Origin of the sequence: Methanosarcina soligelidi (genome assembly GCF_000744315.1) — an archaeon.
GTDB lineage: Archaea > Halobacteriota > Methanosarcinia > Methanosarcinales > Methanosarcinaceae > Methanosarcina > Methanosarcina mazei.
In genome coordinates this window covers 1,902,421-1,960,091 of record NZ_JQLR01000001.1, presented here as the reverse complement: position 1 = coordinate 1,960,091, position 57,671 = coordinate 1,902,421, and the positions used below count along the sequence as shown (strand labels likewise).

Genomic DNA, 57,671 nt, shown 5'->3' with positions numbered 1-57,671 from the left:
ACAAATAAGTCAGGAACAGCCTGAACCTGAAAACTCCGTACCTGCCAAACCTGATAAAGTTATTGATATAGGATGTCTGGATAAATATGAAAATGAAGAACTCAACTTTTGTATTGTTAATAAGGTTACCGAAAAGGTAAAAGATCCTCTGGAATTTTTGAACTGCGCGTTGAGAACTTTAAAACCCGGTGGAATACTCTTTTTAATAGATTCTAATAATGCAGACTCGCCAGAAACCAGTGATGAAAAAGAAGAAAAAACACTAAGCAAAGAATATCCAACTGAAGCAATCCTAAAACAACTTAATTTACAGGAGCCTGACCTATTTACAGTTCTTGAAGATGTTGAATATAATTTTGAACATGAAAAGAAAGAGGCTCAAGAGCATGTATTTATAGTTGAGAAAGGTCATTTTGAAAAAGAAATAACCAGGCTTCTTAAAACTTCAGATGGTATTATAAATTCTAAAGATATTGAACTGGATGTAATTGTTCCAGTTTATAATGCTTATGAAGATACATTAAAGTGCCTTTACAGTGTTCTGAAAAATGCTGGCAATTTCAGGACCGTTTTGATTAACGATAAAAGTACTGACCATCGGATAAAAGACCTTTTTACAAAATTAAAACCTTTCGAATCCGAAAAATTTGTTCTTCTTGAAAATCCTGAAAACAAAGGATTTGTAAAGACAGTAAATAGAGGGATGAAGTTTTCAGAAAAGGATGTTATCCTTTTAAACAGCGATACAATTGTTACCGAAGGGTGGACACGGAAGTTAAAGAGATGTGCGTATTCTGATGAAAAGATAGGGACAGTCACACCTTTTACTAATAACGGTACAATATGTTCTATCCCCAATTTCTGCGAAAACAATGAAATTCCCGCAGGATTCACAATAGAAGCATTTGCAAATTTTATCGAACAAATATCCCTTAAAAAATATCCGGAAATCCCAACTGCTGTTGGCTTTTGTATGTATATTAAAAGAGAAGCCCTAGACAAAGCAGGATACTTTAATGAGGAAGCTTTTGGGAAAGGGTACGGAGAAGAAAACGATTTTTGTATGCGAGTTATTCGTAAAGGATATAAAAATGTACTCTGCGATGACACATTTGTATTCCACAAAGGTGAAGCGTCTTTTTCGGCAAGTAAAGCAGAACTTATAAAGAAAAATCTGGATACCCTCTCAAAAATGTATCCTGACTATATACCTGCAGTTAGCAAATTTATTAACTCAAACCCTTTGAAAGAAATACACGAAAATATACAGTTAAGGATACAGACATGGGATATCCAAAAAAAAAAAATAATGTATATACTTCATTCATGGGGTGGCGGAACAGAAAATCATGTTAAAAATTTGATCAAAAAATTTAGCAAAGATTATAAGTTATATGTTTTACAGGTGATCAGTAACAAAATAATATTAACGGAGATAAATAACAATAATGTTTTAAAATATATTTTTTCAATGAATTCACAAATGAATAGATTTGAATTTCATAATGAAGAATATGAAAAAATCATTTCGAGTATTATAGATACGTTCCAGATAAACTTAATACACGTACATCAATTAATTGGTCACACTTTTGATGTATTCAATATTGCAAAAATTAGAAATATTCCTATTGTATTCTCAATTCATGATTTTTATTCTGTTTGTCCAAAAATTAATTTAATAGATTATAACAATAAATATTGTCATGGAAAGAACAATTCAACTGACTGTAGAATATGCTTTATGGATTTCGGGATAACGTCATTTTCCATTACTTCGTGGAGAAATAATTTTACGGATATTTTTGAACAAACAACTCTTATAATTGCTCCCTCAAAGTCTACACTTGAGATTCTGAGTACATATTATCCTAATATTGCAGGCAAATCGATAGTCATAGAACATGGACATGAGGAAGAATTATTAATAAGTAGAGACGTGGCCAAAAAACCGAGAGATATGCGTAATAAACCCTTTCACATTGCATTTATAGGGGGGCTAAGCCCTGGAAAAGGTAGGAAAATATTTTATGATCTGGCAGGCTCAAAAGAACTAAGAGATAAAACGAGATGGAGCATTTTTGGAATCTCAGATATACATTCCGACCCCGCATGCTACCAGGATTTAAATGTGACAATTTTTGGGAAATACAGGAACTTCCTGGAACTTAAAAAAATGATTTTAGAGAACGAAGTCGATCTGGTGATTTTTCCTGCAAAATGGGCAGAAACTTTTTCATATACCTTATCGGAAGCCTGGTCTATAGGGGTTCCAGTATTGGTTTCTGACCTGGGCGCCCTGAAAGATAGAGTGGAGAAAAATGGTGGCGGTTGGGTAGTAGATATATCAGAGACAAAAAATGTCGAAAACAAAATACTTGAAATTATATCAAAGCCTGAAGAATATATAGCAAAAACTAACGAAGTCCAGCAAATTAGTTTGAAAGACCTGGACTCAATGATATTTGAATATGATACAGTTTACAAAACCTACTTAAAATCTATAACCCCCATATACTTCTCTCAAAATGTCTTCACCAATAATGACCTCTTAAAAAATATATTCTCAGAAAATTTACATACACCCAGCGAAACCTCAAACATAGAAGCTGAATACAGTGCAAATTTACCCAGGAGACTAGTTCAATGCTATTATGATAACGGTTTTATCTATACAGTTAATAAAACCAAGGCTTATGTATGTGAAGCTTTTTCCCGTAAATAATAGTCAACATAGTATGTGCACTTTTAAACATTACAATATAAATATGCAGCAGTAGGAAACGCAGATGGGAATGGAAGAGTTCAAAAAAAAGCAACTATTAAAATAATGGAAAACATGGAAATAAATATGTCTTTACTTCCCTTTCCTATTTTCTGTGCTTTCCATAGTATACATCTTTGAATTGTAAAAACAAAGAATCGAGCCAAATTAAAAATTAGCCATGCTTTCCAGGACATTACTTAAGTGTCATTTTCATTTAGCAAATATTTCCTGCATCAACTATACATTAAGATACATTCTGTAAGTCGTCAGTTGAAATTCGAGTCTCAGATCATGGGAAATATTTCTGAAACTTTCTGATTTTTGAGAATTAAATTGCTTTGGAATAAACTATTACGAATTAGAAATTAATAACACGATTCTGAGTTTTTGGATTAGTTATTTAATTCCCTATTATTATTTTACTGTAAGGCAGATAGGATATCAAGTAAATACTAAAATAACTTAGTATAAGTACCGATATAAACAGAACAGGATAAAATATTAAATGATAAGGGTCGATACCAAGCCGTGGAAATATTAGTGTACCGATCAGTGTAATATATAAAACATGGATTAAATAAATCCCAAAAGAATATTTGCCAATCAGTGAAAAAACATTTAAATATTTTGAATATTTATATTTATTAGTATGAATATTTAAACTGATTATAGAAAGCATTGAAAAAATAAGTGGAAAGTATATTGAGTCAAGAAGGTTAGAAACTAAAAAATAAGATTGAGGGATGCTACGGTAACTTCCATATTTAATGATACCATTTATCTGTAAAGCAGAAATTGCTCCTGTAAAGACTACTATTGTTACAATAATCCATTTTTTATTTTGAAAAACTTTATCTGTTACGTATTCATAATTTCGGCATAAATAGATACCAAGTATAAAATAAAAAATATAAGAAAAAAATGCACGATCTACAAAGTAAATTGATATAAAATAAGTTAATGAGCTAAAGTGAGTGCTTGAATTAATATAATTTATTGCAATCATTTTAATTACTATCCATAATTGTTGTGCAATCAGTGCTAAAAATATAAAAATTGTTTCATAATTACCCACAAACTTTTCATATATCTTTATAATATAAGGATAAAATAGATAAAATTGAATTATTAAAGAAAAATACCATAAATGATAAGAACTACCCGCAGTAAGAAAGTAAAATATTACTGTCTTTATAGAAGGATATTCCAGATTACCATGTATTTCAGAAATTATTATATTAAGTAACAAATATAATATTGAAAAGATTATATATTGAGGAAGTATTGATTTAGCTCTCTTTTTGTAAAATGTTTTTTGTGAAAATAGACCTCTATAATTGAGGGAAAGAACAAAACCAGATATAAATATGAATAACGGGACAGCAAAGTGTGAAAATACGTCTATTATTAAGTTTACTATTAATAACAAATTTAGATTTAGTATTTGTGAGTTCGAAGAGGTGTGGATAGCTATTACTGCTAGCACAGCAAATCCTCTTAAATAGTCGACTTCCCCAATTCTCTTATTTTTTTGAGTAGATAAATCATTCATACTTGCATAAAGAGCACTTAAAGTTATATAATATTATTTTAGTGTCGATACGAAACATTGCCGGATTAGCTTCTGATAACATTCAGTCTTGCCCCATTAACTGGTTTATATTTTATCTATGAGGACTTACGCGCTTGGACTGCAAGACTATATCATTAAGCTAATACTATCCAAAGTTTTAATTTAAACCACGATGCAAGACTTATTATGCTTCAATTACATATTTATCGAGCTCATCCCAAAACCAATTTTATGCTCAAATCAGTAAATTTGTAGTATTGTTTTTTGTGATCTGAAACTCGATTGATTATTCAGAATACAGGATTCAGAGAAATAATTTTGAGTTTTGGGATTAGTTTATTAAAATCAACTCAGGACTTTTCTCCAATTGGGTACAAATTAGACGTATAAGTTGTATTCGTTTTTCTGTCCAATACAGTAGCTAGTTCCATCATTTGAAACAACTGCAATTTTGATTCTGTGAGTGCCATCTCCTAATAGTGAAGGATTAAAAGAGGCTCTAAATCCCGCTTTAAGGAAGTCTTTGTTATTTAAATTATTTATCAAATCTTCTCTTTTAATTCCATATCTCGAAGGGACAGTTATTTTGTCATTGACTACAATGAAAACAGCCCTCGCTAGCTTATTTTCATCGACATCTACAGCCCAACCTTCAATTACTATTTCATCAGTTTCAGTACTAGTTATAGCAATATTAACTGTCTTATCTTTGATCAAATTAACCTGTTGCCCATTAATGCTGTCCACAGAATATTGCGGTTCCTTATCTTTTTTTTTCAATGCCTCTAAATCATATTTCTCCTGGGAAAAAACACTGAGATTATATTTTCTTAATAAAGTGGCTTTTTCTCTAACTGCAGTAGCATCTGGGTAAAGTCGTTCTAAATTTTTATCGGGTTGCAGATCAAAAGTTTCCAAGTAGTATTTATTCTGTTCAAATTGTTCATTTAAAACTGATCCTGTCTCAATCCCTGTTACAAAATGATAAGAGACCCCTATAAAAAGTAAGCAAAGTACGCTCCCTAAAAGTAAATAATTAAGGATTTTTGTTTTCTCAATTATATCTTTTGCAGAAAAACGGTCAGGCACAATTTGAAAGTTTCGACAATATATGTTTACGAAATTTAGAGATATGAAATATAACCCGATTATACTCCAGTACGTGAGTAAAAGATATCTTTGCGATAAAGCAACAGATGATCCAAATCCGGCTCTTGCCACTGATACTTCGAGTGATGCAAAAAGAGAAAATAGTACTAAAGAAAACCATTTTGAGTTTTTCTCCAATTGAAGATTTTTTCTATTCACAATAAAAATAAAAACTAAAATAGTAATGATCAGCAAACCTACAATTGGAGATAAAACAGGGTCTCTAATTATAGTAGATCCAACGGAATTAAGAAAAGTTGAAACTCCATCTTCTAAATTATAAAGAGAATATAAGAGTGAGGGATGGTGTGAGGGTTTTGCATAACCGAAAAGATAAACTGAAAAAGAGACAGCAGTACACGTTATCCAGACAACTGTTTTTTTGATCTTCTCGTCAGAATTGCTTAGGACAACCTGAACCAGACAAACAATCCATGTAATCGTGCCCGCTGCGAATGAAAATAGCGAAACGAACGCAAAACCTATAGAAGCTAAAAATTTACTATCAAACTTTTTACTCGAATCTATAAGGTACACTGCTGAAATGAATGCGAGAATATGCAAAGACTGCTCGGTTCTAATGCCAAAAAGGAAATTACTCATCTGGAACAGGTTAAAGAAGAACCATGCAATGGGAACGAACTTCAATAATGATAGTTTCGTAACCCCATGGTCTTTTTTATACATGGAGAATAATATAAAGAAAGAAATACAGTAGAATCCATATGATAAATACATCAAACTTTTTACATTATAGCTAGTGATTAAAGACATGGAAAACATAAATATACGAGGAAAAAACGGTCTGCTCTCATTTTGCTGACTAAATAAGTCAAAAATACTTAAATCAGAGTTTTCATATTTCATCAAAAATGCCGGAAACTCATTCCATTGATCCAGAAATGGAACATTAACCCCAAATGAATGAATATAGAACAATCCAATTATTATTGGCAAAAGAATCAGTGTTAGTATTGAAGGAGAAGTAACTGCTGATAAAGCCTTTTTTATAGGAACGTCAGTATGGCTAATCATTTTGCGCATTAGAAATACCACCAAAAAAATATATTACAATTCATTTCACCACTTTACACAGAAAATACTGCAGCAGGATTAATTTCTTAAACTTAGACTCATTCTTAATCGTCCCTGTAACTTTCTCAATAAATAAAGATATAAATATTACTGCTGGCACCCCGTTTATTCCGTCTGTCCTCTCATACCCCTGTAAATATTCCGAGTTTCACCCCATTCTTCAAAATAATCATTATACTGTTGATCTTTTCATATAAGATAAAGTTTCTCCCATTTTATCTCCACAAAAATACTTACTGTCTATTGAAACGATTCCAAAGGAAGTTATCCCTCATAATAAAAATAATTTTTGAGAGCCCGTGTGTAAATAACCCATGGATCTTCAGACCAACCTTCAGACCAACTTCAAGTTATCTCCAGACAATTACTGAGGGTTCTTATTGTTCGGGTTATCTCACTATCGAGAGTATATAAAAAAGCGTATAGTCTTCGCGAATCTCTATGTGTATTTAGAGATCCCAGGCTCCCACATGCATTTATCCTGTTGAATCTTCCAGCAAATAATTATTCTACCCGTCCCCACTGCGTCAGCGTCTATCCAGAAACTTTGCAAGAAGATATCAAGTATCCGTCATTCTGTGAAACGTGTTACTCACTATAATATTATTCTCGATAAACCTTATTACAAAAATGGATCCTGTATACAGGCAATAGAGTAGAAAAGTCATAGATTGTAAATAGCATTAATCTTGAAATTGCTTCTTAAAAGATAATGAACTTATATTCCCATTGTCTTCAGAATTTATAATATAGAGGAGAAGATAAAAATGATAATTATGATATGCTGAGCAGGGCAGAAGATGATAAAAATCTGAATTTGTTTTGTTTACATATGGTATTCCAGCACAGGAACCTTAAGGTAATAAGAAAGAAAGATGACACCGGGTAATAAGATTAAAGAAAAGAGTTCGTAAATAAATTACGGAGAATTAAGAATATTATTATGGATAAGTCAGTTTTGTGGAAAATGTAAGAGTGGCAGTGAGAGAATATTTAAATAGTGCCCTGACATATTAAGCTAATTTGCAATTCGGGACCCGGTGAAAACGATATTTTAAGAGTCAACTTTATAAGTCCTGGCTTCTTACAGAAGGAATCTGTTGAAGCATCTTATAAACAAAGGAAAATTTTTAAGGAAAAGCAAGAACAAGGCAAGAACAAGGCAAGAACAAGATTTAACCTATAATACTTCATGTATTAAAATCCCCAAACCCCCTCCTCATGGGTAGAAAAAAATACAACCGAGTTGATTATTACGAATAATATAACGAGGATTTCGGAGACAAAAAAGATTCCAAAAAAAATCAACCTGGGGATAATATCCCTGCTTATAGTTTTCATGATAGCGTTTCTCATGCGCATGCTCTCCTATGCTTCACTTACCGCAGACGGAGGCATAACCTTCACGGGCTATGATGAATTTTATCATATGCGGCGCATTCTTTATACGACTTTTAATTTCCCCAGCTTCCTTAACTTTGACACCTACATTAATTATCCTTATGGTTTTGAAGTTGGGTGGCCTCCATTCTTTGACCTGTTAGGTGCTCTGCTTGCAATAATTCTCGGAGCAGGACAGCCCGATGTACACACCGTCGAATTTGCAGGAGCTATTTTACCCGTACTGCTCGGAGTCCTGACAATAATCCCGGTATATGTGATTGCAGCCTCAATCTTTAACAGAAAAACAGGACTTGTTGGAGCTTTAGTTTTTGCGGTTCTGCCCGCTCACGTATATATATCACGTTTTGGGACAGTTGACCATCATGTGGCTGAAGTGTTCCTTTCAACAGTAGCCTATGCGTTTTTCATACTTGCGTTAAAGCAGGCAGGGGAAAGTAAGCTTTCATCAGGTTCGCTTAAAAATATATCATCAGATAAAAAACCTGTAAAGCCTCTGGTTTATTCCGCGGTCTCAGGGCTCTTTTTTTCCCTCCTCATATTCACATGGGTAGGAGCTCCTGCCTTTGTCAGTTTTATTGTTCTTTACGCATTAATTCAGGCAACACTCGACCTTAAAACAGGAAGAAAATCGGATTACGTATTCATTTGCTCTGCCGTAGCCCTGCTTGCAACACTTCTGTTTACCATTCCTCTCTCGGCCGGGGCGGTCCGTGAAGGACTTGAGATGAGTGCAATGTACCTTTCCTGGTTCCAGGTAGTGTATCTGGTGATCATGCTTACCGGAATACTCCTTCTCTGGGGCTTTTCATCATACGCCTCAAAGAAAGAAATGGACTGGAAGTATTATCCTGGCATTTTAATCCTCGTTTTTGGCTCAGGGCTTCTTTTCCTGAGGATGTTTTCCGGTGAATACTACGCTTTTATTATTGAAGGCATGAGGTTCTTTTCAGGCAAAGGAGAATACATAAGCACGATTGTCGAAGCAGTCCCCCTGTTTTTGACAGGGCAGGGAAAATTTACTCTTTCAGGGGTGCTGGGAAGTTTCGGGCTTACTTTCCTCACTGCACTGGCAGGTCTTTTCCTTCTTATCCTTGAATTGAAAAGCGAAAAATCAAGACCTGAAAATATATTTTTCCTTGTATGGACACTTTTTTATGCTTATCTTGCCCTTTCCCAGAGACGCTTTACCTATCTTTTTGCATTAAACGTTTCAATTCTTACTGCCTATCTCTTCTGGGTTCTGATGGAATCTCTTGATTTCGAAAATGAAATAAAAAAGCTGATAAAACGCGGGAAGGGAGAGAGGAAAGTTTCTGAAACCGCTCTTCAAACAGAAAAAAAGTCATCATTAAAAAGGAAGTCGAAAAACAGGCAGGTAACGGAATCAAAGAGTAAGACTGATGAACCGGACTACTTTAAACTTGTTTCCGGAACTGCACTTATTGCACTTATTTTTGTTTCTTCGATCTGGATTGATGTGACTTATGCAAAAGATGGTGTCTCTATCGACCCTGGATGGCAGGACTCTCTTGAATGGCTTGAGGCTTCCACACCTGAGACTTCCTATTATCTTGAGCCTTCAGAAACCCCTGAGTATGGAGTGCTCAGCTGGTGGGACTACGGAAACTGGATAGTATATGTGGGAAAGCGCCCCGCAGTTTCAAATAACTTCCAGACAGGTGTAGAAGACTCTGCGAACTTCCTCCTGACAGATTCAGAAGAAGAAGCAAAAACAATAGTTGAGAAACTCAAAGTAAAATATGTAATGACAGACACACTGATGGCAGAAGGCAAGTTCAGTTCTATTACCTCGTTAGCAGGGAAAGAGATTGGAGAGTATTACGAAGTCGAAACCGTAAAAGGAGATACAGGCCTCAGGACCGTTGCGACTCCCAAACAGGCGCTTTTGCAGACTCAGGTATATAAGCTTCACAAACTCGACGGGACCTCTCTGGGACATTTCAGGCTGGTCCACGAAAGTGCCGTGAATTCCACGGATGATGGGAACAGTAAAGAAAATACTGTAAAGGTATTCGAATATGTTAAAGGGGCAACTCTTTCAGGCACTGCAAGCCCTAACGAGACCGTAATGGCGACACTTGAGCTCAGCTCAAACACAGGCAGAAAATTTACATATCAGAAAGGGGACGTTGCAGATGAAAATGGTTTGTTTGAGATAACTGTTCCCTACTCAACTGAAAGCACAGGAGACGGAGTTCATGCTACATCTGCCTACTCGCTGACATCAGGGGAAAAACCGATCACCAGTGGCATTCAGGTGACTGAAGACGATATTTTGAACGGGAACAGAATAGAGGTAAAAGCCCCTGAAGGAGCATAAAAAAACCTGAAAAAACCAAAAAAGTTAAAAAGATAAAAACGGATAAAAAATCTAAAAAGTCTAAAAAAAGACCTGAAAAAGTCTAAAAGCCTAAAAGTGTAGAAAGGTCTGAAAAAATCTAAAAAATATATAAAACCTAAAAAATGGAGGAAAGAAAAAAATCTTTCCTTATTTTTTCCTTAGAAAATCTGGTAACTTTTCTGCTGAAGGCTCTTTTTCCTTTGAAAGCCAATTTTTAAAGCTTATTCTGTTTTTTAAGGCTTATTCTGTTTTTTAAGGCTTATTCTGTTTTTTAAGGCTTATTCTGTTTTTTAAGGCTTATTCTGTTTTTTAAGGCTTATTCTGTTTTTTAAGGCTTATTCTCCGGCACTTTCCACCCCTACAGCGCTGAGAAACCTCTTAACGACTGCTTCGTTAACGAGCCTCAGAAGTGTCTGCCTATCTTTTGTGGCACTGAAAACTCCGAGAGGTATCTGGGCACCTGCTGCATTTGCATGCCCTCCTGCATCTTCTCCAAAAGCCTGGCGCATAATCTCTCCAAGGTTGACCCTTATATCGTTGCTGCGCCCGGAGATATAGATGCGGTCTTCCGAAACCCCGAAGACAACGGTTGTTGAGATTCCCTCAAGGCTCAGGAGATAATCCGCAGCCTGGGGAAGGGTGTCCCTATCGCGGATGTTACCGACATTTGAGAGAAGGTAACTCCCAAGTACCTGCCGGTTCCGAATAGCTTCCCCGAGTACCTCAAGGGTTTCAATAGCCATCGAAGGCTGCTCGAGCTGGTCCAGTATCCCGTGGTTCGAAAGCGGATAAAGGTAGGAAGCAGCAGAGAGGTCTGCCGGATCGGTTTTCCGCTTAAAGTCCTGAGTATCGGTCCTTATACCATAAAGCAGAGCCGTTGCGAGGGTTTTGGAGATATTGATATTCAACTGCTGCAGGTACTTTGTCATTATGGTGGCTGTCGCCCCGAAGTTGGGCCTGATGTCGATATATTCAGCCTTTATCTCGGTTTCTCCCGGAGGATGGTGGTCAATTACAATTCCCACGTAGGAGTTGGGGGGAACCATATTATTAACTCCCGGGATCGAGCAGTCTATCAGGGCAATTTCGTCAAAGTCCTTCAGATCGTGCTCCTCCATCTTGCCGAGATCAATCCCGAGAAGGTTTACGAAAGCCTTGTTCTCCTGATGCCCTATCCTTCCATGGTAGAGAATGCTTGCTTCAACACCGAGGCTTTTTGCAATTTCCTTTAAGGCAAGCCCGCTGGATATTGCGTCAGGGTCAGGGTTGTCATGGATTACGATGGCAAGTTTTTTATCCCTGATTCCCTTCAGCCACCTGGCAAGCCTGTTGCCCCTGTGGACTGATTCGGCTCTCTCGAGAGAGCGGGAAAGAGAGCTTGCAACGAGCTTTGAAGGCATAAAGACATAATCCGACCCCAGGTCTTCCATCTTTTCTTTATTGATGATATCCGAAGCCCTGGAAAAGATCTGGATATCAGGGTTTACCACTTTTTTGAAGTTTTCAATTCCTTTTCTGTTAGCCTCATTGTTAGAACTCAGGAAGAGTATTGCAACGACGTTTTTAAGATCAATATTATTAACGAGTTCAGGATCAGAGATATCTCCGAGAATGGCTTCAAACCCTTCTTCCCTGAGAGTCTCAATCTTGGCTTCGTCCTTATCAACAATAATTACAAGCTTATTGCTTTCCCTGAGCTCTTTTGCAAGAGCAAAACCAATGCTACCGCTACCCAAAATAAGATACCTGGGTTTAACTGTACTTTTAAGATTGCTATCCGCATCTTTTGAAGAATTAGACAAAAATCGTCCTCCTGCTTTCATGTAAGTTCAGACACGTGCAAAGGAAAGCAAACATTTGATCAGATTCCTGCCTGCTTACAATTTTTTCACTTTTCTCTTTACGGGATACAAATATAAGAATAACGAAAACATTACATTGTTAGACATAAGGCTATTTAAAATTATTTAAGTATCGAATCCGATTCATCAGTCAATTTTATAATTTACATATTCGCTTTCGTTTTTACAACTCGAGTCTCGAATACTGATGTTTTTTGAGATTTGCTGAGATTTGCTGAGATTTGCTAATAGATTTGCTAATAGATTTGCTAATAGATTTGCTGATATTAGTTATCTAACCTGAGTTATTAGTTGCTTTTACTATACATTTCTTACCCTTACTGAAGCCTTAAACCTTGCTTAAGCTGCATGTAACTGAGAAGTTTCCTGAAGAGAACCGATTGTATTGCTGAGCGGCTTTGATTATAAGGCGCTTACAGCATAAGAGTTGATCCTTGACAGTTGATCCTTGACAGTTGACCTTTTTTGCCGGTACATATGCTATATCAGAATACAGCATATGTATAGTAAATAACAGCAGATAAGTTTTCCTCTGTATAAATTATTTCAGTATAAAAACGCAGGTAAATAAAGATAGCAAAAGAACTCATAATGGGTGCTGAAGAAACAGGGAAAATACCCTGGAAAATACCGGGAGAAACTGGTGAGATATTCCAGCTTCCGGGAAAATGAGTCCGGCTAAGAGTCCGGCTAAGAGTCCGGCTAAGAGTCCGGCTAAGAGTCCGGCTAAGAGTCCGGCTAATAATCAGATTATACAAGTTATAAAAAAACCTGCAGGCGAAGGGCATGAAATATATCAGTTCTTTAAGAATGAAGGCGATAGACAGAAACTGTGCATATCTGGGGCTGCTCCCGCTTCAGCTGATGGAAAATGCAGGCGCAGCTGTTGCACGGAGTGTAAGGGAAAGGCTTGGTAATGGAAAAGTGCTGTTTGTGGCAGGAAGGGGAAATAACGGGGGCGATGCTTTTGTTGCTGCCAGACACCTTGCAGGCATCCCGGGATACGCGGTAAGGGTCATACTGCTGGGAAAGGGCAGTGATATAGGAAGTGAGGAAGCTTTTCATAATTTTTCCCTGTTAAGGTTCAGCAGGGTGAAAACACTCGAAATCAGGGACTCAAACCAGCTCACAGCCTCGGAATGGTTTTCCGAAGCAGACCTGCTTGTAGACGCTGTTTTCGGCACAGGGGTAAAAGGAAAGATAAAAGAGCCCGAGTCAACTGCAATTGAGCTTATAAATAAAGAAGGAAAAGACGGAAAAACAGTAATTGCCGTGGATATCCCGTCCGGGCTTGACCCTGAAAGGGGAGACTTTGACAAAGCCGTATATGCAGACCTTACCGTAACCTTTCACCGGATGAAAGCCGGACTTCTTACAGAGAAGGCAAAAGAATACACAGGTACGATAAAGGTTGAAGAAATCGGAGTCTGCGCAGACGCTGAACATTATGTGGGCCCGGGCGACCTGCAGATGCTCAGAAAGAGAAAATTCGATGCACACAAAGGAAATGCCGGAAGGATCCTTATAATAGGGGGAGGTCCCTACTCAGGGGCTCCCGCACTTGCAGCCCTTGCAGCCCTGAAGACAGGTGCAGACCTTGTAACAGCAGCAGTTCCGGAATCTGTAGCCAGAACAGTGGCGTCTTATTCCCCGGATCTCATTGTCCGAAAACTCTCTTCAAACGTGCTCTGCCCTGAAGACATGTCCATTCTGCCTGATCTCATAAATTCTCATGACATGGTCGTAATGGGGATGGGGCTTGGAAGAGCTACGGAAACACTCGAAACTGTCAGGAAAATTCTGCCCTTTTGCAGGAAAATGGTGCTTGATGCCGATGCCCTTTCAGCCCTGTCAGGTGTCCTCTTTGAGACCCTTGCCGGAAACTGTGAAATAATAGTAACTCCACACGGAGGAGAGTTTGCGCTGCTGAGAGGTGTGGAAACCCCTGAAGACCATGACGCCCGCGAAAAAGCTGTCAGGGAGTTTTCCGAGGAAAATGGGGTGGTAACGCTCCTGAAGGGGAAGACAGATATTATTTCTGACGGAAAGCAGACCCTTCTGAACAGGACAGGGAACCCGGGCATGACCGTAGGAGGTACGGGAGACGTACTGGCAGGCATAACGGGGGCTTTTTTTTCAAGAAACCCGGCATTTCTTTCCGCAGCCTGCGCAGCCTTTATCAACGGGTCAGCCGGAGACCTGGCATTCGAGAAATCAGGAAATGCACTGCTCGCGACCGATGTGCTTGAAAAGATTCCTGAAATAATCAGGGAAGCAGGAATAGGATGAAAAGAAGCAGGAACAGGACGAAAGAGTTATACCATAACAACCTGCCCAAAAAATAGAACTTTATACAGAAACAATACTCAGATAATGCTCAAATACTACTCAAACAATATTCAAAAATAACAGTACAATACTCGATTAATAATCAATATTCGATTAATGATCGATCATACACCAGGAGAGGGGGAAATAGAAATGGTACGTGATTTTGAGAGAAAAATAGACGTGGAAATCGAAAGGACAAAGATCAGGATCACTGTTTTTCATGGGGAAGACGAAGAAGTTGTGAAGCTTAACCTTGAAGAAGCCGAAGAACTTGCAGAAAAATTGGAGCAGGCGATTGAGGATTACTCGCAGAGAAAACAAATAAGGATTGACTGAACAGAAAAATTGAAATTGGAAATTGCTGTTAAAGAAGGCAGGAAATAATAAAAGAAATTAAGAATTGATATGAAATTGAATTGATATGAAATTGAAATTACATAGAGTTCCGGACAGTAATAAAAACGCGGTGGTGTCGTGGAGAAATCTTTTACTCATATTGAAGCCGGCAGGGCACGAATGGTCGATATAAGCGAAAAAAACGATGTTTCAAGACTGGCAAGGGCTGCCGGAGAAATCGTGCTTTCTGCAGAGACGCTGGAGAAAATACGGACAGGAACCGTTGAAAAAGGAAATGTTTTTGCAACTGCCAGGGTTGCAGCTGTCCTTGCAGTTAAAAAGACCCCCGAAATAATCCCAATGTGCCACCAGATCCCCATAACAGGGATAGATGTAGACTTTGAGATAGGGGAAGAAGCGGTTTCTGCTGTGGTCGAGGTCAGGACTGTCGGGAAGACGGGAGTTGAAATGGAGGCTCTGACAGGTGTCTCTTCTGCTCTGCTAACAGTCTGGGATATGGTAAAATCTGCGGAAAAAGACGAAACCGGCAACTATCCTCACACACTTATAAGAAATATCAGGGTGCTTGAGAAGCTAAAGGGTAAAGCTTGAAAAGATAAAAATGGCATTGAAAAGCTAGAGCCTGAAAAGCAGGGTCCATAAAAATAAGTTTTTTAAAGGATGGAATATATCAAGACGGCAACTGAGGTATATATCTTGAAGATCATAGGTGGACCAGCATCACAGTTACTTGCCAGCCGCACAGCCAGAGCTCTGGGGACAGAGCCTGTTCTCTGCGAGTTTAACCGCTTCCCTGACGGGGAACTTTATCTTAGGATAGCAGAGGAAATAGAAAACGAAAAAGTTACCCTCATCCAGAGCACGCCCACTGACTCTGATTTTGTCGCCCTGCTCCAGCTTATCGATGCCTGTGAAGGGGCAGCCGAAATAAATGTTGTGATCCCTTACATGGGCTATGCCAGGCAGGACAAGAAATTCAAGTCAGGAGAACCCGTAAGTGCCCGTGCAATTGCCCGCTGTATCAATGCTGACAGGGTTTTTACAATAAATATCCATGAAAAGAGCGTGCTTGAACACTTCCCTTGCCCCGCAGAAAATCTTGACGCAGCAGCCCTTATCGGCTCATATGTTGCAGGTTTCGGCCTTGAGCGCCCCATGCTGGTCGCTCCCGATGAAGGAGCACGGGGGCTTGTGAAGAATGTGGCTTCAGGACACGATTTTGACCATGACCACCTTCAGAAGACAAGGCTCAGCGGAGATACAGTTGTAATCAAAACAAAGAACCTTGATGTAACAGGCAGGCACGTTGTCCTTGTGGACGATATGATTGCAACCGGAGGGACAATGGCTGAGTCGATACGGATGCTTAAATCCCAGGGAGCAATTGATGTCCACCTTGCCTGTGTACACCCTGTCCTTACAAGAAATGCAGCTTTAAGGCTCTTCCATGCAGGTGTAAAAGACATAATAGGAACCGACACGCTTGAAAAAGCCGAAAGCAAACTGAGTGTTGCCCCTCTTATTGCAGAAGCCCTTTCCGGGCTCTAACTGTTTTGCTTCACTTCATCACCGTTAACTATTTTTTATATTCTGCATATTCTTATTATCATGACCCTTCCAGAATTTTGTCCACTTGATGAATCCCAGACATGCAAAGGGCGGGAATGCCACCTCTTCTGCCTGGAATGGAGAACAAGGGAACCTACCTGTCTTATAGGTTATAATACAACAAGTAAGGTCAGGTCTAACAAAGCTGATCGTAATAAAGATACATATGCCGCAGATACTTTCCGCAAATTGGGAAGCCAGCCCCAGCCAAGATGGAAGAACGTTTCTGAAAAAGGGGACTGGACACCTACCAGAATGGCAGAAAGACCCCCGGAGAGGCCGGCTGAGAGAAGAGAAGACAAATTTTCTCATGTTGCGGATAAAGATTCAAATAAATTATTCTTTGGATGCAGGGAAGAAACCAGATGTGTAAAACCCGAAAAGAGCCCTGAAGAAATCCAGGCTGAAAGGTTACAGAAGCAGGCTGCAGGTGAGGCTGAAAAAGCTTCCCGGAGGCTGGAAGCCAGGCTGAAAAAAGAGCCCCTTGACGAAAGCCCGATTATATACGCAGACCCGAAGCAGAAGGCTCAGGAAAAACAAACAGCCCAGGAAAAACCAGGGATTCCGGAAAAAACAAGGGTTCAGGAGAAACCAAGGGTTCAGGAGAAAATAATCTCCAGAGATAAACACGCAACAATCTTTGCACCCTGTGACGGGGAAGAAAAGAAAGATATTTATCCTTCCAGCAGGGAAGAGAAATCCAGAAAAATGGCGGAAAGTAGAGATAAACGTAAAAAATTTGATGAAGTAATGGATATAGACCTTCCTGACAATTCCAAAGAGGAATTCTGGAGTTAAAGAATCCCTCATTTATGGAAAGTATCCTGATTTACTCAAATTAACCTGAACGGCGGCAGGCTGAAGTTTCAGAAATCATTTAGAGCTAAAAGAAAAATTCTTTTCGCTCTCTGAGCTTCAGGCAAGCCTGCACAGCCTCCTTAACGACACCGGAATTTAAGGCCTGATTCCGGATATCTCTCTTTCCGGGATTTTGCTTCTTAAAGCATGGTCTGAAAGTAAGGGTCAAAAATTTATATAGAAAGAAAAAGATAAAAGTCTACAGGAAAAAAACCCCTGCATATTGGAAAGTTCGTTTTCCGTTCATGTTATTCAACTTTATTTTCTATGTTAAAACCAGAAAAGGGGCTCACTGATTGAGAATGGACCGCCAGACATACCAGAAATTATATAGTTCGCTGCATAACTTCAGAGACGTTTTCCGCCTCTCAGAGGAAGATACCAGGCCTCCTGGCATGCTTGCTACCATTCTTAATCAAAAAATAGTGAAAATGACGAGGTTCAAGCACAGAAAAGTCTATTCCAGAGAAAAGGAACTATTTTTGCGGTGGAAACAGGGAAGGTCCATTCTTGAACTTGCAGAACACACATTTTTTCCTCCAACCCTCATGGCTTCCTTAATCCTTAAAAACTGTGACCTGTCCCGAAAAAATATAAACTGGCTGTTCAAGCACCTGGACTGCATTGAAAACCGCCGCCTGAGAAGAGAAGTCAGAAAAGCTCTTGAAGCAGACTATTTCTTCTCTCCGCGCGCCCATGAGATGCAGTGCAAAAAGGGTGAAATGGGAGAGGAAATTATCCGCAAATGGCTTGATGACAGGGAAATTCCTTACTGCACCGAAGCTGAAATAAGAGCTCAGGGAGACGGCAAGACCCCGGATTTTGTCCTTTCCGACCCTATTCCCATAGAGGACCACATGGTCAGGTGGATTGAAAGTAAAGCCCTTTTTGGGGACGATTTCGAACACAAGCATTACGCAAAAAAACAGTTCAGGGAATACGCCGACATTTTCGGAGAAGGCATGGTAGTTTACTGGTACGGTTACCTCGAAGACCTCGGTTCCGAAGACGAAGGATACCTGATAAAAGACCACAGCTTTTTTGGGGAATATAAAGAGCAGACTGATGAACTGTTTAACTACCTGGTTTACTGGGAATCTCCAGTAAAATAAGCAGGACTACAGGCCAGAACGGAATAGACCGGTAAATGAACTAAATAAACCGGGAAATATCTGACTTTAATTTCAACTTTAAAATTTTAACTTTAAACTTAGATACGCAATCACCAATAGAAATCTTGCTGAAACAGATCCAGTTTTACATAACCGGTTCGAATTTTACCTGTCATGTTCTAATTTTACCTGACATGTTTCAGTTCATTTCCCTTTTGAGTCTTCCAGTACTATTTTTATCGCCACATTATCAGAGGCGTCAGGACCTTATTATATTAACGCAAAAAATATAATTATCCGAGATATAACTGGAGATACCGGGGGTCAAATATGTTAAAAATAGGATACAAAATTGGAGCTGAACAGTTTTTACCGTCAGAGATGCTTGAGCAGGCGATTGTAGCCGAGAAAAACGGGTTTGAAAGCATAGATGTGAGTGACCATTTCCATCCCTGGAGCGAAGAAGGACAGGCATGTTTTTCCTGGAGCTGGCTTGGAGCCGCAGCTGCAAGGACAGAGACCATTGAACTGGGACCCGGAGTTACATGCCCCATCCTGCGCTATAACCCGGCAATTATTGCCCAGGCAGCAGCAACTGTCTCTTCTCTGGCTGGAGGCAGGACCTACCTTGGAGTCGGGACCGGGGAAGCGCTCAATGAATATCCGATAACCTTCGAATGGCCGGCTTTTAGAGAGCGCCAGGCAATGATGATAGAAGCCGTACAGCTTATCCGCAGCCTGTGGACAGGAGAAAAAGTAGATTTTCAAGGGTGCTATTATCGGACAAAGCAGGCTAAACTTTATACCCTGCCCAAAAATGAGATTCCTATCTACATTTCTTCCCTTGTTCCGAAAAGCGCCTATCTTGCCGGGTATTATGGAGACGGCCTCATTACCGTAGGAGGGTCTCTTGAGATACCGGAATATGAACGGATGCTCTCTGAGGTCAGAAGAGGGGCTACTGATGCAGGCAGAGATTTTGAGAAGATGCCAAAAGCCGTGGAGCTTTTTGTGGAGTATACAGATGATACCGAAAAAGTGGTTGAAAGCTTTAAAAAATACTGGGCAGGCGCTATGATCCCGGCACTTTTCCTGAATAAAATCTATACTCCTGCCATGTCTGCTCAAAACGGCAAGGTAGTTGGCAGAGATACTATTCAAAAATCAGTCTGTATTTCGGGAGACCCTGAAAAGCACATAGAATATGTAAAGAAGTACATCGATGCAGGTTTCACACATTTTTATTTTCATTCTGCAGACGGGGACCAGATAGACTTTCTTGAAAGGTACGGAAAAGACGTTTTACCTGCTTTAAAGAAGATGGGATGAATTTCCCATCAGGTTTTATTTTTTTACATATTACAAAGTTTTTTGTAATTTCCGGCTTTTGCCTGTCTTTTTGCCTGACTTTTTTGCCTGTCTTTTTTACCTGTCTTTTTAATCTGTCCACTTTACAGGTCCTGTTTTTATTTACTTTCCATTTCTGGAAAAAGGGATTTTAAAGTTTATTTCAGATCTTTGTAATCGATGACATATTGGTAAGAGGGTCTTTTTCAACCTGGAAGACATGGTCAGCAGAATCTATAAGGGACTCGTCGTGGGAAACCACTATGATCTGCCCCACTCCGATGCTGCGCATCATGTCTATGAGTTTCAAAAGCTGCCTGACATGCCCGCGGTCAAGGAAAACTGTGGGCTCGTCAAGGATCATCGGAGGAAGCCCGTCAGGCCTGTCCCCACCAAAACCGAGAGCAAGAAGCCTGTAAATGGCACAGCGCAGGACAAGGTTGAAGATTGCACGCTCTCCGCCGCTCAAAAGTTTGGGCTCAAGAGGGGTCCCGTCTTTTCGATAAACCGTCAGGTTGTATTCGGGGTCAAGCTCGATATGTGAATAAGCATTATTCGTATACATGAAGCTGAACATCTCATTCAGGAGAATTGAAAGGGCTCCTATGTTCCTTGCCCGCATATCAGCCCGGACGCGCATATAGGTGTTTTCAAGCTCATCAGCATTATTGTATACGGCTTCAAGATAGAGCCTTTTGTTTTCAAGAGCCTTCAGTTCTTCTTTGAGTTCCTTTAAACGCTTCAAGCTGTTTTCTATCATGCCGATTTCTTTTAGAAGAGTATCCTTTTCGGCAGTTATTTCCCGGATTTTCTCCGTCATATTTACCTGCGCTTCTTCAAACAGGACGCGTTTCTGCTGGAGCTCTTCAAGCCTGTTTCCTTCCAGTTTTCTTTCCAGCTGCCTTATCCTGTCACTGCGCTCCACAATCTCGCGGTCAAAGAAACCTATCTTTTCTGCGAGGTTCCCAATACCAGCCTCAAACTCGGATATTTTATGCTTTATATTTTGCATGCGGAGCAGGTTAGCCTGAAGTTTTTTTGCCTCCCCAAGAAGCCGTGCACTTTCGATGTGGGCTTTTTTTGCCTCTTCTTCATTTTTGCGCGCAGTTTCCAGGGTAAGTTCAAGAGCTTCGAGTTTTTCTTTCGACTGTGTTTCTTTTTCCGCAAATGCCTTTAACTTTTCATTTAGTTCTCCAAGCCTCTGCCCGTAATTTTCTATCAGCGCAAGAGATGTACGGATTTTGCCGTTCAGGGATTCGATTTCAGAAGCGTTTTCAGCCAGCTTTCTTTCAAAAACTTTTGCCTCCCTGAGAGCTTTTTCACTTTCAAGATGGACTTTTTGAGCAGCTTCTTCCTGCTCCTGCAAAGCTTTGATATCCAGACGGAGCTTGCTTCCAGAGGCTTCAAGTTCCTGCTTCCGCTTACCAGAGCTTTCGAGTTTCAAAGAATCTTCTTCTATCCGGGCTCTGTGGGTATCTATCAGTTTTTCTGAGGCTTTTGCCTTTTCAAGGAGCTTTTCAATCTCGATATCATAATCATATGCCTGTTTCTCCAGCTTCTTTGCTTCCTTAAGCCGGTTGAGCTTTTTCTCAAGTTCAGCCCTCTGCAGCTTTATGTCAGCAAGTTCCAGAGAAAGCTTTTCTTTTTTCTCTTCGCACTCTTCTGCCGTGCATGCAATTCCTGACCCTTTCAACTCCTGCCCGCAGGTAGGGCACTTCCCTTCGGCAAGCAGTTCCCGGTTTTTACGGAGGGTATTTTCAATTTCCCTTAAAGTAACCTCAAGCTCCTTTTCTTTTCCATGAAGACGGTTTTTGTTTTCCAGCAGAAGCTCGTTGAAATCCTCAAGGTTTTCAAGCTGCTCCTCTGTGAAACCAAGAGCCTTCAGCCCTGCAAAAACTTCAGATTTCTGCTCCTGAAAATCCAGCACTGCTTTTGAGTTGTCCCTGATTTCCTTTTCAAGCGCCTCAATCTCCGATTTCCCTTTACTGACCGCAGCCCTGCATCTTTGAATTTCAGAATCAAGCTCACGAAGGCTTGCATCCCCGGATTCTTTTTCCTTAAGAGCGAAGCCAAGTTTTGTCGAGACTTCATTTTTCCGGTCTCTGAGAAGGCTTTCCTTTTCTTCGAGTTCCTTTATGACTGAAACAATTTCGCCAGCAGCTCCAAAACCTGCTTTTTCCCTCAGCCCCTTATTTTCCTCTTCGAGCTGCTTTATATTTGCCCTGTACCCTTCAATTTCTTTATTTGCAGCTCCGATACTGGATCTGCATTCAACAAGAACACGCTCAGTCTCAACTTTCTCTTTTTCAAGCTCACGCAATGCCTGTACGCCTGTTTCTTCTTCTTTCAGGAGGAGGGCAAGTTCTTTTGATCCGGCATTTACTTTTTCCCTGGCAGAAGATTCCGACTTTTCCTGCTGCAAGAGCAGGGCTTCAATGTCAAGGTCTCCAAAACCACACTCTTCCCTCATGCCAGAATTTTCTTCGCCGAGTTCAAGCAGAACACGCCTTTGCACCTGTACTTCTTCAGAAAAGGTTTCTTTTTCTTTAAAGCAGGCAGCCTTATCTTCCTGAGATTTACGGATAGCCTGCTTCAAAACCTCAATTTCCTGCAGGCGTTCCCTGTATTCGGCAATCCTGAGGTCAAGTTCTCCTTTACGTGCAGCTGCAAATTCTTTCTTTTTATTAAGCTCTTCGAGAATAGCATCATTTTCTTTTACTTTCTGCCTGAGCCTGTTAACAGCTGCAACCGGTTCATTGCTTTCGATTCCCTCGATTTCGGCTTTCACTCCCAGAAAGCTGTTTTTTGCATCCCTTTCAAGCCTTCTTACAGCAGTCTTTGCATACCCTGCCCTTTCGCGGTACTCCTCGAGTTTTCCAAGCTGCAGCAGGTCATCAATCATTCTCTGCCTGTCCTTTGGCTTTGCATTGATAAGGACGTCAATCTCCCCCTGCCGGATATACGCGCAGTTCCTGTATGCCTCTTCATCCATGTTCAGGAGGGCACAGACTTCTTCATAGGTGCGGGTTGCCTGGTCAACTATATTATCTCCATCAGCAAACAGCACACATCTTGAGTTCGAAGCATTTTCACTTTTTAAAGAATACCTGAAAGCCTGCTCAATGAGATACTCCCTGCCAAGGTGTTCAAATCCAAGATGAATCTTTGCACTTTCCGCCCCTTTGAAGATCATATCAGCAAGCACAAAGTCTTTTGAAAGGATTTTGCTCCCGAAAAGCCCCATGAAGCAGGCTTCGAGCAAACTTGATTTCCCGCTTCCGTTTACCCCGGAAATTACAGTTACTCCGTCTTCGAAGGCGAAGTCCAGCTTTTTATAGCTCCGGATATTTTCTATGTACAGGTTTTTCAGCTTCACAGGTAATCACCAAGGTTATACTGTCTGGGAACGGCAGATTTTTCTTTTCCTTTCCTATGGCTCTGCTTTACAGATTTTGTGGCTTTATCCGGAACCCCAACAGGCTTTTCTTCAGAAAGCTTTTCGTCCACAGGCTTTCCTTCTACAGTTGCTTCAGAATTTTCCTTCAAAATTTCAGGCGACGGAGTGCTTTCAGGCGGAGAGATAGCCGAGAAACCAGCCTGGGAGTTATCTGAGAAACTAACCGTTGAACTGGATGGGGGAGCAGTAATGACTCCGGAATCAGGAGTTACTTCAGAAATTTCTCCTTCTGCAGCTGTTTCCGCAGAACCGGCAATTGAACCGGCGGTTTCGGGTAATTCAGGGGCTTCATCATGTTTTTCAAAAATCTTATTGAGGGACTCGTTGAGAGATTCAGACCTTTGAATTCTCACAGGAACCCTCAGGGTTTCGGATTTCGCTGCAACTGTTGCCGTAAACTCAGTTACTCCTGCAGGCTCGGGATTTTCAATTTCTTCAGCCGCACCTGCCGGTTTAAATTCTTCAGGCTCTTTGATTATGGCAGAGCTGGAAGGACTAACAGCACTTACAGAGTCGATTGGGCTGACAGACCTGGAAGACTCGATTGAGCTGACAGACCTGGAGGGGTCAACCGGACTGACATGACTGACAGGGATTTTTATCATGAAATCCGGGTCTTTGAAATCTATTGCCTCGATCAACCCGAGAAGACGGTTCTCGGTCTCTTCATCAACCCTTGACCTTGGCACATCCGGGCTCCGGATAATTTCATCAACTATCAGCCCGCCGTCATTTAAGCTCATCCTGCGGAGCTCTTCGGCAACAGCCCTGTCAGGGTCATGAAATGCGACCTTAATAACTTCTTCCGGAATCCCCTCTTTCACCCTTGCATCTTTGACCTTTGCCACAAGAGCTCCTTTGCTCAGGAGGTATTCTTCGATTTCACTGAAGGAGAGGACTGAACCCGAGTCTCCTGAAACATCCAGAAATACCACGGATTCAGGAATCTCTTCGAGGTGCTCGTTTACGGCAGAAAAAATCTGTTCGAAAGGCTTTTCTTCCCCGTCAACTTTTGCAGTAATGAAAAGGAAATTTCGGGTAGGGATCGTCCTTCTACTGATTTCCAGCCCTTCCCCGGAAAGAGTGATAATGCTGTAAGAACGGGGCTCTTTTTCAGATGCGCTGTTGCGTTCCGTGCTCCCCGAGTATGTGACCCATGCCTCCCCCACCTTTATTTTCTCATACTCATGGTAGTCACCGAGGAGAACTGCATCAGCCTTAAAAGGCAGATTTTCTATCACCTCAGCGCAGTCCCAGTCCGCATACGGGAAAGGCTGCACGATCTGGTGCATTACGAGCAGTTTCCTGCAGTTTTCCGGCAGAGGTCCCGGAATTTCAAACCCTGAGTAATCATAAAGAGGAATTTTGGATTTCGGGACGCTGTCAATCCCATAAATTGCTACATCTCCGACCAGCTTCGGTTTTTTCCCGAGCCTCTCCGCAAGCCCCATTTCCTCAAAGAGGTCAAGCCACTGGGTACTTTGCTTGCTCTCGTGGTTCCCGACAATTCCGAAAAAAGGTATGTTTGCAGCCTTCAACCGGAACAGGATGTTCATGGTCTCAAGGAGGTCTTCAAGGGTCGGGTTCCTTGAATCAAAAAGATCCCCCGCATGCACGACAGCATCAACCTGCATGTCAACAGCATCCTTTATTACCGTTTCAAAAGCCTTAAAAAAGTCCTGCCTACGTACCTCGCTGTGGTACTGCCGGTATCCCAGGTGCGTGTCTGCTGTGTGGAGTATCCTTATTTCCCGATCCATGGTATCAGTCTCTATCAGTCTCTAGTTTTTACGGTATAGGGATTTGTATATTAGTATTTAACTGATTTCCACAGAAGCAAGGTTAAGAAAGTTATATCCCTCAAAGGAAACCTAAATGCCATTTCCCATTTATTCCCTTCAATTGTGGTAAACGTAAGTTAAGTTGTCAAGGATTCCTTTATAACTCCTGGCAGTGCTGCTAATTTGCTTTAAATATGAAATCAAGTTTTTGTATATTAGGGGGAAAAATGATCTCACTATATGAAATTTTTTTATCCAATAACGTTTTGAAATATATGATTTTACAGAAAAATCGGCACACAGCCATTTTTTATACAATTCCAAAAAAGTTAAGAAAATATTTATACCTTTGACTATCAAAATGAATATAGGTACAAAAAATAAGGCCAATATCACAGCATTTAAATCTGGGTGAATAAATGATCCCCAGCTACAGGTACAAACCCGGAGTCTATTTTACCGCGACTTTTGTTATAACTTATACCCTCTGGTTTGCAGGGGCATATTTAAGTTTTCAGGATGATAGCGGGCTGTATATGTTATTAATGATACCCGGGCTGATGGCTCCTTTTCTTGTTTCACTGTTTATGATATCTACATCCAAAAATTCGGATTTAAAAAAGGATTTTATTAATCGGCTTATTAATTTCAGGTTAATAAGGCCAAAAGTGCTGCTGGCATTTTTTATAATAATGCCACTCACTGTTCTGGTATCTATCTTTCTTTCTCTTCCATTTGGTGAATCGACTTCTCAATTCCAATTTGCTGAAGGTTACTCATTTTCATCAGGGTTTGTCCCTGCGTTTCTTACTCTTCTCCTGGCTGCAACTTTTGAAGAGCTTGGATGGAGAGGATATGCCTTTGATAGTCTGCAAAGCAGGTACACTTTCTTTATGGCATCTCTTATTTTCGGCATACTCTGGTCACTCTGGCACTTCCCACTTATCTTTGTCAAGGACATGTATCAGTATGAGATTTTCCACGAAAACATCTGGTATGCAGTGAATTTTTTTGTCGGCGTCATCCCTATGGGAGTGATTATCAGCTGGATCTGTATAAAAAACGGAAAAAGTGTTCTGGCAGCAATTCTCATTCACGTTTCCATCAATTTCTTGCAGGAAGCTCTGCAAATGACCCAGTTTGCAAAGTGCATTGAAACTGTGGTTATTACTGCCGTTGCTGCCATTATTCTTGCATCAGATAAAAAGATGTTTTTTTCGAAAGGACATCTTGATGCTGAGAGGATCTGAATGACGAATAATTCCAAAGAATTCGAAAACTCTTTCCCTTACTTCTATCCCAAAATCTCAATGTGCCTTAAAAATTTTATCACTTTCATTTTTTCGCTGCTTACCCTGTTCTCTTTTATACATATCAAAACCGGAACATTTCGGACAGGAAAGCAGGTGAACCGAGACTCCTTTTTCACTACTGAAAGACCTTCCACAATATGGGCACTCTGCCATATTTTATAATTATGATTTATATCATTATTAACTTTTCCACACATTTACTTTGTGTAAAAACAATTTTCGGTGTTATTTCCTGAATTATTTCCTGTGCAATTTCTGCCTCTGATCCAGAATTATCACTGTCCGGAACAGCGCACCTTCAGGAAAATTTCTTCTGAGCCCTGTCCGAACCAAAAACACTTTTATTCTCCAAACCCTAATAAACAGCAAATTCGGACTTACACGGTTGAACTGAAAAGCAATAACATGGCTTACTGTCAAATAATAGATATATGGCAGGGATCTCACTTTTTGTTGGCAGCACAATCGCGTAAGTCCTGAAAATATAGAACTTTGAATTTTGTTGAAAAGGGGTTTTTTAAATGAAAAAGATGACAGAACAGCATCTGATCAATGCATTTGGTGGGGAAAGCCAGGCACACATGAGATATTTGCATTTTGCAAACCAGGCAGAGAAAGAAAAATTCGCAAACGTAGCTCGCTTATTCCGGGCAATCTCTCATGCCGAATATGTCCATGCAGGCGACCATTACAGGGCGTTGAAACACCTCAACGGGGGCTTTGTCGCAAACAGCATGGGAGCTTTCGGGCCGGGAGACACCCTGAAAAACCTTCAACTTGCAATCGACGGCGAAACCTTTGAAATTGAAGAAATGTATCCGGTATACATAGAAGTAGCAAAATTCCAGGGAGAAAAACTCGCACAGAGAAGTTTTGAGTGGTCTTACGCTACTGAAAAACTGCACAAACAGCTTTTTGAAAAAGCATTCGATGCGGTTAATGCGGGAAAGGATGTAGAACTCGGCCCTGTCCAGATCTGCGAGGTATGCGGATACACTCTCGAAGGAGAAGCCCCTGATAGATGCCCCGTGTGCGGTGCAGTAAAAGAAAAGTTTACTGCGTTTGAATAAGAACTCCTGCATACTTTTTTCAGATAGGCTCGTAGGTCAAAGGGCCAAACAATCCATTTTTTCCGAAAGACAAGCCTATCCTAACTTAAAAATTACTTTTTTTGGTCCTAACTTTTAAAAAGGATTAAGTGTAACTAAATAAATTTTTCCGCAGGCGTTTTACCTGCGGAACAGGGCAAAAACCAATGCAATAACTGAAAGCGCGCCGACAAGTGTAAAGGCTGGAGTAGATGCTGATGTGGGGGAGGATTCGGTTTCTGAAACTGGCTGCTCTTCAGAAGTGTGAATTTTGCCTTCGTAATGTTCGTTGGAAATCGTGCAGTAAGCGACTGTAAATTCTCCTTTTACAGCAGGTTCATCTTCTTCTATAAGGTTGATCTGATACCAGAAATTTATTGGAATCGACCCCCCAGCCCACTCATCCGTAGGAACGAGTGTCCATTCAAAAACATGCTTTCCAGGGTCTAAAGACTTTATATAAAATGTTTTTCCAAATTCTGACGGACCTTCTTTGACTTCAAAGAAATTACCTCCTAAACTACAAACTTGCACAAACACAGTGCTAGTCTGATTAAGTGTCATTTCAATTCTTACTTTGAAGGGTTCTCCAATTTTGAGTGTTGGTTTTGCAACCTCTTTACCAGGTAATATCTCATCATTGTAATAAACATCAATCGAACCATATTGGCTAGTGGCAGATACAACCCCCATTAACATTAAAAGAATAAATATAGAACATATAATGACCCTTGAATTCATAGTTAATCACCATTCATTGTATAGATCTTTATAACCTGCAGACTCTTCTGTACTACCTTCTATTTTATCTCCTACACCTTTAGGACTAGGACCAACAATTGTAGAAGCATAACCGTTGAATCTGAAATTAACTGGCTTGTTTTCACCTAGATACTCCCCTTTAAGAGTAATAGATTGTTGCTCTCTCACATACCTCTGCCCTTTATGTCCAAAGTAAGGCTTTGGAATCACCTCATTGTCATTATCAATAACAGTAAAAGTCTGATACTTCCCCACAATCTCATACGTCCAGACATTCACCGTAAAAATCCAGTGCGGAGGCATTACCGGAAGTCCGCAGGGAACAGCTGCCATCGTCCTGTCCAGTCTTTTTGTGATACTATCAGCTATCTCTCCCGAATATTTGTCTACAGTCTCATCTGCAAGGTTTTTTAGCTCATTGCCAATTTTTCCAAAAAGGATGTCAAGAGTTTCACCTTTGCTAACTGTTACTGCACAAATTCCGTTTGCAACACCCATTCTAACATCTGTATCGACCCTGTTAAGAACAGCTTCTAGCTCATCAGGTTCAGCAGATGGACGTGCGTTCCGAATTTCTGTTTTTATGATAGCAGCAAGCTCGGCTGCAAGCTGGTCTGTTGTGGACTTTTCGATTAACTCTTCATCTGAGAGGCTGTTAAGATAACCGGCTGTGACTGCGCGAACGCGGTCTTTTTTGACCCAGCCGGAAACAACAGGATTTGAGCTTACTTCACCGGTGACTTCTTCAATAATCTGAAGCCTCATTTCCCGGGCGTAGACCAGTTTAAGGTTATGCACGTCAGCATCAAGACGAGCAGTGTCCAGAGAAACACCCTGTTTGCTAAGGTTCTGTTCAAGCAGGTTAACCTCTGAGTTCAGGGTGGAAATACTCCGGCTGATCTGCATGGAAGTTTCGGTTTTTACATATTCGCCGCTTGAAGATATTGCATCGGCAATTTCTTCGGAGACGTTGGCTGTAAAAATGCAGGTGTTACGAACTCCAAGAGGATAGATTGTTTTTCCGCCCATGGAGTCTGCCCATTCATATTCTCCCCTGAGATCGAAGTCAGGATCGTGGTAGAGGTAGTTAGGCTTCTGGTCAACAATGACGGTCAGGTTTTCTGTCCAGTTGTATTTACTCTCGGGCTGGCCTGTGACTGTCATCGTGGAGATGATGCCCATTTCCTGCCCAAGGGCAGAGGCAGCCCGTTCCATTGCCGGGTTATCGAAAAGAGTCATTGGACCTGAGGTTACGCTGTCAAACGCACCGGTACTGAGGCCTTTTTCCTCAAGGGCGTCAAGGATGTAAGAGTTCAGGCTGGAATCCAGTTTTTTGTTCTTCTGCTCGATGTCTTTAAGCAGCCTGTTATAGGCTTCGTTTCTGGCAATATAGCGGGCAGAGTCACTGGAAGTGTATATTTTTCCGGCTGAAGTGAGATGCTGTTTTTTCTTTACATAGGTTTCCCGGCTTGATTTGAGATCACGAATTAATTTTTCGGCAGTCTTAACCTGAAGGTCTGTCGGATCCTGACCGGGAGATTCCAGAAGAGAATAATTGAATGTGGGGTTATCCCTCTCAATGGCATCGAGCATTTCCAGCACTTCTTCAGCCATAACCCTGTGAAGCCAGGATGGAATATTACAGACGACCCCCCGTTTTGAAAGGTAGTTTCCATCAGGGTAAGCCCAGTATGTACTCTCAATTGCTCTGAGGTCCACATAAGCAGCACGATATTTGTCTGCTGCGTCTGAACAGCAGGGATCAAATCTTTCTGCACCGGCTGTGTAAAGAGTTGTGTTTCTGTATTCTCTTTCTATAGGGTCAGTGTAGGTCGATATGCCTGAATAGGTTCCTGTGGGTGGACGCTGGTGATATACTACTGTCAGGTTTTCTGATTCGGTCTCATAGTGTAAAAGGGACTCAAAATCTATTTTGCTTACCGTTTCGAATTTCGAAGCACTTTCCGTAACCGAATGTGTTTCTATGGACGTGGTGCCATCTGCATTATGGTTTACAGTGTGCCAGGAATATGTGTAGGTATAGTCATAATCAATTTTCCAGGTTGTTCTGATATTATAATAAATATCATAACGGACTCCCCAATCAAATGTATGATCTTCCCCGCTGAGATAGCCGTCATCCGTCCTGCGCTCGGCAACAAGCCTGTCATTAGCCCTGTATTCGTAATGGGGTACAACCCTTACATTGGTTATATCCACGGAATTCAATCTAACGGAGGCATCCGTAATATACCAGCTTTTCAGCTTTCCTCTGGGAGGATTGATATCAGGATACATGGTGTTAAAATAGTAATTCGCAACATGGTGATTCCACGAGTAAGATGGGATACGCGACCCTGAATGTGTTCCGGAGGCAAAATAATCAGCATTCCAGTTAACAGTGTGCCCGCTGTATGAAACCGAATCACGGTCAAAGTCCACTGTGATTGTTGAAGCCAGAGGAGAAGGAGAACTGAACCCGTCTCTCAGGATCTGGCCCTGGACCGGAGCCGTGTAAACGCTGTTTGTAACGGTGTGGATAAGGTCAGGGTTTTCCTCTGTCCATACATGGTCATTGAAGACCCAGCCGTCGAGAACTCCCTGTGTATAGTCCGAAGCTGAAACTTCGATTTCCGAGTATTCGGAAAGATTATCATAGGAGGTATTTGCTTCTACAAGGGATTCTTCAATGCCTTCCTCCACATCCAGGGAAAAAGACCTGTTTTCTGCAAGAGAAGAATACGCTGTAGTAAGGTTCACGCCTTTATCCGTTTCGTAGGAAGACGCAGAGCTATTCGAGCCGGTTGAATTACCCAATGTTGAATTCATCAAGCCCGAACCTGCTTTTAAGCTGCCGGAATCGCAGACATCTTCATACAGGACCTTTCCATTGTAGTAAGTCGTGTACGTGAGAGCAAGAGGGTCAACCGAGTCAAAGACTTTTTTCTGAGTATATAGCGTCGCTCCGTTGACCGAACTTGCAAGGGCAGGATTGGTAAGGATATTCAGCGGCCCGTTTGCATAATGCTGCCAGGGACCATAGATAAAAGTCCTGAGGTTTGTCGCCCCCAGAACGAGATTTGAAGTAGAGTCCAGGCTTGAAGATGTTTTGAGTGAAAGTTCGTATTCCTTTACAAGTTCTTCAAGCAGGGGTTCTCTTGAAGTGATGAGAGTGGAGAGGTTCATACTCATGTTATATGTCTCTCCGGACTCGAGGTCAACAAGAGTGTAATTCAAAACAGGAATTTCGAATATATAGTAAATCGTGTAATTTTTGTCAGAGGGGAAAATTTCCCGCTGCAAAGTCCCGTTTACTTTTCTTATCTTTATCTGCTCGGGTTCTATATCGGGTTCGACGTTAATGGCATATCCCATGAATGTGTGGCTGTTGCCCTGATAGTTTGCCGAAAGCAGCCGGTTGAAAGATTCTGCCGTGATGTCCTTTATGGGGCCTGCTTCAATCTGGAACCAGTCGGAAGCTTTGAGTTCATCCCCGTAATAGAGCTCAATGGATGCATAGCCGGCTTTTGAATTCTCCGGGACTTCCACGTATTCATAAAAGGAAACTTTTTGAAGAAAGCCGGTAGCCTGCCCGTAATTCACGCGTTTGAGTTGCTGCCCTGCAGAGTCATTTACGACCAGGACAACATCCCTGTTTTTCCATAGGGACTCGACTCTTCCCCAGACATCTGAGGGCAGGTTTATGGAAATTTGAAGAGTGTCTCCTTTCTCAAGGTTCTGGTTTTGCGGAGTTGCCATGAAGTTATCTTCAGAGAACCTCTCGACAGGAGACCCTTCGGGAAGAATTATAGGATGTTCTCCCTGCCATTCCAGGGCTTCCATGCCTGCGTAATTAAGGCAGCGAGAGAGGTCAGATGCGGCAAGGTTGATAGCCTCCTGCCTTGGATCGCTTTTCTCTGTAGTATATATTGTTTCGGCAACCTCGCTGTCCATCTTCAGGAGATAGACAGAAGTAAAGGTTGCAATAAGAACAATGAAAATTCCTATTACGGCGTAAGGGATATAGGCACTGGTATCCTGAAAAAGCCAGGAACATTTAAAAAAGAAATGCTTTGCAGGTTGTTTACCAGCTATCTCTCTCACCCCGAAAATAGAAGATTGTAAAGAATTGGAAGTATAAGATAAAAAATATTAGAGAGTTGTATGCATAAATAGTTTACCTCCGATTGGGAGCTGATATAAATAAGAATAAATTTTGGGTGAATAAAATCCAGAGAAATGAGAAAATAAAAGCCTGGTAAATAAAAGAGAGGAAAATGAAAAGCAAAGGAAAAATAAACTTTACTTTTAACCTGTGATTTTTCCAAGGAAGTAACCGGGCTTTGCACCCGTAATTTCCACTTCATCGTATTGACCGGGTCTGAGATCTGAGCCGTTAATCACAACCGGGCGGTAAGAGTCCGTACGCGTGAGAACATCTCCGATCTCTGTGTATTTTGAGACAAAAACTCTGCCTTTCCAGCCAATCATTTCATTTTTGGATTCAATCTTTATCTGCTCACATACTTTGTGAAGTTGGTGAGAGCGTTTTACTGAAATTCTGGAGTCCAGATTCCTGAACGAAAATGCCTTTGTATGCGGGCGGGGTGAATATCTGGAAATATTGATCTTTTCGGGACGGTATTTTTTTACCCACTCTATGGTTTCTTCAAAATCCTCATCGGTTTCATCACAGAAGCCGACAATTATGTCGGTAAAGAGGGAAAGGTCTTCAAAGCGGGCACGGAATTTCGTAATAATTTCATTCACGGAGTCCATTTTATGCAGGCGGTTCATTTTTTTCAGGACCGAATGCGAGGCAGACTGAATCGGGAGGTGAAGAAGTTTAAAAATCTTATCCGAATCAAAGGCATCCACCAGATCGTCCAGAATAGGGAGGACAGAGAAGGGATTCATCATGCCGACCCTTACCTTAAAATCACCCGGAATTTCTGAGATCGCACGCAGGAGTTCAGGGAGTTTGACACCCGTATCCATGCCGTACTGGCTGTCATCCTGAGACGTGAGCCATATCTCCCTGCAGCCGTCTGCAACTGCAGAGCGGATGTCTTCTATTATTTCTTCAGGGGGAAAAGAGAGGAGTTTACCCCTTGCATGCTTTACTATACAATAAGAGCAGGCGAAATTACAGCCCTGGGAGATCTGGCAGATATGGATGTTCGGATTTGAGCGCTCGCGAGGGACATTCAGGAAACCCTGAGGCTCGGAGGTCCGGATTTCCAGACGTTCTCCTCCGGGGATTCCAGTCTTTTTTCTCTGTTCAATGGTGAAAATAAGGTCACCCAGGCGGGAAACCGCATTCACGCCAAGAATATGGGCTTCAGGGTTTGCATGGAGGATATCTTCAAGCTGGACTTCTGGCATGCAGCCTGAAACAATCACATGTACGCCTTTCTCGCCCATGCTGCGTATTTTATAGAGAATTTTCTGTTCTGTTGTGTATTTCACCGTGCAGGAGTTGCAGATATAGACCTCTGCCTGCCCCGCATTTTCAGGGCTCAATAATTCATGCCCGAGCTTCCTAATGCTCGCTTTCATTATCTCGGCTGATGCCTGACTTGCAGAACAGCCAAAACTCTCAAGATAAACCTTCATATTCTGCCTTCACATTTTGAACTGATGCTTTAACTTAACATTTAGTTGATACCGGGACAGCACTTTAATTAACAGCTGATATGAAATTAACAATTAGCCTGAACTTAATAACTGACTGAGATTAACAATTACTAGAAATTAATAACTGACTGAAATTAACAATTAACCTGAACTTGATGATTATTTAATTTAGCAATTAACCTGAAAGTTAATATTATACCATTTGATTGATCGACTTTTTCAGTTTGCCCTGATATTTATCTGATATTTATAATTAATGCCCATAATTCAGATTTTCCGGAAAAGTCCAGAAGGATTGGCTTCTACAGGTATTTGCTTCTACAGGTCGTTTTTCAAAAAAGATAAAAATGAAGGTAAAAAAGGATTAGAGGTAGAGAGGAGTCTCCTGCTTATCCTTTATGTAAATACTATCCGTGAACCTGACAGCTCCGGACGCGCCCATCGAAATTGTATGCACTCTGGCATCTCCCCCGCCAAAAAGGCGTGTTTCACGCAGGAAATGACCGGGAGTTACGGCTGTTGAGGAAAAAATTACATCTTTTCCCGGAACAAGTCTTTCTGTATCGAGGACGTCATTGAGTTTCTCAAGTGTGATCCCCATCTTTTCGAGCCTGGGCATTTTTTCCTCAATTTCTTCCTGGATCTTTTCCTTGGATTTTCCGTTTGCAACAGATGGCAGGACAAGCCTTGCAAGGATCTTTCCTCCCAGAATCTTAATTGCGGCAGCTGTCAGGACAGCTTCTCCCGAGCCGCCGGCTCCCATAACCATATGGATGCCTGAGCCACGGATAGCAGTTGCAACACCTGGCATAAGGTCTCCGTCAGTAACCAGCCTTACACGGGCTCCGGCTTCGCGTATTTCGGTTATCTTCTGGGCATGCCTGGGACGGTCAAGGATCACGACCACGAGTTCTTCAACATTTCTCCCGAGGGCTTTTGCAACAATTTCGAGGTTTTGCCTGACAGGAGCGTCCAGATCGATCCTTTCATCGGGGTGCTCCTTTTCATAACGAACCACATCGGGTCCAACAACAATCTTGTCCATGTAAATGTCAGGTCCGTGGAAGATCCCTCCCCTTTCGGCCATAGCCATGACTGCAACCGAACCCGGACAGCCGTCGGCACAGAGGTTTGTGCCTTCCAGCGGGTCGACTGCGATATCAACTTCAAGGTCTCCAACTCCTGTCCCGACCTCTTCCCCGATATAAAGCATGGGGGCTTCGTCCCTCTCTCCTTCCCCTATCTTTATTATGCCCTGCATGTCAAGTTTGTTGAGCATTCTTCTCATGGAGGCAACTGCTACCTGGTCGGCAAAGTGCTTGTCCCCACGTCCCATCTGATAGGCTGCGGCAATTGCAGCAGCTTCGGTTACATGAATGAGCCTTGGCAGTAACTTGTATTCAATTGGTCCGGCGCACTCAAACATCTTTTCTACTGTCTTTGGATGAGGCATTATAATCCACTCTTATTTACTGCTTCCTGATAATATGCTGATAATAATAACTCTTTTCTGGCTATTCCCTATTCGTTAGTGTGATCTGTTAACACAATAGTATATTAATATCTATTGGAAGAGTTCGGATAAAGGGATTTCATTGAATTTGTTGTTCCGGTAAATTTATATAAAAATGTCTTTGATTACCGGGAAAACCTGATTTTGAAAAAATAAAACAGTGCTGAACTCAAAACTAAAGTGAAACTGAAATCGAACCCAAAGTGAAAACCCCATGAAAATCCACTGCCTCCAGCACCTGAAAAACGAGACCCTTGGAAACATAGGAACCTGGGTGACTCTGAAAGGGCACAGCCTTACAAAAACCCTGCCTTGTGAAAAATCTGCTTTTCCTGATCCCGCAGAATTTGATATGCTTCTGATAATGGGCGGCACTATGAGTGTTTATCAGGAGAAAGAGTACACCTGGCTGAAACCTGAAAAAGAGTTTGTAAAAAAAGTAATAGGCATGGGTAAACCTGTACTGGGAAGCTGTTTCGGGGCACAGTTGATTGCAGAAGTTCTGGGAGGAAAAGTTACCAGAAACCGGTTCAAGGAGATAGGCTGGCACAGGGTAAAAGCTGTTGCAGATGAAAACTCGAATAATGAAGGAAAAATAATTTCAGGGCTTCCTTCAGGCTTATTTCCCGAGTTTACCGCATTTATGTGGCATGGTGACACTTTCGAAATCCCAGAAGGTGCGGTAAGGCTTTTCAAAAGCGAAGCATGCCAGAACCAGGGTTTCATTTATGGGGATAATGTCCTCGGGCTGCAGTTCCACCCTGAAACCGACAGGCGGTGGATATGTAACCTGATAGACGATTCGGGACATGAGCTTGTTGAAGGAAAATATATCCAGCCGGGAGAAGAAATGCTCAAAAACGAGCACTTTCTTGAAGGCTCCCGGAAAATTGCTTTTTCCCTCATGGACTGGTTTGAGAAAAAATGTGGAAATTGAATTGAAAGTGGATAGCCACAAGTAAAACTCTTTAAACCTTCAAGCAGGAGCGGATATTAATTGCTCCGTCCTTAGATAAATTCCCACGGTTCCTTTTTGAATAAACCTTTCATTTTACGAAATTTGCAAGCGCTACTCTCTCGATTACAAGTTCAGGGATATGTTCTTCCCCTGAAGCTTTTATTTCTTCATCTGTAATCCCGAAGAGAGAAAGGATTCCTTTTCGCTTTGAACTGGAATAGGCGAGAAGTTCGGAACATGGTTTTTCTTCGATAAGCTTCCTGAGTTCTGCCAAAGCAATAAGCAGACCATCTATTTTCCCAAGCAGTACAAAAACCGCGTTGTTTTCTCCTTCATGGAGCCCTATGGAAAAACTCCTTTCAATCTGCCTTTCTCCGGCTGCGTAGCGCATGATCTCGACTCCAGGGTCTTTTGCCACGTTCTTTCCTGATGCTACAGCCCTGAGAGCCTTCCCAACTGCAAAATGAAGATGCTTTTCACCCGCAAGCAAGTCAGCGTTAAGGCCCTGAATGGTTACTCTGTTATCCGAAGCGATAGTGTTTATTTTACCTAGAAAAGCTGAAAGGTCTGAGATATTGACCTCTCCGCAAATAACCTCAATTTCCCTTTGCATTTCCATATCCCTGCCATATCCCGGGCTTTACAATAAGGATTTCGGTTGATGAAAGTTTATGAAAAAGCAGGTGTAGAAATCAACCTGATATAAAAGTTTTTATTCTTCAAATGTGTAGAGTGAGTAGTTAATAAATTTAATAAAGTACTCATATATTTATTGCAAAAGTTCGAAAGATATTTTGCACTTGGAAAGTTCAGAGAGCTTAGTTTATCTGCTTCCGGGAGGGTGTTAAATATTCAAAAGAGAAAAGTCAAATCAGAGTTCTGTTTCTGTTCGTCTATCCCGGCAAATGGCCTCGCTGCAGTTTACAAGTATCCGGAAGAAAAGATGGAACTTACAGCAGCATATATTAAAGCAGGTCTTGAACAGAACGAGCGCTGCATCTGGCTTGTTCCGGACCTCCAGAGCGCAGAAAAAGCGAAAAATTTACTTTCTAACTCTGATCTGGATATCGAAAACCGTATAGAGAAATCCAGGCTTAAGATAATTCCCCTGAAGGAGAAAGATGACCCTTCCATCAAACAGCCAGAGACCTCAAGGATATATTTTGACTGGAAAGCAGGGAACCCGCAGAAGGAGATAATCAAATTCATTCACGCAGGAAACTGGAGATATCTGCGCATTAACCTTGAGGTTGGAGCCTTTGGAAAGTCAATAACAACTTCCCTTAAGGAGCTGAGGTGCGTCCTTGCTGAGAATATGCCTGAAAAGAAAATCAGGCCACTCTTTATGATAAAAGAGGAAGATCTTTCCGCGGAAGAGGTTTTCAACCTTATAGAAGCCGGAGAAAAACTTGTAATTAAAAGAGAAGAAAAGTGGAAGTTTCTTAAAATAAAACAAGAAAGCCCGAACAAAAAATTTAAGACATTGATTGAGAATTCAGGTGACTCAATTCTTATACACGATATGAATGGAAGAGTTCTCGAAGCAAACCATGTAGCCTGTGAAACCTTTGGATATACTCGCAGTAAAATGATCGGAAAACACATAAAAGATCTAAGGACCAGCATCCACCTTATAGAGTTCGGGCAGCAGATAGAAAAACTGAAGCAAACAGGATATTTTACTTTTGAAATGGATTCACTGCGGAGAGACGGCACGGTTATTCCTCAAGAAGTCAATAACAGGTTGATTGAATACGACGGGGAAACTGCCGTACTATCCATAGGCAGAGATATCAGCAAGCGCAGACAGACCGAAAAAGCCCTGAGAGATTCCGAAAGAAAATACCGCATGCTTTTTGAAGAATTCCCCGGGGGAATAGCCCAGTTCGACAAGTACGGGACTATCATCGTATGCAACGAAAATTTTGTAAATTTTACGGGCAGTGGTGAGAACGAAAAACTCATTTTCAATTTGCTGAACCCTCCGGAAGAAAAGAAACAGGAGGAAAAAGGCTTCACCTGTCTCCCCGAAGTTCCCATCCATTGCGATATAAAATATATTTCCAGCCTTGAGGAAGAAATTATACCCGGTGAGATAACCTATAAGCCTCTGATTTCGGAAAATTCCAGATTTAACGGCGGCATTATTCTTGTGGAGGATCTGACCGAAGTAAAAAGGTTGGAAGCAGTCAGGCTTCAGCAAACAGAAACCCTCAGAAAGCTTGTTGGTTCAATTCCTGTACCTGCATTCTGTAAGGACAGAAACGGGGTATATATTGCCTGCAATAAGGGTTTTGAAAACCTTCTGCGGGTGCAAAAACAGGATATTATCGGGAAGCACATCTACGATTTCATCCCCCATAAAATTGCTGAAAATTACCATGCCATGGATATAGGACTTGTAAAACACAAAAGAAACCATGTATATGAGACCTCTTTGAAATTTCCTGACGGCTCAGTACACCAGGTGATGCTCAATAAATTCATATTCAGCGGCGTGACAGAAGAAGACTCGGTTCTCCTGGGGATTATGATTGACATAACAGAACGAAAGCAGGCTGAAGAGAGAATGCTTCAGGCAAAAATGGTTGCTGAAGCCGCAAACCGGGCGAAAACCACCTTCATTGTCAATATGAGCCATGAGCTGAGAACTCCTCTGAACGCAGTTATAGGGTTTTCTGATCTCCTTTTAAGTGAAACTGTCGGTCCTCTTAATGAGAAACAGAAAAGGTACACCGAAAATATTTCAAAGAGCGGGAACCACCTTCTCGACGTGATCAATGACGTGCTGGACATCTCAAAGCTTGAACTGGGAAATATTGAGCTCTACTACGAAACAGTGGACGTTGCAGGGATAATTGAAGAAGTCCAGAGGGTGCTCTCTCCCCTTTCAGCTGATAAAAATATCATAATAGAATCTTATATCGAGCAGGACCTGAAAACTGTAATTGCCGACAGAGTAAAACTAAAACAGATCCTTTACAATATTTTGAACAATGCCATAAAGTTCTCATCAGAAAACGGGAAAGTAAACATTTATGCAGAACCCGGGGAAGACATGATTGAGATCAGCGTAGAGGACGAAGGCATTGGCATTCAGGAATCCGATTACGAAAAAGTCTTCCAGCCATTCGTGCAGATTGATGAGTCCATATCCAGAAAACATGGGGGTGTGGGACTCGGGCTTGCACTCGTCAAAAGGTTCGTAGAGCTCCACGGAGGAAAGGTGTGGGTTAAAGCCAGCCCGGGGGGAGGCAGTATATTCACATTCAGGATCCCAAAAAATCCCCAGAACAAAATTAGGGAATACATGAGTCCTGTACAAATACCGTATAATCTTGAAATTGAAAGAGAAAAAGAGAAAATTAAGGAAGAAGCAAACTAAGGAGTGGTTGAAATATGACTTCAAGTTTTCACTTGGTAATGGTTCTATAATTGCACTTCCCAACATCATTAATGGCAATATAGGGCATAAGTGTTTGAAATTAAATTTTCACCATTCCTAAACTTAATTCAGTAAATGAATGTAAAGAGAAAAATGAATGATGAATGTAAAGAGAAAAATGAATGATGAATGTAAAGAGAAAAATGAATGCGGTAAGGAAAAAATGAAGTAATAGATAATAAAAAACAGAATAAGGGAAAAAAGAAAGATCAGATAAATAAAAGAGAATAAATAAAGAAAGGAATGGTTAGATAACAAAAGAGAATGAATAGAAAATTAAAATAGAGTAGAAAAAGAAAATAAAAAAGAAAGCTGAAGCTTTCAGAAGAAGCCCTCAATTATCAAACATTTGAGAACAACCTCAACCACAACTAACCCAAATGCTACCACTAAAAGAAGAATGAAAAGGTTGAGGATGATCTGGCCGACTTTCATCCTGACGGACGCCAGTTCATACATCTGGATTCCCATTTATAAATATGGAAAGGACGCTATATAACCATTTGGAAATTTTTCAATACTTACACAAATACTTGCACCTGAAAAAGGAGGTTAAATAAGAGGTTTTCAGGTCTCAACCTGTTTAGCAATTATTTTTCTCTGATTTCAACTGCTGATAGGTTCTTTTTTAGATAGATTCTTTTTTCTTATCACCTGATTCTCTTCCATCATCGTCACTGCTCTTCCAGTAATCGTTTCTGGTCAGCAAGCGTTCCTGCCTTGTCTTTTTCTTCAATCACCTTGACAAAATGCCTGTCTGACAGATCTTCATTTCCTGACCAGAAAATTGCCTTATGATATTTCCATGCATCAGGGTCAAGCTCAAGGATTCCTACATGAATTATAAGTTCAAGGACAAACCAGTAAGCTGCCAGAAGATGCAGATAACGGATTAATGCCAGGCCATCCATATTAATCATAGACGCGAAGAACCAGGATATTGAAAGTATCCATTCTGAGACTGGAATCCCAAACGGAGACCAGGTAAGGCTATAAAGAACTATTCCCGTAAGTGCTACCAGGACAATTGCCGTGCTTTCAAAAATAAGCAAAAGCTTCATCCCGGGGTGGAGTTTGGTGACATAATGTCCTTTCCGCTCGTCATAGACTGTAAATGCCGGATACTCACCCTTCCCGAAAAAGTTCTTTATTATATCAAGGAGACGTTCTGCGTCATCTTTTCCGAATAAATAAGATTCTTTGAAATGATATAGGCGGTCTCCAATACTGCAGTGCTCTTCTTTGCAGGAAAATATATTGTAAGGGACAAGAAGCCAGTTTGCGACAAGGAAAAAAGGCACTGCAATCATATGCAGAGCCCTTGCTGATTCAAAAGACATGAAACCCCATCCGGTATAAATTTTGAATCCCGTAATTAACAGGACAAACATGGAGATAAGGTGGACCAGATGGGTAACCCTTTCAAGCCAGGTATAGCGTTCAACAACCAGTCTTCTGGAAGCGGGCTTTTCAGCAGACCGTACCATATTTTCATCCCCCTTTAAACCACCCTGATTATGCGATCCGGATTCTTTTCAGTTTTATCAATTGTATGAATAGCACATGCAAGGCAGGGATCATAAGAGCGGGCAGTATGCAGGATTCCAAGAGGATTTGAATAGTCTACCCCAAGCGCATTTTCAGCAGCCGAGATTTTAGTGCCTATAAGAGCCTGCTCAACAGGGCTTGGAATTCCCTGAGCATTTCTCGGGGCGAGGTTCCAGGTGCTTGGAACTACAGCCTGGTACAGAGTTGTCATTGAATTAGAGCCGGAAGCCACCCAGTGCCCGAGAGCGCCACGCGGGGCTTCCCACAGGCCCATGCCTTCTGAGTTTCTTGCCATGGAAAGTTCCGTGTGTACTGCTACCTTTGCATTTGGCGTAAGGTCCTCTACAATCCACTTCATGATTTCAGGAATCAATAAGAGGATTTCATGCATCCTTGCAAGCATACGTGTATAGTTGTTCACAGGGGAGTACCCATTTTCTTCAAAAGCATTTGCCAGTCCCGTAATAAGAGGCTCTTCCATGATCAGAAGACGGGAAATTGGGCCGACCTCACAGGGAATGCCATCATAATGGGGCGCTTTTATCCAGGAATAGCGGCTTTCAGAACCCCGTGTGTAATCAATTTCATCAGGATTGTCCTCAGGAACTGTAAGCCCATTCCAGGGAGGGCGATCCGCCTCCTCATCAATGTAAAAGGCATGAGTAATATTCTCAGAAATTTTCGTGTGGTCGAATTTTTCAGGCTGCAAATTCCCGTCCATATAACCTGAAGGAATTACTCTGTCCTCTGCAGGGCTTGTCGGGTCATAACCATCTCCCTGCTCTGGCTTGAAAAAAACGCCATAGGAAAGAAAACCAATTGTATTGGGGTCCTCATAACCCCCTGAACGGTCTAATTTCAAACTAACTGGCAGCCCGAGAAGTGTTTCTCCAACAAGCTCCGAACCAAAGGCTGCAAAAAGAGGGGCATCTCCCCACCCGGTAGAGTGCGAAAAATCATTGTTTGTAAGGGAATTGTCCACAAGCTCCTGAAGGTGTTCGACGACAAAATTGACAGCTCTCTCAGGAGAAGAAGCCCTGTAAGTGTTTTCTAACCATGTCTCCAGAGGAACCCCAAGAGTGAATGATTCTATGAACTTTAAGGTCTGTGAGAGATATACCCCAAGCTGCTGAATATCTGCAACTGTCGGGGAATAAACCACGCCTCCGACGTGCTGTAAAACAGAATGGGGCATTTTTCCTGCAACAAGAGAAATGCCCTCATGAAGGCGGCGGAACTCTCTTAAAGCACCAAGATAAGAAGAGCCAGCAGGGTAGTGGGTACCGTTAGAGTGATTTATCAGAGGCATAAAACGCCCGGATAACTCGTCCCATACTGCATTTCCAGTATCTCCATACTGTGTAAGAATATCATGGTAAGCCGGATTTGCAAGATCCGGGCCAAAGAGCACATAAACATGCGCTGCATGGCTGGCTAAAAAATTCATCCCCTGGTGAATATTCCTCATAACAAGTGCGTCTTTAGGCACCTGGTCCGCAACTCCAAAAAGTTCATCCAGGGCATTGGAAGCAGCTATACTGTGGCATACAGGACAGACGCCACATATCCTCATTGTCATTAGTGCTGCATCTCTTGGGTCATGATTCTGGAGGAACCTTTCAAATCCCCTGAAGACAGTGCCGTTGCTCTGGGCATCAGTGATCACACCATTTCCATCGACTTCAGTATTAATCCTGTAATGCCCTTCAATTCTTGAAAGGGGGTCTACTGTGACCTGCACCATTATTCTCTGCCCCCTGTCTCCTCAGGAACATTCTCCCCGGAAGTGCCTTCTTTCTCCTCTGGCTTTTTGAAAACCGTCCTTCTTAAGACATGAGCGCCTGCAGCAAGGAGTCCAGCTCCTATTGCAACGCCTGCTATGGTATCGAGATTGGTACCAACAATCCCGGCATCTTCAATCTCGACAAAAAAAGGCCTGGTGCTATCCGGAAAACCGGGCTGTACACAGCCTATGCATGGTGAGCCTGCCTGCGGGCAGAAGGTAAGGTGGCCGTTCCAGTGGCGTGTGGCGCAATCAGCATGAGAATAGGGACCTTTGCATCCCAGTTTCCAGAGACATTTTGGCCCTCCCACGGTTGTTTCGAACTCTCCACGGTCATAGTATCCGCGGCGGGGACAGTTATCGTGAACTGTATGGTCAGGAGGAAAGAAGACCTTCGGACGGTGCCACCTGTCCAGCACTTCAGGCAAATCATCAGGTACCCTGATTTTTCCAAGGGCTATTGCCCCTATGGTCAAAAATACCCAGTCAGGATGTGCAGGACAACCGTTGATATTGATTACAGGAGTATCTATCCCGAGAAGGTCCACAATCCCTTTTGATGGATCTTGCAGAGTAAAAGCGATTCCCCGGTGGTCCAGAAGGGCATCTATTTCACTTTCAGCGGCATTTACTCCACTATGTGTTGCACACTGCCCGATTGCAACGATTACCGAGGCATTTCTTGCAGCTTTCTCGTAAATTTCTTTGTAAGGTACCCCCCCAATCATCATGTATTTTCCGGTTCCATCCGGCCCGTTTGCAACTGCTCCCTCCGAAATAAGAATATAGCCTCTTTCGTGCTCAAGAATTTCCTCAAGAAGGATTTCAGAATTAAGCTCGGATGTGTTTGCAAGTTCTCCGTCAACAAAAATCCCCTGCTGCATCATCAAAACTTCCTGAAACATCAAATTGAGGTTAAAAAGCTGTAAAAATTCCACGATATCAGGATTTTCTCCGTCCAGCATGGATATTGTACAGCCTGAATCCATCACTCCATGAAGCCATACCACTTTGGTTTCCGGCAGCTCGGCAAGGGCTTTTGCCATGTCATTTTTATATGTTTGTAAAAAAAGAGAAGCTCCCAGTACACCTACGGCTTTTATAAATGTTCGGCGGTCCATTTTCATGAAATCAAGATTTCTGAACTTTTCAAGTACAGAGTCTTCAACCATTATACTCCCCCAATAATAAAAATTATTTTTTAAATAGAATATAATAAAACATAGGTCCTATTATATTAAAAGACTATTACGGCTTTGGAGAACCTTCTAAACTCTAACAAATAAAAATGACCAGAATATATTTTTAAGGACCATTCAGGAAATAGTTAAGAATATTAAAATAGTTCAGTTTTTTAAAACATACTAAAATAGTCAGGTTACATTAAAAATAAATATACATTTAAAAGAAATATAGTTTTTCTAAAGATTTATATATTTAAATAACCAGTTTATATATTGAAATTTTAATTTTGTATTTGCGGCACATCATATAAAAAACGGAACGCGCTGCAGAGTATATGGACTAGAATTATGAAGAATGTGGGGGATAGAAAATGACTATCGGGGATGGTCACGATTTAAAATCATCTAGATTCGCAGGTGATGAGGTTTTAGAGGCCTGTTTAGATAAAGAAAGGGTCCTGCGCAGAGGAGATAGCGGCCCGGCGGTAAAGAAAATACAGGAAGCTCTCATATTTCTGGAGATCCCTGTACCCGGTGCCGGAGCTAATGGGATATTTGGGGACGAAACTGAACTGGCTGTCAGAAGCTACCAGGAAGCTAGAGGACTCAAGGTTGATGGGGTAATAGGTTCAGAGACAATAGGAAGTCTGGATGAAGAATTCCCCGGTGTGGTGGAAAAGACTCCGGTTTCATCGGCTACGGAGCCATACGTGTCTGAAGTTCCAACTCCCCTGAAACCCACGCCTCCTGTTAAACCGCCAAGGGCGTCTCCGGTTGAACCGGTAAAGGCACCTGACGTCCCGCCAGTAAAGGCACCTCGAGCTCCAAAGGTGGGAGTACCTCCATTAAAAATACCCCAGCCTCCGGGAGTGCCAACAGTTGAACCTCCGATTATGACGACACAGGCAGTTCCGCTTGAACAAACACCAGACCGTGTGACCAGGCCCATAACTCCGCCTGTAACCCGGCTACCTCATACGGTTGATAGTCGGGGGCGCAAATTCCATGCTGCAGGAACATGGAAAGGCGATAAATCTTCTTTTGGAGCTGAGGCTGGAAAATCAATACGTCTTGAGGTAAAGAACCTGAAATCCAAAGAGTCAAACGTCATAATAAAAACAAACATGGGAGAAGTAAAAGAATCCGTGCTTTTACCTGGCAAACTTGTAGACTTCGAATTTGTTGAAATAGATAAAGAGCCTTTTATATGGAGATTTTACATTGAGACAGATAGTAAAGATTCTCTAATCGAGTGGAAACTCTACAGCAACTGGGTTCCAGGAGATTCTGATAATCCCTGAAAGGTAGAAAAAACCCTTTCCTTTTTTACTTTTCCTTTTCAGAACGTTCTTTAAGCGCCCGGTTCATCTCTTCAAAACTGTTCCTGGTAACTGCAAGTATTGAGGTAAAAAAAGGAACCAGTAACCCGTTAAATTTCTCGTGCTGAATAAAAAGAACCTGATTTTCATTCAGAGGCTCAATGATAAAGCAGTGTTCGCCGTCAAATATCCCGGGGACATAAAGATGCCCTGACCAGCGTAATTCCTTTTCAGGCTTCACAGCAAGAACGTCCGGGTGAAGCGTCATCCTGCGATTGCCCAGATGCATTTGAGCTGAAATCCTGTTGCCCGGTTTGGCAACCCCGTCGATCTTACGAATAAATGGATTCCACTGCTGATATGCCTCAAAATCAATAAGTACCTCCCATACCCTGGAAGCCGGTGCGTTAATAGCAATTTCGGTATGGATTTCTTTCCGGATAATTGATCTGTTCAGACCAAGAATTATATAAAGAACAGATGCAAGAAAGAAAGCTCTAAATATCCTGCGAAGACCCAGATATGGAATCTTTACACCCCTTTCTAGTTATACCTTCTATTTATACATAAATTCCATGCATTCTATTTAAGAGAACTTCTTTTAAGGATACGATTACGGACAACAAGGTAAATCTTCATGCGTCTTCGGTTAAGTGAAGAATCGTGATAAATTGCCTCCATTCCTACGACATTCATCAAATATTTAATTTCATTATAGGCATGAATAGGATATCGATTTCATGTAAATCGACCAAAATTTAAGATAGGCTTCTGGTGCAAAATCGATAGCTTTCAGGCAAAAAAATTCCTTAACCGATGACCAATGGGTAAATCTTAAGTTATCAATTAAAAAGAGGATAAATGCAAAGTACAGAAAGGAAAAATAAAATAAATCAAAAAAAACTAAAGATAAACCAGAAAAATTAAAGATAAACCAGAAAAATTAAAGATAAATCAGAAAAATTAAAGATAAATCAGAAAGAAATAAAAAACGTACATGATATTCTTGGAATAACATGCCCAAAAAATGAAAGTGCTTTCAAGTACTTTCATGCCAAATTAAAGTGAGGATGAGACCTCTTTTCTGATAAGCCTTATAGCCTTATCAACGCCTTTAAGCACATCCGGGCTTATTTCCCTGGTAATTTCAGTGGCTCTGGATCCGATTTCAATTCCTATTACCACAATTTCCGGCAGAGTCTGAACCTGCTCCCCAATCATCAATACATCTGTAATGGTCAGATCATGTACTGAGATCAGAGGGAGAAATTCGGCGTTTTTTAGCAGATCCCTGCCTTCAATGCGGTGTACGGAACCCGCAGGGCTGCCCGCCAGAATTGCGTCCACTATGATGACCTTTCTGGCACCATCGAGAAGATTTAGCAGATCAAGCCCGCAGACTCCTGCATCTTCGATGTCAAGACCTTCAAGCTCTTTAAACTCTTCTTTTTTAAGGATCTCGATAACTTTCAGACCAACGCCGTCATTTCCCATAATAGGGCTTCCGAAACCCAGGATACGGATAGGAGAATGCAATATAGTCATACTCTCACCATTACGAAACTGAATATATGTATTTTTATTCATTTTGATATGTTTGGATGTCTATACCGCATTTTCCTGTATCCGCACATTTTCCGGGATTTCATGAATATTTCATGAATTATTCTTTTACTTCCGAGGGTTTATCGGACGGGTCCCGCCATAGTTCCCTGTCAGGCAGGTGATTTGGATTGTTTCTTGCAACCTCTACAAAGTGCCTGTCTGAGAGGTCTTCTTTTCCTGACCAGAATATGGCTTTGTAGTATTTCCAGACACGAGGATCAAACTCGAGAATTCCCACATGAACCACCAGTTCAAAGATAAACCAGTATGTCATCAGCAGGTGAAGAACCCTCAGGAACCCTACAGGAGTCATTCCGAATGTGGGTGCGATCATGCCAGATATTGAAATGATCCACTGTGCTACCGGAAGACCAAAGAGTGACCAGTCAAGCTTGTACAGGACGATTCCTGACACCGTAATTAAGAAGAGTGCTAATCCTTCGAGTGGAATCAGGATCTTCATTAAGGGGTGAAGTTTGGTCTTGTAGTGGCCAGTCTTTTCATCATAGACAGTGAATGCAGGGTATTCGCCTTTCCCAAAGAAGTTTTTAATTATGCCTACCAGGCGAGCTAAATCTTTAGGACCAAAGATGTAATGGTCTACGAAATGCGATATTTTTCCCATTAACCCGTGCCCTTCGGAAAAGATATTGTATGGTATAAGTATCCAGTTTACTGCAAGCAGGAACGGGACCGCAATCATGTGCAGTGTACGTGCTGTATGGAAGCTCATAAACTCCCATCCAGCGTATATCTTTAACCCGGTGATGATGAGCACTATCATCGCGATAGCATGTACCGTATGAGCTATCCTGTCCGTTATAGTATAGCGCTCAACAACCATCGCCTTCGGGTTGTTGTTAGATTTCATCGTGGGTCATCTCCCTGTACTGTACTTAGAGTATCCTTAGAGTATTTGGAGCGCATTTCCCTGTAAGGTCTATTGTGTGGACTGCGCATGAAATGCACGGGTCGTATGACCTGCCCATGTGGAATATTCCAACTGGATTGGTGTAATCTACCTCTCCAACCGGGTTAATTTTTGAGCCGATGAGAGACTGTTCAAGCGGTCCAGGTATTCCATTGCTGTCCCTTGGAGACATCAACCATGAACCCGGAACTATGCACTGGTAGTTTGCAACCTTGCCACTTCCGTTTGTAGAAATCCAGTGGCCAAGAGCCCCACGTGGTGCTTCCCACAGGCCCATTCCCTGACTGTCTTTAGCTGCATTGAAGTCAAGAGGCACGGAAATCTTTCCCCCGGGTTCGTAGTCAACAGTAACCCAGTTGAGAAGCTCATATGCGAGAATTGCGGTTTCCTGCATGCGAGCCAGCATCCTTGTATAAACATTGGCTGGCGAATATCCATTTTCAGCCAGTGCCAGAGCAAGTCCTGTTACAAGCGGCTCTTTTATGTTCAGCATGCGTGCAAGAGGCCCGACTTCACCTGCAATTCCGTCATATCTCGGAGCCTTGTCCCAACTGTACTGGCTGTCCGAGCCTCCTGTGTATACAATTTTCTCAGGATCTGTGAATGGAACTGTTTCACCTTTTACTGGTGGGAGGTCGTTTACACTGTTCTGGTAGAATGAGTGTGCCGTACTCTCTGTGATCTTGTCCGGATCAAATTTCAGGTATTCCAGGTTTCCTGATACCACACCTGATGTGAAAATCCTGTCTCCTGCCGGGCTCCTCGGGTCATATCCGTCTGTTGGCTTGTAATATCCTCCGTATGCAACGAAGCATATCTTTGAAGGGTCCTTGTACCCTCCGATAGTATCATGTTTCAGGCTTGCCGGAAGGCCAAGAAGTTTTTCTCCTACCAGTTCCGAACCAAAGGCTGCATAGAACTCTACATCTCCCCATCCTGCTTCTTTTGAGAAGTCGTTGGAAGATGTTGACTTGTTGATAAGGTCAGTCAGGTGTTCGGTGACGAAGTTTACCGCTTTCGTAGGGGAGCTTGCCTTGTATGTATTTTCGATCCATGTATTGAAATCAACTTTCAGAGTATGTGCAGATACGAAGTCCATTACCTGCAAATAGTATGTTGACAGTTTTGTAATATCTGCAACAGTTGCCGGGTATGTGTATCCTCCAGGATACAGGGATGATGGGCCTGGCATCCTTCCTGCAATAAGTGCAATCATTTCCTGAAGGCGTTTCTTTTCAGGAATTGCTGCCATGTATGAACTTCCTGCAGGTATAGCCGCACCATCCATCTTGTAGCTTATAGGTGCAAACCTTCCAAGCATTTCATCCCAGACTGCGCTTCCCGTGTCTCCGAGTGGTGTAAGGACCTTTTTGTATGCCGGGTTTGCAAGGTCAGGTCCAAACAGGACATATATATGAGTTGCATGGCTTGCCACCATGTTAAGTCCCTGGAAAATGTTCCTCATAACAAGAGCATCTTTTGGGACATGTTCAGCCACGCCGTACAGTTCGTCAAGTGCGTTTGTTGCTGTTAACCCATGAGAAAGCGGACATACTCCACAAATCCTCTGTGTAAGAAAAGCTGCGTCTCTCGGGTCCTGGTGCTGCAGTATGCGTTCAAATCCCCTGAATATAAGGGACGATGACTGTGCATCTGTAATAACACCGTTTGCATCTACTTCTGTTGAAATTCTCTGGTGTCCTTCAATTCTGGTTAAGGGATCAACTGTAACGTTTACCATTTTTCACTCACTCTCCTTTTCCCATTCTCCTTACTGCATGCACACCTGCAGCAACTGCGGCTGCCCCTACAGCTACCTTTGCTACTGTGTCAATATTTGCCCCTACAATTCCCTTGTCTTCCGCTTCAACATACAGAGGTCTTGACGCATCCGGGAAACCCGGGTCTACACAGTTAATGCACGGTCCTCCTGCCTGTGTACACATGCTTACCGATCCGTTCCATCTTCTAATTCCACAGTCTGCATGTGCATACGGAGCTTTGCATCCCAGTTTCCAGAGGCACTTTTCTCCTCCTACTTCTTCGTCAAACTCTCCCCTGTCATAGTATCCGCGGCGTGGGCAGTTTTCATGTACTGTATGGTCCGGTGGGAAGAACACCTTTGGCCTTCCGTATTGGTCAAGAGCTGCTGGCAGGTCGTCCGGTATCTTTATTTTTCCAAGTATTACCGCACCCAGGGTAAGAAGAATCCAGTCAGGGTGAGCAGGGCAGCCCGGTATGTTAATTACCGGCTTGTCAATTCCAAGTTCCTTGAGCATGCCTTTTGATGCATCGGTCTTTTTGAAAGCAACTCCTCTGTAGTCTGTCTCCTTTTCAATATCGCTGTCCGCAGAGGTAATTCCTCCCCAGCATGCACATGCACCGACTGCAACTATTGCATTTGCGTTCTCTGCAGCCTCTCCGAGTGTCTCCTTGAACGTTTTGTTCCCTATAACCAGGTATCGTCCTGATCCGTCCGGACCGTTGGGGATTGACCCTTCAACAACCAGGATGTAATTACCTTCTTTGTAAAGGTCTTCAAGTAAAATCTCTGAGTTAAGCTCTGAGGTGTTTACAAGCTCACCATCATTCCATATTCCCTGCTGCATACAGAGTGTCTCATGGTAAGCAAGGTTTACATTGAGTTTTGTCAGAGCCTGTGCAACATCAGGATTGCCTCCGTTTAAAAGAGATTCTGAACATCCGGTGCATTCTGAACCGTGTATCCAGATCAGTTTTGTCTCTGCAAACTCAAGCGCATTTACAATCTCTGTTTGATAGGTGCCAAGAAATGCAGTTGCACCCAGAGCGCTTACCGCCTTCATGAAGGTGCGGCGGTCCATTTTTAAGAAATCCATACTCTCAAGTGTACGGGTAAGGTTTTTCATTCCAGTACTCATCTCTACCACATCTTGATTTTACCCAAAATATATGTCGAAAGGGGCTTTAGATTAATCTAACTGTAACTATATAAATGCATATATAAATATACTGATAATGTTTTGAATGAGGGAATAGTATTTAAGGATTTTTACACAAGTGAGTTAATATATTAATTAAGAGATAGAATGTATTAAATAAACATAAATATATATAAATATATCGAAAATGAGAATACGTGTTGAGATACCTTACTAATCAGCAAAATAAATTTTTGTAAAATTGATTGACTATAAAAACAAAAGCAAAAATTAAAATCTGTCACCGCAGAAATTCACCCTCTAAAATGGCAAACAAAATATGAAAAAATAGCCAAAATATAGACAATTTTATAATTAAAAGCACAAAAAAAATTCAAAAATAATAAATTATTTTTTACGACTTTGTGAATTGATGTTTGAATTATAAATAAACCAGAGTATAGAGCCATAATTAAAAATATATTTAAATCCTGGTTTTTATCGGGTAATTTAAAACCTGTCCCTCCTGAAAGTCTTGATAAAGTCCCTGAAAAAATGTCAGAAAAGGTTAGAAACTCAGATAAAAAGAAATTTTAAATCTAAAAACAATCAGGGAGTAACATAAAAAGAAAGTTACTAATCACAGACAAGAAAACAAAAATCATCTTAAAAACAGTGAAATAGAGCTTAAAATAATGATTTATAGCTTTATATAGACAAAAAGATGGTAGAGAAAGGATTAATATAAGTTATAAAGTAAAGATGAAGAAACAAAAAGGATATAAAATAGAACTATAGTCACCATTTTAAATAATGCGACATCTTGTGCGTGAATACATGCTTCTCCCAAAACTCATCTAGTTCTTCCTTTAATACTTTAATATTCTTGAATGATTTTATTGACGTTAACTCTTCTCTTGTCGTTTTCCAACAATATTCTGTTGGGTTCCTATCTGGAGTAGCTGGAGGGAAAAGTAATATTTGCAACCAATATTTGTTATTTTGAAAGAATTCTCTTGCTTTTTTCGATTTATGCCATGTTGCTCTGTCCAGTAGAAGAAATATTTTTCTTCCTATGTCTTTTTTAAGCTTTATTAATGATTTTAAGAAAGAGTCTGTATTCTTTTTAATCCCTAAATCATACCAATAAAAGTCTCTGTTTTCAGTGTAGAATCCTCCAATATTGATTTTTGTTTTTGAACCACTTATAAATTTAATAGGCTTAGAGCCTTTTATTGCCCAACATTTTGATCTGTTTGAGTCTAAATAAAAACTACTCTCATCCTGAGTGACAAATAAATAGTCAGGATTTAAGAGTCTTTTTTTTGATTTCAGCAATAAATTCGTTTGTTAATGCCTGATTTCGTCTTTTTGATTGAGGTCTACATGTAATTCTACTAAATCCTAAATTTTTAATAATTTGTCTCATTCTTGATTTGGAATAAGATATTCCAAATTTCTCTCTGACAAATTGAATTGCATCCTTAGTTTGCCAACCACGAGAAAAGCCATCATCTGTTGGTATTGGCTCTGATAATGCTTTCTTTAACACAGAAAGTTGCTCTTCAGTTAAAAAAGACTTTACTCCTCGACCAGGTCTACATTTAAGGCTGGACAAACCTTCTTCTTCAGCTCTTTTCATCCAACGATGAACTGTTGAACGATGAACTGAGAAATCTTCTGCAACTTTAGCTGGACTCAAACCATTTTTAACTAACAGCAACGCTTGAAGTTTTAACTTCTCATTCTTGTCACAGGAACTACAGATAGCTGTGGCAACATCAGAAGTAGTAAACATTTCCAAACTCATAATTAAAATAATATAATTACTTCAATTATATAAATGTTGCATTATATAGAAGGGTCACTATATATTGTCAGCTGAAATAAAATTTCGGGAATATGTACTTTTACAAAACACCGGATTAATAACCGAATTAATAAATCCAGAAACAATCATCCTGCATTAAATATGCCAGACCAATTCTCGCTTATTAACCAGTTTTCGTTAGATATTAGCATTACAATACTTATCTTTTTTTACAAATATGAAATAAATTCTTAAAGATATAAAACAGGCCAGAACTTAATTCTATAAATATTAAATCAGACATCAGTTAAATACAAATTAAAATATTAATTACCATATTGATAAAATAAACCTTAAGCATAAGTCGAATACTATTAATAGAGCGGAAAAGATCAAATAGCGAGAGATTGCACAAAATCAATTCTCTTAAATGATTTTTTATAAAAACCTCTAAAATATCGAATTTTGAAAAATGAAATTTGGAAAAGAAAACGGTAGATATAATATGTGTATAGCAATTCCTGGTAAAATGACGGCTATTGTGGATGAAAACACAGCAACTATTGACATGGGCGGGATCTGCAGAGATGTAAATATGGCACTTATGGGAGGTGCCGAGGAATCCATGATTGGAAAGCATTTCCTCGTCCATGTTGGATATGCGATATCTGAGATTTCGGAAGAGGAAAGTGAAGAAACCATGCGCCTTCTCAAGATTATGGCCGGTCTCGAAGAAATTGATTCCTTTGAAAACGAATCTCAGTGAAAGTTGATACTGGCAAAAGGAAAGTACATCCTTTTCAAATCACTCCCAAAAGATATTCACTAAAATCTCAAGCGTCCACAACGGATCTCACTCAAAAATACTTATATGAATAGCCTTTAGCTTCTCAAATTTAATTCAATTTAATATAAGTTAATTCAATTTAATTTAATAATAAATATCGAATTCCGATCAAGATAATAAGCAACCCTGGTGATGTTTATGTTAATGCATGTAATCCATATGGGACATGATGTTTACAAGGCAAATGACAAAATTGCCGAAAAGAACAGGAAAACTCTTGACAAACACGGTGTCTTCTCAGTAAATGTTATGGGAGCAATAGGTTCAGGAAAGACCACTTTGATTGAAGAGGCTATCAGGCACCTTAAGGATAAATACAGAATAGCCGTTGTTGCAGGCGATGTTATTGCAGAGATGGACGCTTCCCGTTTTAGAAAGCTGGATGTTCCGACAATCCCTGTAAATACCGGAAAAGAGTGCCACCTGGATGCGAAGCTTGTAGAAAAGGCTCTGGGTGAGATAGACCTTGATAACACTGATCTCCTGATTATTGAGAATGTAGGCAACCTTATCTGCCCTGTGGACTTTAAGCTGGGAGAACACCTGCGGGTTGTGGTTGTGAGCGTCACGGAAGGAGACGACATTATCCTCAAGCACCCCATGATTTTCAAGACTTCAGAGCTTGCTGTCATAAACAAGGTTGATATTGCACATGCAGTTGATGTTGATTCCGAAAAGATGAGGGACGACATCCTTTCCTTAAACCCTGAAGTGCCGGTGATCCTTACATCGAAACACGACTGGGAAAGCCTTGAAACATGGATAGGTTTCATCGAGCTCGGACTCACCAGAGCAAAGGAAGCTCAGAAAAAGTAAGGCAGATGAAAGACAAGTAAAATGAAGAGCCTGGAATAGGTCAAGCCTGGAATAAGTTAAATCAAGAATAGACCATTTATCTGTTCTCTTCCTTTTCTTCTTCCCTGGACAGGCCTCCCTCATTCGAGCATTGGAGGAAAGACCCTGTAAAGAGATTAGACCTGTACGGGTAAAAGATATTTTCGTGATTTAACTCTTTTTAGCCCCTTAAGAAAAGTCCGCTCCGTACCTTCCAAATCATATCTTCCAGATTAGTCTTTTTTGAGTTTAGCTTATACTCTTTATGAATTAGGCCTCTTGAGCGAGCGGAGAAAGCGAAAAGGACACTATCCTCCTGGGAAGAACCTCGAGGAGTGAAAAGGACACCATCATCACGAGAAAGAGCACGAGCAACATAAATTAATTAAGGCAGTGATGGGAAATAAGTATACAATTAAAAGTCATATGCTGATCGATAGTAAGGAGCCACAGCGTGAAACTGGACCCTATTGTGGAAGAAGAACTCTTGCGCTCAATACCGGTATATTTTGTTTCTTTTTTAGCCATTGGAGCATTGAATTATACAGGCTATATCTCAATAGATGGCCTTGCGGCTTTCTTCCTGGCTTTTGTGCTAACAGCAATACATTTTGTGCTCATGCTAAGGTACAGGAAAAAGGAATATCTGACAGACCCTTCAATCAGTTCAATAATAGACCACATGCTCAAGCGAGAAAAGCCTGAAAAAAAGAATGCAGAATATACAGAAGTAGGGACAAACTTCCGCCCTGTTCTGATAATACTTGTTATCACATATCTCATTTATCGTTATGCAGCCTGAATCAGGAGCTATTTTTGAAGCATGCAGAAATAAGTGGGGAAAACAATGTGTAGCAGAAGCTAAAATTAAGAAATAACATAAACAATACGCATAAAGAAACGATAAAGAAACGATAAAGCTTGAGAAGTGGAGGATAAAGATGATAATGAGATTTAAAGGGATGAGTCCCAGAATTGCTGAGACGGCTTTCGTTGCGGATTCTGCGGACATAATAGGAGATGTTGAGGTAGGGAGCCATTCAAGCATATGGTTTAATGCAGTAATCAGGGGAGACCAGAACAAAATAGAGATCGGCAACAGGACAAGCATCCAGGACGGCGTTATTATCCATGCAGACCCTGAAAATGGGGTTCAGGTTGGGGACAACGTGTCTGTAGGGCACGGGGCTGTTCTGCACGGGTGTAAAATAGAGGAGAATGTAATAATAGGCATGAATTCGACTGTGCTGAACGGGGCAGAGATAGGGAAAAACTCAATTGTCGGTGCAAACGCGCTTGTGCCCCAGGGGAAGAAGTTCCCGCCTAACAGCCTTATTATTGGGGTCCCGGGTGCGGTAAAAAGGGAAACGAACGAGGAAGATATTGAGGCTATACAGGAAAATGCTGAAGAGTATGTTGAGATGGCAGAAGAGTATAGAGAAGAGATAAAGAGATATGCTTTCACAAAATCAAGTTCAATGACCTGATGCACTTTCATAAAATAAAGTTCAATGACCTGAATCCAAGTCCGATGGCCTGAATTCTGGCAGTACCGCGCCCGGAGAAAAGCATCACAAAATATACATAAGTGATGTGCACAGGAAGAAAAAGGAAAAGCTTAAAATCATTATAAGGCAGACCGTAAAACAGAAGAAAAAGGAATAATTACCGTTGCTGAAATTACTCCTGATGCTATTGCGAAACGACAGATTATCATCGGAGGATTTAGCTAAAAAACATTTATACAGACGTCCTCCTTTCTGTTTATAATTTATTTATTGCGAGCAACTGGTTACCGTGGCTACTGGACATTCGGTCTGGATATTTTTCGGGTATACCATCATCAGACGGTCCATGTAGCCAACGCTGCAGATATTGTTAAATATGGTGCCCAGTAATTGCTCAGATACCACGCTTTTCGGATTACCTTTTGCGACCAGACCTCCCCGGTACATGACAGCTACATCATCACAGAACCATGAGATGTGGTTTGGGTCATGACTGCAGGCCAGTATAGTTGTCCCTTTCGAGGATATCTTTTTTAGAATATTCCAGATTCGTATCTGGTTACAGAAATCAAGGGCGGATGTGGGCTCGTCCAGCAGCATAAGAGGCGTTTCCTGTGCCATAGCCCTTGCGATGAGCACGAGCTGGCGTTGGCCACCGCTGAGCTGGTTATAGGGCTTATCGGCTAGATGGGAGATTTCGAGCATTTCCATTGCTTCCTGGACCTTATTCCTGTCATCATCAGAGATACCGAAGATGCCGCCCATGTGGGGAGTCCTGCCCATTAATACGACCTCCTTGACAAGATACGGAAAAGGTGGCTTGTGTTCCTGAGGCACATAGGCGACAAGTTTTGCCAGCTCCCCTATCTTTTTCTTTCTGACATCACACCCGTCAATGGATATGCTGCCGTTATCGTACTTCAGGAAGCTCATGCAGCATTTGAACAGGGTTGTCTTCCCGGAGCCGTTTGGCCCGAAAAGTCCGCATAAAGAACCTTTCTTTACTCTGAATGAGATGTCTTTGAATATGGGTACGCTGTTATACCCGAAGCTCAGGTTGTCCACTTTTAACACATTATCACCCAAAAATCTCCTTTTCTTTACTACGCAACAGATACACGAGGTAAGGTGCACCTACGATAGCCGTGATAATCCCTATAGGGATTTCTGCCGAAGTAAGAGTGCGAGCAATCGTATCACAAAAAATAATGTAAACACCTCCCATCAGTGCAGCTGTGGGAATGACAAAACGATTATCTGGCCCCTGGATAAGACGGGCTGCATGGGGCATCATCAGGCCGACCCATGCGATAATCCCGACCGAAGATACGCAGATGGCAGTCACCAGCGTAGCCAGCACGATGAAAATAAACTTAAAAACTTCCGGGTTCACACCCAGCGCTCGGGCTTCCTCATCACCCATAGAAAGGACGTTCAGTTTCCACCCGAAGAACCACATGATAGCTACGGATATTAACACAACAGGCACGGTAAGATACACATCATCCCATGTAGTGTAGTAGAAGCCGCCCATCATCCAGAAGACAATTTCTCTCAATTGTGTATCGTTTGAGAGGTATTTCATGATGGAAACACAAGCGGAAAATATCGAGCCTATGATGA

39 protein-coding genes (2 of these 39 only partly in view) are annotated in these 57,671 nt (G+C 41.4%); 18 read left to right on the top strand and 21 right to left on the bottom strand.

Annotated features, from left to right (window positions below; genetic code table 11):
- A protein-coding gene (locus tag M886_RS17470) for a methyltransferase domain-containing protein (protein WP_052728073.1) crosses the window boundary here: on the top strand, nucleotides 1-2,725 show its 3' portion. It extends 1,418 nt beyond the left edge of the window; 2,725 of the gene's 4,143 nt are visible here — the last part of the coding sequence; its start codon lies beyond the left edge, outside the window; it ends in the stop codon at nucleotides 2,723-2,725.
- A gap of 442 nt (nucleotides 2,726-3,167) precedes the next feature.
- On the opposite strand, the gene M886_RS08600 is transcribed toward M886_RS17470, so the two are convergent.
- Both M886_RS08600 and M886_RS08595 read right to left on the bottom strand, forming a co-directional pair.
- Complete coding sequence (locus M886_RS08600) at nucleotides 3,168-4,319, bottom strand: acyltransferase (RefSeq protein ID WP_011034143.1); 1,152 nt, start codon at nucleotides 4,317-4,319, stop codon at nucleotides 3,168-3,170.
- 399 nt (nucleotides 4,320-4,718) lie between these two features.
- A complete protein-coding gene (locus M886_RS08595) occupies nucleotides 4,719-6,533 on the bottom strand; it encodes a hypothetical protein (RefSeq protein WP_048039406.1) in 1,815 nt (604 codons plus the stop codon).
- Nucleotides 6,534-7,830: 1,297 nt separating this feature from the next.
- Here M886_RS08595 and M886_RS08590 point away from each other — a divergent pair.
- A complete protein-coding gene (locus M886_RS08590; RefSeq protein WP_011034141.1) occupies nucleotides 7,831-10,329 on the top strand; it encodes an oligosaccharyl transferase, archaeosortase A system-associated in 2,499 nt (832 codons plus the stop codon).
- Nucleotides 10,330-10,685: 356 nt separating this feature from the next.
- Here the strand turns inward: M886_RS08590 and M886_RS08585 are convergent, their stop codons facing one another.
- On the bottom strand, nucleotides 10,686-12,152 hold the full coding sequence (locus tag M886_RS08585) for a DHH family phosphoesterase (RefSeq protein ID WP_015412380.1): 1,467 nt from the start codon (nucleotides 12,150-12,152) through the stop codon (nucleotides 10,686-10,688).
- A gap of 846 nt (nucleotides 12,153-12,998) precedes the next feature.
- Between M886_RS08585 and M886_RS08580 the strand changes: the two genes are divergently transcribed.
- The 7 genes from M886_RS08580 to M886_RS08550 all read left to right on the top strand — a co-directional run bounded on the left by M886_RS08580 (nucleotide 12,999) and on the right by M886_RS08550 (nucleotide 19,807).
- A complete protein-coding gene (locus tag M886_RS08580; protein WP_048051033.1) occupies nucleotides 12,999-14,501 on the top strand; it encodes a bifunctional ADP-dependent NAD(P)H-hydrate dehydratase/NAD(P)H-hydrate epimerase in 1,503 nt (500 codons plus the stop codon).
- 192 nt (nucleotides 14,502-14,693) lie between these two features.
- Complete coding sequence (locus M886_RS08575) at nucleotides 14,694-14,879, top strand: hypothetical protein (RefSeq protein WP_048051032.1); 186 nt, start codon at nucleotides 14,694-14,696, stop codon at nucleotides 14,877-14,879.
- Between the two features lie 138 nt (nucleotides 14,880-15,017).
- A complete protein-coding gene (gene moaC, locus M886_RS08570; RefSeq protein ID WP_048051031.1) occupies nucleotides 15,018-15,491 on the top strand; it encodes a cyclic pyranopterin monophosphate synthase MoaC in 474 nt (157 codons plus the stop codon).
- Nucleotides 15,492-15,596: 105 nt separating this feature from the next.
- Entirely contained in the window at nucleotides 15,597-16,448 is an 852-nt protein-coding gene (locus M886_RS08565) for a ribose-phosphate diphosphokinase (protein ID WP_048051689.1), read from the top strand.
- 60 nt (nucleotides 16,449-16,508) lie between these two features.
- Nucleotides 16,509-17,306, top strand: coding sequence for a hypothetical protein (locus M886_RS08560; RefSeq protein ID WP_048040731.1), 798 nt, complete (start codon nucleotides 16,509-16,511; stop codon nucleotides 17,304-17,306).
- Nucleotides 17,307-17,668: 362 nt separating this feature from the next.
- Nucleotides 17,669-18,478, top strand: a complete 810-nt coding sequence (locus M886_RS08555; protein WP_048051688.1) for a C15orf41 family protein — start codon at nucleotides 17,669-17,671, stop codon at nucleotides 18,476-18,478.
- Nucleotides 18,479-18,808: 330 nt separating this feature from the next.
- On the top strand, nucleotides 18,809-19,807 hold the full coding sequence (locus tag M886_RS08550) for a TIGR03557 family F420-dependent LLM class oxidoreductase (RefSeq protein ID WP_048051030.1): 999 nt from the start codon (nucleotides 18,809-18,811) through the stop codon (nucleotides 19,805-19,807).
- Between the two features lie 181 nt (nucleotides 19,808-19,988).
- Here the strand turns inward: M886_RS08550 and M886_RS08545 are convergent, their stop codons facing one another.
- Both M886_RS08545 and M886_RS08540 read right to left on the bottom strand, forming a co-directional pair.
- Nucleotides 19,989-23,201 carry a DNA double-strand break repair ATPase Rad50 gene (locus tag M886_RS08545; protein WP_048051029.1) on the bottom strand — a complete coding sequence of 1,071 codons (3,213 nt, stop codon included), beginning with the start codon at nucleotides 23,199-23,201 and terminating at the stop codon, nucleotides 19,989-19,991.
- A complete protein-coding gene (locus M886_RS08540) occupies nucleotides 23,198-25,042 on the bottom strand; it encodes a metallophosphoesterase family protein (protein WP_048051028.1) in 1,845 nt (614 codons plus the stop codon). The genes M886_RS08545 and M886_RS08540 overlap by 4 nt, the downstream gene beginning before the upstream one ends.
- A gap of 440 nt (nucleotides 25,043-25,482) precedes the next feature.
- On the opposite strand from M886_RS08540, the gene mmrce1 reads away from it, so the two are divergent.
- Nucleotides 25,483-26,313: an MmRce1 family CPBP family CAAX prenyl protease gene (gene mmrce1 / locus M886_RS08535; RefSeq protein ID WP_048051027.1), complete on the top strand. Its 831-nt coding sequence runs from the start codon at nucleotides 25,483-25,485 to the stop codon at nucleotides 26,311-26,313.
- Nucleotides 26,314-26,897: 584 nt separating this feature from the next.
- Nucleotides 26,898-27,446 carry a rubrerythrin family protein gene (locus tag M886_RS08525; protein ID WP_048043868.1) on the top strand — a complete coding sequence of 183 codons (549 nt, stop codon included), beginning with the start codon at nucleotides 26,898-26,900 and terminating at the stop codon, nucleotides 27,444-27,446.
- Nucleotides 27,447-27,605: 159 nt separating this feature from the next.
- Here the strand turns inward: M886_RS08525 and M886_RS08520 are convergent, their stop codons facing one another.
- The 4 genes from M886_RS08520 to glpX all read right to left on the bottom strand — a co-directional run bounded on the left by M886_RS08520 (nucleotide 27,606) and on the right by glpX (nucleotide 35,316).
- Complete coding sequence (locus tag M886_RS08520; RefSeq protein ID WP_011034119.1) at nucleotides 27,606-28,205, bottom strand: sarcinarray family MAST domain-containing protein; 600 nt, start codon at nucleotides 28,203-28,205, stop codon at nucleotides 27,606-27,608.
- Nucleotides 28,206-28,211: 6 nt separating this feature from the next.
- Nucleotides 28,212-32,330, bottom strand: coding sequence for a DUF7286 family protein (locus M886_RS08515; protein ID WP_048051026.1), 4,119 nt, complete (start codon nucleotides 32,328-32,330; stop codon nucleotides 28,212-28,214).
- 204 nt (nucleotides 32,331-32,534) lie between these two features.
- Complete coding sequence (locus M886_RS08510; RefSeq protein ID WP_048051025.1) at nucleotides 32,535-33,842, bottom strand: tRNA (N(6)-L-threonylcarbamoyladenosine(37)-C(2))-methylthiotransferase; 1,308 nt, start codon at nucleotides 33,840-33,842, stop codon at nucleotides 32,535-32,537.
- A 385-nt stretch (nucleotides 33,843-34,227) separates the two neighbouring features.
- Nucleotides 34,228-35,316 carry a class II fructose-bisphosphatase gene (gene glpX / locus M886_RS08505; protein WP_011034112.1) on the bottom strand — a complete coding sequence of 363 codons (1,089 nt, stop codon included), beginning with the start codon at nucleotides 35,314-35,316 and terminating at the stop codon, nucleotides 34,228-34,230.
- 274 nt (nucleotides 35,317-35,590) lie between these two features.
- On the opposite strand from glpX, the gene M886_RS08500 reads away from it, so the two are divergent.
- Nucleotides 35,591-36,313, top strand: a complete 723-nt coding sequence (locus M886_RS08500) for a type 1 glutamine amidotransferase (RefSeq protein ID WP_048051024.1) — start codon at nucleotides 35,591-35,593, stop codon at nucleotides 36,311-36,313.
- Between the two features lie 109 nt (nucleotides 36,314-36,422).
- Here the strand turns inward: M886_RS08500 and cgi121 are convergent, their stop codons facing one another.
- Nucleotides 36,423-36,953 (bottom strand): KEOPS complex subunit Cgi121, encoded by a 531-nt coding sequence (gene cgi121, locus M886_RS08495; RefSeq protein ID WP_230626429.1) that lies wholly within the window; start codon nucleotides 36,951-36,953, stop codon nucleotides 36,423-36,425.
- A 222-nt stretch (nucleotides 36,954-37,175) separates the two neighbouring features.
- Here cgi121 and M886_RS08490 point away from each other — a divergent pair, with 222 nt between their 5' ends.
- Complete coding sequence (locus M886_RS08490; protein ID WP_152558008.1) at nucleotides 37,176-39,719, top strand: PAS domain S-box protein; 2,544 nt, start codon at nucleotides 37,176-37,178, stop codon at nucleotides 39,717-39,719.
- A 734-nt stretch (nucleotides 39,720-40,453) separates the two neighbouring features.
- Here the strand turns inward: M886_RS08490 and M886_RS08485 are convergent.
- From M886_RS08485 to M886_RS08475, 3 genes are read right to left on the bottom strand one after another with little or no spacing between them, the layout of a single operon-like run.
- Nucleotides 40,454-41,266 carry a cytochrome b gene (locus M886_RS08485; RefSeq protein WP_048036690.1) on the bottom strand — a complete coding sequence of 271 codons (813 nt, stop codon included), beginning with the start codon at nucleotides 41,264-41,266 and terminating at the stop codon, nucleotides 40,454-40,456.
- 14 nt (nucleotides 41,267-41,280) lie between these two features.
- Nucleotides 41,281-43,071: a nickel-dependent hydrogenase large subunit gene (locus M886_RS08480; RefSeq protein ID WP_048051023.1), complete on the bottom strand. Its 1,791-nt coding sequence runs from the start codon at nucleotides 43,069-43,071 to the stop codon at nucleotides 41,281-41,283.
- Nucleotides 43,071-44,282: a hydrogenase small subunit gene (locus M886_RS08475; RefSeq protein WP_048051022.1), complete on the bottom strand. Its 1,212-nt coding sequence runs from the start codon at nucleotides 44,280-44,282 to the stop codon at nucleotides 43,071-43,073. Before M886_RS08475 ends, M886_RS08480 begins: the two co-directional genes overlap by 1 nt.
- Before the next feature lie 383 nt (nucleotides 44,283-44,665).
- Here M886_RS08475 and M886_RS08470 point away from each other — a divergent pair, with 383 nt between their 5' ends.
- Nucleotides 44,666-45,595, top strand: coding sequence for a peptidoglycan-binding domain-containing protein (locus M886_RS08470; RefSeq protein ID WP_048036688.1), 930 nt, complete (start codon nucleotides 44,666-44,668; stop codon nucleotides 45,593-45,595).
- 25 nt (nucleotides 45,596-45,620) lie between these two features.
- On the opposite strand, the gene M886_RS08465 is transcribed toward M886_RS08470, so the two are convergent.
- From M886_RS08465 to M886_RS17760, 6 genes are all read right to left on the bottom strand, one after another.
- Nucleotides 45,621-46,043 (bottom strand): SRPBCC domain-containing protein, encoded by a 423-nt coding sequence (locus tag M886_RS08465; protein WP_268745877.1) that lies wholly within the window; start codon nucleotides 46,041-46,043, stop codon nucleotides 45,621-45,623.
- A gap of 629 nt (nucleotides 46,044-46,672) precedes the next feature.
- The gene (locus M886_RS08460) at nucleotides 46,673-47,158 is read right to left on the bottom strand and encodes a hydrogenase maturation protease (RefSeq protein ID WP_048038206.1); all 486 of its coding nucleotides are present in this window, start codon (nucleotides 47,156-47,158) and stop codon (nucleotides 46,673-46,675) included.
- A 118-nt stretch (nucleotides 47,159-47,276) separates the two neighbouring features.
- Nucleotides 47,277-48,089 (bottom strand): cytochrome b, encoded by an 813-nt coding sequence (locus M886_RS08455; RefSeq protein WP_048040994.1) that lies wholly within the window; start codon nucleotides 48,087-48,089, stop codon nucleotides 47,277-47,279.
- A 25-nt stretch (nucleotides 48,090-48,114) separates the two neighbouring features.
- Complete coding sequence (locus M886_RS08450) at nucleotides 48,115-49,890, bottom strand: nickel-dependent hydrogenase large subunit (protein WP_015412353.1); 1,776 nt, start codon at nucleotides 49,888-49,890, stop codon at nucleotides 48,115-48,117.
- A 7-nt stretch (nucleotides 49,891-49,897) separates the two neighbouring features.
- Nucleotides 49,898-51,049: a hydrogenase small subunit gene (locus M886_RS08445; protein WP_235203907.1), complete on the bottom strand. Its 1,152-nt coding sequence runs from the start codon at nucleotides 51,047-51,049 to the stop codon at nucleotides 49,898-49,900.
- Nucleotides 51,050-51,847: 798 nt separating this feature from the next.
- Nucleotides 51,848-52,859 (bottom strand): IS630-like element ISMma17 family transposase gene (locus tag M886_RS17760; protein ID WP_076611966.1). Its coding sequence is split into 2 segments (ribosomal slippage): nucleotides 51,848-52,376 and nucleotides 52,375-52,859, totalling 1,014 coding nucleotides; the frame shifts between segments, so codons are not numbered across the junction.
- 472 nt (nucleotides 52,860-53,331) lie between these two features.
- Here M886_RS17760 and M886_RS08430 point away from each other — a divergent pair.
- The 4 genes from M886_RS08430 to M886_RS08415 all read left to right on the top strand — a co-directional run bounded on the left by M886_RS08430 (nucleotide 53,332) and on the right by M886_RS08415 (nucleotide 56,027).
- On the top strand, nucleotides 53,332-53,625 hold the full coding sequence (locus M886_RS08430; RefSeq protein ID WP_226987583.1) for a HypC/HybG/HupF family hydrogenase formation chaperone: 294 nt from the start codon (nucleotides 53,332-53,334) through the stop codon (nucleotides 53,623-53,625).
- A gap of 225 nt (nucleotides 53,626-53,850) precedes the next feature.
- Nucleotides 53,851-54,522: a hydrogenase nickel incorporation protein HypB gene (gene hypB / locus M886_RS08425; RefSeq protein WP_048037164.1), complete on the top strand. Its 672-nt coding sequence runs from the start codon at nucleotides 53,851-53,853 to the stop codon at nucleotides 54,520-54,522.
- Nucleotides 54,523-54,994: 472 nt separating this feature from the next.
- Nucleotides 54,995-55,342: a hypothetical protein gene (locus M886_RS08420; protein ID WP_048037169.1), complete on the top strand. Its 348-nt coding sequence runs from the start codon at nucleotides 54,995-54,997 to the stop codon at nucleotides 55,340-55,342.
- Nucleotides 55,343-55,481: 139 nt separating this feature from the next.
- Entirely contained in the window at nucleotides 55,482-56,027 is a 546-nt protein-coding gene (locus M886_RS08415; RefSeq protein WP_015412345.1) for a gamma carbonic anhydrase family protein, read from the top strand.
- Between the two features lie 288 nt (nucleotides 56,028-56,315).
- On the opposite strand, the gene M886_RS08410 is transcribed toward M886_RS08415, so the two are convergent.
- Complete coding sequence (locus tag M886_RS08410) at nucleotides 56,316-57,134, bottom strand: ABC transporter ATP-binding protein (protein ID WP_235203906.1); 819 nt, start codon at nucleotides 57,132-57,134, stop codon at nucleotides 56,316-56,318.
- Nucleotides 57,127-57,671 carry the 3' portion of a FecCD family ABC transporter permease gene (locus M886_RS08405; protein WP_235203905.1) on the bottom strand. 526 nt of this gene lie beyond the right edge of the window, so only the last 545 of its 1,071 coding nucleotides appear in the window; its start codon lies off the right edge, out of view; its stop codon occupies nucleotides 57,127-57,129. The genes M886_RS08410 and M886_RS08405 overlap by 8 nt, the downstream gene beginning before the upstream one ends.

Coding starts and splice junctions, on each gene's coding strand:
- M886_RS08600 (WP_011034143.1), bottom strand. CDS start 4,319: ATGAATGATTTATCTACTCAAAAAAATAAGAGAATTGGGGAAGTCGAC.
- M886_RS08595 (WP_048039406.1), bottom strand. CDS start 6,533: ATGCGCAAAATGATTAGCCATACTGACGTTCCTATAAAAAAGGCTTTA.
- M886_RS08580 (WP_048051033.1), top strand. CDS start 12,999: ATGAAATATATCAGTTCTTTAAGAATGAAGGCGATAGACAGAAACTGT.
- M886_RS08575 (WP_048051032.1), top strand. CDS start 14,694: ATGGTACGTGATTTTGAGAGAAAAATAGACGTGGAAATCGAAAGGACA.
- M886_RS08560 (WP_048040731.1), top strand. CDS start 16,509: ATGACCCTTCCAGAATTTTGTCCACTTGATGAATCCCAGACATGCAAA.
- M886_RS08555 (WP_048051688.1), top strand. CDS start 17,669: ATGGACCGCCAGACATACCAGAAATTATATAGTTCGCTGCATAACTTC.
- M886_RS08550 (WP_048051030.1), top strand. CDS start 18,809: ATGTTAAAAATAGGATACAAAATTGGAGCTGAACAGTTTTTACCGTCA.
- M886_RS08540 (WP_048051028.1), bottom strand. CDS start 25,042: ATGGATCGGGAAATAAGGATACTCCACACAGCAGACACGCACCTGGGA.
- mmrce1 (WP_048051027.1), top strand. CDS start 25,483: ATGATCCCCAGCTACAGGTACAAACCCGGAGTCTATTTTACCGCGACT.
- M886_RS08525 (WP_048043868.1), top strand. CDS start 26,898: ATGAAAAAGATGACAGAACAGCATCTGATCAATGCATTTGGTGGGGAA.
- M886_RS08520 (WP_011034119.1), bottom strand. CDS start 28,205: ATGAATTCAAGGGTCATTATATGTTCTATATTTATTCTTTTAATGTTA.
- M886_RS08510 (WP_048051025.1), bottom strand. CDS start 33,842: ATGAAGGTTTATCTTGAGAGTTTTGGCTGTTCTGCAAGTCAGGCATCA.
- glpX (WP_011034112.1), bottom strand. CDS start 35,316: ATGCCTCATCCAAAGACAGTAGAAAAGATGTTTGAGTGCGCCGGACCA.
- M886_RS08500 (WP_048051024.1), top strand. CDS start 35,591: ATGAAAATCCACTGCCTCCAGCACCTGAAAAACGAGACCCTTGGAAAC.
- cgi121 (WP_230626429.1), bottom strand. CDS start 36,953: ATGGAAATGCAAAGGGAAATTGAGGTTATTTGCGGAGAGGTCAATATC.
- M886_RS08485 (WP_048036690.1), bottom strand. CDS start 41,266: ATGGTACGGTCTGCTGAAAAGCCCGCTTCCAGAAGACTGGTTGTTGAA.
- M886_RS08480 (WP_048051023.1), bottom strand. CDS start 43,071: ATGGTGCAGGTCACAGTAGACCCCCTTTCAAGAATTGAAGGGCATTAC.
- M886_RS08475 (WP_048051022.1), bottom strand. CDS start 44,282: ATGGTTGAAGACTCTGTACTTGAAAAGTTCAGAAATCTTGATTTCATG.
- M886_RS08470 (WP_048036688.1), top strand. CDS start 44,666: ATGACTATCGGGGATGGTCACGATTTAAAATCATCTAGATTCGCAGGT.
- M886_RS08460 (WP_048038206.1), bottom strand. CDS start 47,158: ATGACTATATTGCATTCTCCTATCCGTATCCTGGGTTTCGGAAGCCCT.
- M886_RS08455 (WP_048040994.1), bottom strand. CDS start 48,089: ATGAAATCTAACAACAACCCGAAGGCGATGGTTGTTGAGCGCTATACT.
- M886_RS08450 (WP_015412353.1), bottom strand. CDS start 49,890: ATGGTAAACGTTACAGTTGATCCCTTAACCAGAATTGAAGGACACCAG.
- M886_RS08445 (WP_235203907.1), bottom strand. CDS start 51,049: ATGAGTACTGGAATGAAAAACCTTACCCGTACACTTGAGAGTATGGAT.
- M886_RS08430 (WP_226987583.1), top strand. CDS start 53,332: ATGAAATTTGGAAAAGAAAACGGTAGATATAATATGTGTATAGCAATT.
- hypB (WP_048037164.1), top strand. CDS start 53,851: ATGCATGTAATCCATATGGGACATGATGTTTACAAGGCAAATGACAAA.
- M886_RS08415 (WP_015412345.1), top strand. CDS start 55,482: ATGATAATGAGATTTAAAGGGATGAGTCCCAGAATTGCTGAGACGGCT.